The organism is Rickettsia endosymbiont of Ixodes pacificus (genome assembly GCF_000965155.1).
Lineage (GTDB): Bacteria > Pseudomonadota > Alphaproteobacteria > Rickettsiales > Rickettsiaceae > Rickettsia > Rickettsia tamurae.
This window is the reverse complement of the sequence record NZ_LAOP01000001.1, coordinates 518,357-576,027: the sequence shown is the minus strand read 5'-3', so window position 1 is coordinate 576,027 and position 57,671 is coordinate 518,357. Positions and strand designations below refer to the sequence as shown.

Below are 57,671 nucleotides of genomic sequence, written 5' to 3'. Positions count from 1 at the left end.
AGTTGCCTCATTATTTAGAGAACATAAGCAATAGCTCTATTCTTGGCACTTTTTTAAGTAGTATATTGATACAATATCTCCTGTTAACTCTGTTGGTTTTATAAAAAAGTTATCTTGTTGAACCGTAAAAACAAATTCATTATTAACAAAACAGTTATTTTATTGTTGTTTATCTTGTATACCAACATCATAATTATTGAGTCTTGTTAAACCATCTATTGGTATAACAGCATCAAAGGATTTTATTATTATTAGATCTCTTGCGAAACTAGAGTTTAAAGAATAAAAGTTAGTTGTAACTTCATATACTTTGATCTTACATTTATAACTATGTCTATAAATCACACATTTTTCCCACTATATTCCACAACTGATACGTAAATCACCGCACAAATTGATTATACTGTCTGTCTGATCATCTGGTAACATTGTTTCTAAATTAATGTCTGCACCGCCTAATATGAAAGATTTTAAAATATTACAATTGTTAAACTCCATAATAATGTTTAATACTGTTTCACCACTATTATTTTTAGTATTGACATCAGCACCATTGTGAATTAGCAATGATACTAAATCTAAGCTATCAAATATAACAGCAAAGTGTAATGGTGTTTCACCACTATTATTTTTAGCATTGACATCAGCACCATAGACCATTAGCAATGATACTAACGCTAAGTTACCAGACTCAACAGCAAAGTGTAATGCTGTTAGACCATTATCGGTTTTAGCATTAACATCAGCACCACGAACCATTAGCAAAGATACTAAATCTAAGCTACCCAAGCCAACAGCAAAGTGTAATATTGTTTCACCACTATTATTTTTAGCATTAACATCAGTACCATTGTGAATTAGCAAAGATACTAAATTTAAGTTACCAGATTCAACAGCATAGTGTAATATTGTTTCGCCACTATTAGTTTTAGCATGAATATCAGCTTTATTTTTAATCAACCAATTTACTAAATTTAAGTTACCAGACTCAGCAGCAAAGTGTAATATTGTTTCGCCACTACTAGTTTTAGCATAAATACCAGCTTTATTTTTAATCAACCACTTTACTAAGTATAAGTTACCAGATTCAACAGCATAGTGTAATATTGTTTCGCCACTATTAGTTTTAGCATAAATATCAGCTTTATTTTTAATCAACCAATTTACTAAATTTAAGTTACCAGACTCAGCAGCAAAGTGTAATATTGTTTCGCCACTATTAGTTTTAGCATAAATATCAGCTTTATTTTTAATCAACCAATTTACTAAATTTAAGTTACCAGACTTAACAGCAAAGTGTAATATTGTTTCGCCACTATTAGTTTTAGCATAAATATCAGCTTTATTTTTAATCAACCAATTTACTAAATTTAAGTTACCAGACTTAACAGCAAAGTGTAATATTATTTTAGCATTATTGACATTAGCACCATTGTGAATTAGCAAAGATACTAAATCTAAGTTACCAGACTCAACAGCATAGTGTAATGCTGTTAGACCATTATCGGTTTTAGCATTAACATCAGTACCATAGGCAATTAGTAAGTATACTAAATCTGGGCTACCATAATCAACTGCAGAACATAATATTGTTTCACCACTATTAGTTTTAGCATTAACATCAGCACCATAGGCAATTAGCAATTGTACTAAATATAAGTTACCATCATAAACTGCATAGTGTAATGCTGTTAGACCATTATCGGTTTTAGCATTAACATCAGCACCATAGGCAATTAGTAAGCATACTAAATTTAAGTTACCAGACTTAACAGCAAAGTGTAATACTGTTTCACCATTATCGGTTTTAGCATAAATATTAGCTTTATTTTTAATCAACCACTTTACTAAGTATAAGTTATCAGACTTAACAGCATAGTGCAATGGTGTTTCGATACGATCAGTTTTAGCATTAACATCAGCACCATTTTTAGCTAATAATTTCGCTAAATATAAGTTACCATTCTTAGCAACACAGTGTAATGATATTACACCATGACAATTTGTAGCATTAGGATTAGCACCATGTGTGATTAATAATGGCACTGATTCTACACAGCAAAGTTGAAGTCCAAGATGTAATAACTGGTCCTTATTACTATCTGATATATCATTTATTCTCTTATTCAGCTCTGATGGATCTACTAATAAGGTTATTATAGGAAGCATTTGAGTAATGTTTGTGTTTATAGTAGTTGATAAAAATTCCTTTTGACCATATTGTTCCAAAACAACTTTATCGTTTATGGTAGCCAATAATGTATTGTATGTTGTGTTAATTATATCTGTTTTTGGTGAGGGTGGCTTAAATATTGATCTGATATTGGAATCTTCATGTCTCTTTGTATAAGTTATAGTTGCCGGAAAAGCACATTCAGCTAATATTGGTTTGTAAGTGATGTTAATAAAAACACTATTATGTTCGAATAATAGATTACTTGCCGGAATCTGTACTACTGCTAAAGGTACTAATTTATATTCTAAAATATTACGCAAATTGAGATTTATATTTAGAGAAAAGTTGTAAGGTATAGTATTAGTGTCTTTTATCAAAAGTGATAAATTATTATTATAATACGTTATATATTCTGGGGTGGTGGTCCGAGACAATGTGCATGTTGTAGTGTTATTGACAACAAAATGAGTACTATGTTGAGTGTGGGTAAATGAAGCAAAAGTATTATAAGTACTCACGTTATTGATTATTTTACTGGTAATAGTTACGATGCTTATATCAACATTGAGTATCCTATTACTATAACTTAATGTAATATTACATAATATTACACTGACATTATTATTAGTACGAGATATATAATACTTATTTGCTTTATAAGTGTGATGTGCACTACCGTATTGTGTTTGCCTATGCATAGTGGTAGAGCGTATTTGAAGTTCAATATTACCTTTATTACTACCACCTGATATGACTAAATGTATTGATTGATATCCATTATTCTTGGGATATCTAATATAATCAACAAACTGTGATGTTATGGTATTATAATGTAGATGAATTAATTTAGAAAAATCGTAACATGCTTTTTTATTTGGTACAATTGCTCTAAAAGCCAAAATATCATTAAGTGCTGTAATATGGATATCTTTAACAAGTGTTTTTATCGATATAGAATATGGGGACTTAATTCTGTAGCTTAGGCTTGCTTTTATATTTAGTTTTCTAAATATATTTCTGAATTGCTGTTCTATATTGTGAATTATATTATCTATGTCAGGATATAGCCAATTCATATAATGAAGAATTCTATTACGTTCTTCAGGATATTGAATCTTAAAACATAAATCTTGTAAAAGATAAGCAAGGTCATTGTGTGCTGTATATGATAAAAGATAAGGGATATAACAATTAGTGATGATCTCTGATATATGCTGAGCATCGGTATTATTATACTCAAGGTTAAAGATACTCACCTTATGTAATAATGGAACAAGCGAAGTTAATATTGCCGTTTCCTGTAGTTTGGGATTAATAGTTAGTAACAGCTCATGAAAATGAATATATTGCTCAGCATATGGTTTATAGTGAATAGTAGATAATTTATTAATAACATCAACTAGATATATAATATTATTATTAAAATGATTATAATCTTCTAGATTAAGATGTTGTATATTTTCATGTAATAGTACTGCTGTGAATGAGGAAGAATCTAGTTGTAATGCTTTTGTAATGGTATGTATTTGGTCAGGATAGGTTGTTGTTTTATCAGAGCAGTATTGATGGTATAACTCTAAAGCTTGATTAATGCATGAATTATTGGTGATATTTTGATATAACATTATTTACTTAAGCATCTGTAAAAGTGTTGCAAGATAAAAAATTTTTAACCACACTATAAAATCTATATCCTGAAATCGTAATACTTTCATTCTGAAATAAAAATTTTATCTTGCAACACTCTCAGTACATTTAATTTTTTGTAATTTGCAGCTATATTTAAGCAATGTGTATATAATTGTCTTGCAGCTCTTGGTATCTTTAGGTAAGTAGCAATAGTTAAGAAAGATTGTAAAGTTTCTAAAATTGTTTTCCAGCCTTTCTCAGGAGATTTAGCCCCTACTGTTTGTATATTATGTAATCGGTCACATAATTTAATTAATAGCAACTCTTTTTTCTTTTGCTGATATAATATTTTAACTATTTCTGCTGAACTAATTTTTTTATCATTTTTAACTCGTGTTAAATCTTCAACTTGATTAGCAATCTTATGGCCAAATTCTTGTATAATCATTTCTTTAGTAAGTAACGTATCTTCAATACAATCATGCAATATGCTAGTTACTATAATATCTGTTCTAAATAAATAATCAGAAACCATGTATGCTACTTCTAAAGGATGTGAGTAATAGAATTCTCCTGTTTCTCTCTTTTGCCTGCCATGATATTTTTTAGCGAAATAAATTGCTTTTTTAATTTTATTAAGATCAACTTTGTTTCTAGAAATCTTATTAATAAATATGATCTTAGTTAATAGCCTTTTACTGTATCGGCAATTTGATAGAGCTGTAATTTTTATTTTGTCTAGCTCAAAATCTATACCTTTAGGTTTTAACTTTCCTATAATAGGATCTATAGTTTTTTGATGATTTTCTTGACTTCTTGCCATATATCAATCCCTACTATAATTTTATTTAAGTGTAGCAAGTAAATCGCAATAATCAAGAAAATCATTATTATTAGTGAATGCATAATCATCAAAACCTTATAAGTCTCAACATTATGTATCATAAATCAGATCATCAAGAAGAGGTAACTTAATTGGTATATTACAGACAATAGTAGTACTTTTACCTTTTTCACTTGTTACTTTAATCTCTCCATTTAACTCACCAATTAGACGCTTTACAAAACTTAATCCTGATCCAAGTCCATGATATTGCATAGCAACATCAAATTTATCAATCTTTTCATGAAGATGTTGCCTGATTTCTTTACCAATACCACTATCATGCACTATAAATTGGAATACCATTTCTCTGTGTTGTTGTTCTAATTCTGAAACGGCTGGACTAATAGCAAACATGTTCACTGTTACCACAACTTTGCCTTCTTTAGTAAATTTAATAGCATTATCTATTAACTGCTCTAATATTGCCCCTATTCGATAAGTATCACTAATTATAGCATTTGTTAAATCATACTGAAAATTACAAGATAAATTTAATCCCTTACGTTGAGCTATTGGCATCGCTTTATCAATAATCTTATTTACTAGCTGTTTTGGATCAAACTTATTTAAAACTATAGGAGGTAATCCAGAATTATTCTGTAGATAACTAAGTATATTGTTATAATAATCTAGTAATTCTTCAGCACAATTTACTACACTAGCTAAATAATCCTTTTTTCAGGATTATCTTCTATTTCATAAAGAGCTGTTACTAATGAAAAAATTCCGTTACATGGAATCTTTAATCCATGTACCATATTTTGAACTACATCTCTTTTAAATAACTCAGATTCTTTCAATTTATTATTTGCTTCTTGTAATTCTAATTTATACTTAATTATATCAGTATAATTTGTGATCGTCGAGTTAATGATATTTTCTTCTTGCTGATATGGTATTAATGTGATAGATATGGGGGATAATTGAAGATTCTAATTAGTTTTAGTAAGATTTGCAATATTGTGGTTATCTTTTGGTTGATTTTGATTATTAATTGTCATAGCATTCCTTTGCTGTTGAAGTTAAAAAACAGCTCAGAGGTTAAAATGTTAAAGTTTAGTATACTCAAATTTAACCTCTGAACTAGAACTGCACCGTGCGGCTCTCAACAAGGACAGATATCACCACAATTCTGCGAAGTACAGAGGATTTAAGAGCTTTTTTGACAGATTTTTATACAATTGGGCAAACAGCTGCATAAATGAGACATCTTCAAATTGTTTTATTCATTACAATAATTGTTAAGTTATTAAATTTAGTCAAAAATAGTGTTAATTACTCTAGAAAATCATCAAAAAAATCCTATGCTCATAGAGCTTTTACTGGCATTTAGGGCTGTTTTCTACTATATAGCTAGACCATAGTAAATAGGTACATACTATGCTAATATATATGTTATAAATGATAATAAATAAATTATGGCAAGCAGTTACAGTTACGATTTAAGAATGAAACTATTCAAAGCTCTAGATGATGGGCTCTCAATTGTTAAAGCATGTAAAATATTCAATATAGGTCGTAACACTATATATAGATGGAAAACTCTTAAATGGGAAACAGGAGATATAAAAGCAAAACCTTATGGTCCAGCAAAGGGTTATAATGCAAAAATAAATCTCAAAGAATTTGAAGAATTAATTATCAATAATCATGATAAAACAGCTAAAGAATTAAGTATTATACTAGGTAATAGATTACAAAGAACTAGAATAAATTACTATAGAAAACTACTAGGGTACACTTATAAAAAAAAGTCATCTTCATCCCAGAAGGGATATTGGTTTAAGGAATGAATTTATAGAAAAGATACAGCAAATTTCTAAAGAAACTCTAGTATTCATTGATGAGTCAGGAATAGAAGATAATGCTTGTAGAGAATATGGATGGAGTATAAAAGGTACTAGATGTTATGGAAACAAAGTGTATCAACATAAATCCAGGATCAGTATGATAGCGGGGCTTCGTAATAATCAAATTATAGCGCCAGTAATATTTGAAGGAAATTGTAATAAAGAAATATTTACAACCTATGTAGAGACTATATTAACTAAAGAATTACATCCTGGACAAACAGTAATTATGGATAATATCAACTTCCATAAGAATAATATAATAAGAGAATTAATCGAGTCGGTTGGGTGCAGAATTTTATTCTTACCTACATATAGCCCAGACTTAAATCCTATAGAACATTATTGGTTTAAGATTAAGAACGAAATAAGAAAAGTTACGGGGCAATTCAAGATATCAGTATGGCTGTAGAACACGTACTAAAGTTTATTTAACTGTACCTATTTACTATGGTCTAGCTATACTCTAGTAGAAATAAGAACCTTTAAATAGTAGCTCTATGTCAGTAAATAATTTAGAAAAGCCTGGGCCATTTCTGCAATGGGTCGGCGGTAAAAGAAAAATTGCCAGTCAATTAGTTAAATTTATTCCGTCAGGGTTAAATAACTATTATGAACCATTCCTTGGTGGTGGAGCTTTATTCTTTCAGGTAAGAGATAGATTTAAACAATGTTTTCTATCTGATATTAACCTCGAGCTAGTGACTCCTATAATGCTGTTAAAAAGAATCCAGAGCAGGTCAGTAAATTGTTAGATTCCTATAACGAAAAACACTCCAAAGAGCATTATTATCAAGTAAGAAGTAATAATAATAGTAACGATCCAGCCAAGATTACTGCTAGGTTTATCTATCTTAACAGATATTCTTTTAAAGGTATTTATCGGATCAATATTAACGGAAAACCAGCTCAAACTTTTTCCGGTAGAAATTATAGTAAATCTGATATTGCTGCTAGATTAAAACAATCTAGCAGCCTTTTAGCAGGTATAGCTAGACCATAGTAAATAGGTACAGTTAAATAAACTTTAGTACGTGTTCTACAGCCATACTGATATCTTGAATTGCCCCGTAACTTTTCTTATTTCGTTCTTAATCTTAAACCAATAATGTTCTATAGGATTTAAGTCTGGGCTATATGTAGGTAAGAATAAAATTCTGCACCCAACCGACTCGATTAATTCTCTTATTATATTATTCTTATGGAAGTTGATATTATCCATAATTACTGTTTGTCCAGGATGTAATTCTTTAGTTAATATAGTCTCTACATAGGTTGTAAATATTTCTTTATTACAATTTCCTTCAAATATTACTGGCGCTATAATTTGATTATTACGAAGCCCCGCTATCATACTGATCCTGGATTTATGTTGATACACTTTGTTTCCATAACATCTAGTACCTTTTATACTCCATCCATATTCTCTACAAGCATTATCTTCTATTCCTGACTCATCAATGAATACTAGAGTTTCTTTAGAAATTTGCTGTATCTTTTCTATAAATTCATTCCTTAAACCAATATCCCTTCTGGGATGAAGATGACTTTTTTTTATAAGTGTACCCTAGTAGTTTTCTATAGTAATTTATTCTAGTTCTTTGTAATCTATTACCTAGTATAATACTTAATTCTTTAGCTGTTTTATCATGATTATTGATAATTAATTCTTCAAATTCTTTGAGATTTATTTTTGCATTATAACCCTTTGCTGGACCATAAGGTTTTGCTTTTATATCTCCTGTTTCCCATTTAAGAGTTTTCCATCTATATATAGTGTTACGACCTATATTGAATATTTTACATGCTTTAACAATTGAGAGCCCATCATCTAGAGCTTTGAATAGTTTCATTCTTAAATCGTAACTGTAACTGCTTGCCATAATTTATTTATTATCATTTATAACATATATATTAGCATAGTATGTACCTATTTACTATGGTCTAGCTATATATCTATTTATGCTATGGATTTTTCTTTCATTGAACCACAAAAAGGTGATTTTGTTTATTTTGATCCTCCTTATCATAAATCAGGTGAGAAATTTTATACCAGATTACCCTTTGATGAAAATGATCAAACGAGACTTAAAGATTTTGCTACAGAACTCAATGATAAAAATGTTAAAATAATGATTTCTAATAGTGATACTCCCTTTATTAGAAACTTATACAAGAATTTTAATATTAGTATTATTAAGGTTAAATATTCCATGCCTGAACACAATAAAATATCTGATGAAGTAGTTATTACAAATTATCAATTACCACAATAATTTAGTTATATTCAAACTTGATTAATTTAAAGCAATAATCTTGAGTCTTAAAAGCTTCTTCTAGATCTTGCATATGACGATTTCTAACATAGTAATCATTAAAAGCCGTTGTTGATTTAAGGATTACCTTTTTGGTTGACTATATCTTCCTCTACCACTACTAATTCACTTAATACCCCAAAATCAATATATTGGTTATAACGTTCAATAAGAAATTTCCGTGCCCTGTACCATACTGAATCAGGATTTAATTGTTTGCTTAGCTGCAATAGATAATTTTGTTTTTCATCTTCAGTGTTATGCTGATTAGTTGCAAGCTCAGCAAATGGTATGATTTGTAACTGCCCAATACTACTGCCATAGATCATTCGTACTTGCTGTAGTATTTTATTTTTGCTATGTTCTGAAAGTGTAATAGTTTTAAGCAGTTTTATTTGATACCTATTACTACCCCAATAAATAAGCAGGAGCTTAGTAATTCATAGGCTGGATCAGGATCAAAAATACCGACGATTTTACGTTTTAGCTGAGCTTGCAAGCTAGTATCAAGGCTACGTTCTATTTTATCTAGGTATCGTTCTTTAGCGTTGTTTAAGTCGCTAGATTTAAACTGAAATGTAGCATTATTAGCTTTAGTAGTTTCACGTAACTCATGAGCTAAAGCTTTAGCCATATAGTTCAGTAGGACCTTCTTATGACCAAAATGATGATTGGAATATTCTCCAGCGAGTTTTAAGAGCAATTTATTGATAAAATCCAGATTAAATTCACGATTTGATTTTACTCGCAGTAAATCAGCATCTTCTTGGCTTAATGGATAAAAATCTGCTAATTTCTTTCTTTTGAACCAGCCTTTATGCTTTCTAGATCCTACTGCTGAATCATTATTAGCTGATGATACTATTTGCTGACATCTTGCCTTATCAACCTTATCAAGAACTGCTTGCAATGCCTTATTAACCTGTAATGGACCAATGATAAATTACTTTCAGATGTTTTATCATTTTCACTCTCTTGCTGATTATTTGCTGATCTTGTTGTTAGAAATTTTAACTCTTGTGCAAGATTTTGTTTTTGTGAATATTGTAATAATTGCTGATTTTGAACAGTTTCATTTTGTTCATTTTGAAAAATGATAGATTCGCTATATCTAGATTTATTAGATATATTTTTATTATTATCTATATATATTGTCTCATCCAAACTTTTTTGGGGTTGAGGCAAAATTTCTTTGGGTTTTACCCCAAAGTTTTTTGGAGTTTATGCAAAATTTTTTCATTTTCGCTGTGGATTTTCTGAGAAAATGGCCGGAAATTTCTAGCCAGCTTAATACAAGGAGTATTGCGGCATTTAATACCATATTTCACGATTGTTGCATTATAATAAAGCTACTTTTTTGTAATTCGAGTAAGCATTGTCGTACTCGTTCTTGACACACACCTAGGGACTCTTGAAAGAAGTGATAAGTTTCCTGAAGTTCATCAATGCTATTAATTATGATAGATTTGCATGCGGAAGACTATTAGAGATAGTAACTGTCTTGCAGTTTTGCTTAAGATTTTACCATTATTAGAGGTCAGATTATTCCATTCAGGTGGAATAAAATTACCAACAAAATTGTAGAAAATAGTGGGATTTTTATCACCTTCATCATGGATTACACAATCAGGAGTGAAATGTGAGCAGCATATAGTGTGCATAAGACCTCAACTTAAACATTAGGTTTAATCGAGGTAATAGAGCAATTAAGACACCATTTTTAAAAATGCGAGGAGCATATAAGCAGCATACGGAGTATTGAGCTAAAATTAGCAGATTAAGAAAAGCTTAGAGGTAATATGGTGGGCGATGGGGGAGTCGAACCCCCGACCTTTACGATGTCAACGTAAAAGTTCGCTTTTCTAGATATTACCCTAGCAATTTCATAAAAATAAAATGCAGCACTATAGTGCTGTATCACGCCTAGTGAAAGCCTTATATTCATAGCTACCTCTTTGATGTGTAAAGGAATAATTTTACTGTAGTTAAATTTGAATAACCTGTCAAATACTTATTCACATATGCTAACAACTTACGCTGACAGGAGAAAATATGGAGCATTAATATTATCAACCATTATCTAATTTCAGTGATTATTCGTATATGATTTGCTATCATAGCCAAAGCATATTATAACTTTAGTTATCAATGCTCTTATGAGGTATTTATGTCAGTAAAATCTTTATGCTTTACTAGAGAAGTATTAAATAATATTACAATCCCAACAAAAAAACAAAATATATATCGAGATACAAAAGAAAAAGGATTATTTTTGATAGTATCATACGGTGGAAGCAAGACGTTTTACCTTGGTAAAAAAATTCAACAATTATATCAAAAAATCAAGATAGGACGTTTTCCAGAATTATCTATTACCGAAGCAAGAACAAGAGCATCTGAATTAAAGGGGGAGATTGCAAAAGGATATAATCCTGCCGAAGAAAGAGCCAGATTATCAAAAGAGCTTACCTTTAAGGATTTTTATGACAAATACCTTAATGAATACAGTAAAATTAATAATAAAAGATGGAAAGATTATGCTGCTTCTGTAGATAGATATGCAAAACATTTATATAATAGAAAAATATCAACCATTCAAAAAGCAGATATTCAAGAATTATTTAATAAATTGACGAAAACTGGTAAATATGGAGCTAACAGGTTTCTTGAAATATTAAGACCTGTATTTAATAAAGCAATAGAATGGGAATTGATTAAGGTAAATCCAGCTATTGGGATAACAAAGCATCAGGAACAATCTAGAGACCGTTATTTAACTAGAGAAGAAATACCACAGTTTTTTGCAGCAATAGCAGAAGAGAAAAACGAAATAATGAAGGATTTTTTCTTAATAGCTTTATATACATCAGTTCGTAAAGATAATTTACTTACTATGAAATGGGAACAAGTAAGTTTTACTGACAAACAATTATATCTACCAGAAACTAAAAATGGCAAGCCTCATTCTTTACCTTTATTAGATCAAGCATTAGAAATATTAAAAGCACGAAAAGAGAACTCTACTAGCAGTTGGGTATTTCCAAGTGAGACCAGCAGCAGTGGTCATTTACAAGAGCCAAAGAAAGCATGGAGTAGAATTTGTAAAAAAGCAGGAATAGAAAATTTAAGGATTCATGATTTAAGAAGAACAGTGCCAAGTTGGATGGCAATGACCGGAGCAAATCAATATGTAATTGGACAACTTCTTAATCATATGGATCCAAGATCAACTGCAGTTTATGCTAGACTTGCCACTGATATTGCTCGAGAATATATGCAAAGGGCAATTGATTCAATGATTCCGAAAGTGTAACAATGATAGGAATTACAGATTTTATGTTTGAAAATAAAGTGAAATTAGCGAAAAAATCTCGAGATATCCGTAATATAGTTATTTTACTAATTATAGGTGTTACTGTAGGTATAACAATTGATCATACTATATTAAACCTATTAGTTAGTCCTGATATCCAAACTGCTCACTCTACTCAAAATGAGATTAGTATACCAAGTAAAATTATACCAGAAGATGCACAAGCAATTTTGATGCCTTCTAGTAAAATTGATACATGCTTTACTCCTCCATCCGGTTGTAGCAAAGTTATCACTGCGATAATAGATAAAGCGAGCAGCTCTATATATGTTCAAGCATATGGTTTTACTGATGTTGATATAGCAGATTCCTTAATTGCAGCCCATAAGCGAGGTGTACAAGTTAAAATCCTATTAGATAAAAGCAATCTATACTCTAAATATTCTAAGCTTTCTAAAATTAAATCAGCAGGCATTGATGTATTAATCGATAAAGTACCTGGTATTGCCCATAACAAAGTTATGATTATTGATGAGTATACAGTAATTACTGGTAGCTTTAATTTTAGTAAAAATGCAGATTATAAGAATGCAGAAAATATAATTATTATCAATGATCCAATAGTAGCAAGACAGTATTTGCAAAATTGGCTATCTAGAGAACATGTCAATAACAATCTTACTAATCAAGATTAATTCCTTCCGTTATGGGATAAGAGATCTATAGTATTTAGAAAGAATAAAAATATTGTAAAGTTACCATCGCAACATAATAAGACATATTAGAAGTTATAAGAACAATATTATTTAGAAATCATTCGTGGCATATCTTATATGTATTATCACTGTTCGTTTTACAACTAATATATGTTTACCGTCAACATAAAAAGCTTTCCAAAAAAACACAAAACTGTTTATCAGCAAGTCATAAATAAAATCCTATCTCCAAATTAACGCAGTTTTAAGCGGAATAATAGCTTTTTTATTTTTGATATAAAACTCCACTGGCAATGTCCAAATTAGGATGTTAATGTCATGACCTATTAATGTTTATTAAGCTCGTTAATATGCACAATAATTGCTTTAATCAAAGATTATACTGGTCATTATCTACTTCCTTAAAATATATGGGATTAAGCTTGGATGAGTGGTTTGTCGTATTACTTGGAATAGTACCTGGAATATTTTTACTTAATAGCGGTCATGCAAAGTTTGGAGCATGCTGCATTACATGCGGTATTTTACTATGCTATATATTAAAAAAATTTAAGAAAGTATCAGAATATTTTGTACTTAAGAGCTATTTGGTAGCTAAGAAATGTTTACCTGCTCCTGATTCGCACCCAAATCTTCTTGGTAAAAAAATAGGCAAGTAATTGGAAAACAAGTAATGGAACATTTATTTAAGCAAAGTTCAATACAGGAATTAGTTAAATATAATAAGAGATTATTGCTGATCACATTATTACTTGCATGTACTTGCTTACTTAGCATGATAAAATTACTTACTAAAGAAGAGCGATGGTTATTAATTCCAGCCATAGAGCCAGATAGAAGGATGATAGTATCATCAAAAAGCTATCATGAGACTTACTTAAGAGAATGGGCTATTTTTGTGATGAAAGAATTATTTACCACTTCACCTGAAGAGGTAGAGCGTCAAATAGCTGATCTGAAAGTAGTCTCTAGTAATACAAAGCAGCTAGATAAGTTCTTTAAAGAACATTTACAATTTATTAAAGGCTCTAATGTATCGTCAGTATTTTTTTAAAGAAAACAAAGATAATTGAGCAAGGAGTAATCATTAGTGGCACATTTCGTTATTGGTTTTCCGAGAATAAACATATCTCCGCTGATAAGACCTATCTTTTAACTTATAAAAGAGGATCTAACCATTTGTTATTACTAACTGGTATTAAAGAGGAGGCAAATAATTAATGACAAGTTTTAAATCGAAACTACATATTTTGGTATTATTCATTGGGACTTTGTTAAGCTTTAACAATGCATACGCTATAGGTTATATGTTACATGATGATTCTATATTAGAGTTACAAATAGCAAAAAACTCTCCAACCAGGATTACTATCGAAGGTGACAAGATTAACGATATTATAATCCATCCTTAAAGAAGCAGCAGAAATAATAGTGCATGATTCGGGCTGCATATTTGTCTTGCCACAATAAAGTTTATGTCAGCATAGTTGCTGAAAGCGGCGTAGTGCAGGATTTAGTTTTAAGTTTTACTAAAGAGACACCAAGCCCGATCAGATTGTTAAAATACAATTTTAAAACAGCAGAAACACAGCAGTTTAGTAAGCTTCCAACTTATCAAAACTTACCAGCATATAATGTATATAAAATGAATAAAGGAGTAAAAAAATAGAGATATGTTTAACAAAATAATAAGAACGATATTTAATAAACAGCATTTAGGTTACATAGTATGCATCATATTTTACTGTTTCTTATTTCACGAGCTGGTATTTGCAGATACTTTAGAAGGTCAGTTATATCGCATTGGTACTCTTTCTACTGGTAAGCTTAAAACTATAGGAATATCAGGGGCAACGATTTTAGCTGCCATTTGGGCGGTAGTAAAGGGAAATTTGCGACTTGCTGGAGCAATTGTAGCAATTGGTATCATTTTAGGTTTTTATTTAGATTGGGTCTCTTCTGGTATGAAAATCAGTTAGAGATAAATAGCAAGACTTACGCTATGTTATAGCAAATATGCTACAAACCCTTATTACAAAGCTATGTTTTTACAGTGAATCTTCATAAGATACCTTAATTCATGGGCATTACATTAAACATAGCGTAAATTTTGATAGATACTAGATGGCATTGATAAACTATAAATTGGTAAAATAAGCAATGGATCAAGAAGATCAAAAAGATACAGCAGGAAGCAAGCATAGCGTCACAACTAGTAAATTATATTCTAAGTTCGCTAGTGTGAAGTTACAGTTATTAGAATTGATAGATCGAGTCAAAACTAAACCTATCACCTATTTAGCTGCTTTGGGAATAATTATCACCTTAATATTTTATTATTTTTCTGATAACAACGAGTCAAATAAACTAAACAACCCTCAGCTATAAGCTGAGGGGTTATAAAGTGGAATCGATTAGAAATCGATCATCATTAACAGGTTCACCTTCTTGTTCATCAATATAGTGCTGTATCATTTCATCAGTTATATTACCTGAGCTGACAGCTATATAGCCCCTAGCCCACAAATGATTACCCCAAAATTGTTTTCTTAAATGAGCAAATTCTTGCAATAAAATTCTTGAGCTACTACCTTTTAAGGCTCTGTCCAAATAAGTGTGGGAATTTCTCAAAGGTTATATAAAAATATAATATAACAAAAGGAGAAATTAATAATGGACCAAAAACAAAATGCAGCAATGAATCAAGCGATAGATTTATTAATAAATAATGATACAGATATATCAACATTACTTAAAGAGGATGGTTTATTAAAGCAATTAACCAAACGGCTTGTAGAGAATGCATTGCAGTCAGAGATGAATAATCACTTAGGATATGATAAATATTGTCATACTGATAGTGATAATGTTCGTAATGGTAAGATGGAGCTGACGTTAGCGAAAGTTTGATAAGTCAAATTACTGATGATGTAATTGAGGATGTCAAGATATGGCAAAGCCGACCATTGGATCGAGTATATGCTATAATATTTTTGACTGTTTAGTATTAAAAGTACGTCAAGATAAACGAATTATCAATAAGTCTGTATATGTGGCATTAGGTATTGATTTATCTGGAAGGAAGGATATTTTAGGATTGTGGATCAGTGAAAATGAAGGAGCAAAATTTTGGCTTGGTAATTTTACTGAGATGAAGAACAGAGGTATGCAAGACATGCTTATTGCTTGCAGTGATAATTTAACCGGTATGTCTGAGGCGATAGAGGCAGTTTTTCCGAAAAACGAACATCAATTATGTATTGTACATCAGATTAGAAATAGTTTAAAATATGTATCATATAAAGACCGAAAAGAATTAGCGGCTGATTTAAAGCCTATTTATACTGCTAGCACAGAGGAAGAAGCACATCTTGCTTTAGAATCTTTTGAAGCTAAATGGAGTAAACAGTATCCACAAATTGCTAAATCTTGGTATGTTCATTGGGAAAATTTAATGGTTTTTCTAGGATACCCTGAGGCGATAAGGAAAGTAATATACACAACGAATAGTGTAGAATCTGTCAATAGCCAATTACGTAAGGTTACCAAGAATAAACGGGTTTTTCCAAATGATAATGCCGTTTTTAAGATCTTATATTTGGCAATTGATTATATGACCAAGAAATGGGTTATGCCGATTCCAAACTGGAACGCAGCTATGGCTCACTTTTTGATAAAATTTGAAGGTAGAATTTAAGCCCTATGAAAAATTTACACACTTAATTAGAAAGACTCCCAATGGCTGGTCTGTTATTTAAATATGCACTTACTTTATAGTAAACTCAACTTAAATTTAATCATCTAATTCTTCAATTTGCTTTTTAGTTAAGCCAGTAGATTCAGATATTATCGTAATTGCTACTCCTGATCTTTTTAAGTTTCTTGCTATTGCTATTTTTTCTTCAGTTTTTCCGATCTGTATACCCTCAACTTTTCCTCTAACTCTAGCTTGTGCTTCGTATTTTTTTAAAGTATTGGCTTCGATCCTGAGCCATTTTAGATGATCTTCATATGCATCTCGCTCTTCAGAGGTAAAATTCATTACATCTAATACAGTTAATGCCTTCTTTAAACTAGCATTATCCAACTTCTTAGGCAAGTTATTGCTGTTTAACAAATCATGTCTTGTTAGAAAAGCACTCCAAATATCTAAAGAATTTCCTACTTTTTTTAATATATCTGCTAACTCTTCATTAGGATTATTGCTAAACTTATTAAGTTCGATAGTATGTAGCTCTAAATCTTTAAAATATAACAATCCACTATCTTTCTCTGTAATATGAAAAACATTATGGTATTTATTAGTTTCGGGTATAGAGGTAAAGTTTAATATATGTATACCAATAGCTTTGTTTAAACTAGAATAATCCTGAGATGCTTGTAGTGCTTCCGTGTATAACTTAGCCCAATAGTAAAGAGCTCTTTTATCATAGTCAGCTTCATCAGTTATTTGAATTTCAATGTTAAATCTTTTACCACTTTCTCCAAGGGCTTTAATATCTAGAATAGATAATTTATCATTTCTAAAGTTTTGAGGGTTATAAGGATTTAGAAGTGTAACATCTACTATTTGATCTTCTTTAGAGACAATAGAATTAATTAAGGAAATAAGAAGATCTTTATTTTCTTCTACACCGAAGATTTTCTTAAATGCTAAATCTACACGAGGCGTTATTCTTTCCATATCTTATTCTGTTAGTTAATTATATATATTATAGCACACAAGTACAAAATAAGTAAGTTATAAATTTGTTTTACATTTATCATCATCAATGAATGTAAAGCGGTACAAGCAAGTATTAGAGGTTATTATCTCTGATACGCATGATAGTTTGCCTGCTTGTATCAAAATGTTTTGCAATAGATGTAATAGTTTTGCCTTCTTGTAGTTGCTGTATAACCTGTTTTTTTTGTAATTCTGCTAAAATTTGTGGTCGTCCGAGAGTTTTACCATTTGCTTTAGCTCTCGCAAGCCCAGATTGAGTACGCTCTATTAACAAATCACGCTCAAATTGAGCAACAGCATTAATTACTCCCATAGTCATTTTTCCAGCTGAACTGGTAAGATCAACGCCCCCAAGTGCAAGACAATGAACTTTAATTCCTATTTTCTCTAATTTATTAACTGTGATGCTTACATCAATAGCATCACGTCCTAATCGGTCTAGCTTAGTTACCACCAATACATCATTTTTCTCCATCTTATCTAGTAACTTTGTAAATCCTTGGCGTTGTGCTATAGGCATTGATCCGGATATAGTTTCAACAATTATTCTGTGTGGCTCGATGGTAAAACCTGCTGATTCAATTTCCCTGATTTGATTTTCAGGTATTTGTTCGAGTTTAGAAACGCGGGCATATGCAAAAGTACGAGACATAGAAGATAGTGTAAATTGTATTAAAAAGGGTGTCCTGAATATAAGATCTGTACTAAAGTAAGTCAATATAATTTATGGACATAAGAATAAGGGGTGTACGGAAACGATCGTTTTTAGACAGCTACAGAATTTTTCTTCTGTGTTGCTCTTTGCTTTTGCCTTTCTATATGACGTCCCACTATTTCATTTAATTCTTCACGTCTTCTCTTATAATTGTAGTATGAAAGGAAGATATTTAGATTTAGGATTAAGAGTTAAGTGCCTATCTGCAATATCTGTCATATATTTAAAAAGCCTGAAAGCCATGAAGTGATCAGGAGTACTTTGATGTTCGAGTAGAATCCAGAAATACCCTGTATCATCATTAAATTTTGCTGAAAACAGAATATCAGATATAGAGTTTTGAAGATTTGGCTCTACAAAGCTTTCTTTTTCGATTTTAAGAGTAGAGGCAGAGAACAGAGCTTTGATTTCTTTTGGCAGATGCATCTCAAAGAATTCTTTAGCAACAATTGGATTTTCAAAAGCTTTACGAATAATAGCGTCATGTTTTGGCTTTCCACTTGTTGATTCATCTGAGTTGTGAGTATCATTATTATCTTGGGTCATAGTATGATTGGTAATTTAGATTCCATCTTTTTATTGCTTTACATATACCACTTTTTGTTGATTTATATAGGGCATATTCTTGCTAATTCTTTGTATGTTTTATTAGGGTTATCATGTAATAATTGTTTTAAGGTTTCGATATTCATATAAGTAAATATTATGTGTAATTGTAATAACTCATCACGCATTCTTTCTTAGAGGCATCTGTCCTTTGATTTTCCATTTATCAATAATTTTAGGATTGAGTATTAATTGCTCTTTACAATCAAGCAGCATGCCATAGAGAATATGAGCATTATCCGGATGCAGATAATCAAGTCCTGCTTTAACAAAGAACCCACCAAGCATAATCTTTTTTCTAGCATCAGATTTACGATCAAAGGTGCTATATCAGAGTGGAGTAGTAGATACACGTTAAATGATGCCTGCAAAAACAAGATTGCACACCAAGTGTATGAAGAACATTGTACTTTGAAAGCTTGGCAGCAGAAATCATATGAACAAGTGACCACTGGGTATAGGATTTATGCTGATTATCAAAAACGTCGTGAACAGGCAAGATTAGCAGATATTGCAAGAGAGGTGGAGCGTGAGAAATTAGTATCACATACGAAGCAAATCAAGCACGAGATCTTGCTATCCAAGACAGTATCTGATGTATTTGTAGCTTTAGAAAAAGATCAGAAGTTTTTTGTAGCATTAAATGGCAATATCAAATATGAAACATTCAATTATGAATTTGCAGAACTGGCACAACAAGCTCTTGAACACAAGGAACAAGAACTCTTACCTAGATTAAAAGATGTGGTAGCAGCAGTAGAGTATAATGGTGTCTTCAGTACCCAGGATATATTAGATAAATTAAAGAATAGTAAACATTTAGAAGATACGTATAAGTATTTTGATAGCAGCTTAGAGCGCCATCAATTAGAGACAAATCATCAGGTGATTCAGCAAGATAAAGAGAAGGCTAAGACGACTGATGAAATGTTATCAGCAATTAGTCGCGAGCATGAGTTCTTTAAGTCTCTTGATGGCTGGCTTAAATATGTAGAGCAATATGATATCAGTTTATTATCTGCAATCTCAGATGCTAAGACTTATAGAGCAGGATAGGTTAATTAGCAATATGCATAATATGGTAGTTTACGTGCAAAAACATGGTATACTAAACAACCCTCAGCTATAAGCCTGAGGGGTTATAAAGTAGAATCGGAGTCTTTCTAATTAAGTGTGTAAATTTTTCATAGGGCTTAAATTCTACCTTCAAATTTTATCAAAAAGTGAGCCATAGCTGCGTTCCAGTTTGGAATCGGCATAACCCATTTCTTGGTCATATAATCAATTGCCAAATATAAGATCTTAAAAACGGCATTATCATTTGGAAAAACCCGTTTATTCTTGGTAACCTTACGTAATTGGCTATTGACAGATTCTACACTATTCGTTGTGTATATTACTTTCCTTATCGCCTCAGGGTATCCTAGAAAAACCATTAAATTTTCCCAATGAACATACCAAGATTTAGCAATTTGTGGATACTGTTTACTCCATTTAGCTTCAAAAGATTCTAAAGCAAGATGTGCTTCTTCCTCTGTGCTAGCAGTATAAATAGGCTTTAAATCAGCCGCTAATTCTTTTCGGTCTTTATATGATACATATTTTAAACTATTTCTAATCTGATGTACAATACATAATTGATGTTCGTTTTTCGGAAAAACTGCCTCTATCGCCTCAGACATACCGGTTAAATTATCACTGCAAGCAATAAGCATGTCTTGCATACCTCTGTTCTTCATCTCAGTAAAATTACCAAGCCAAAATTTTGCTCCTTCATTTTCACTGATCCACAATCCTAAAATATCCTTCCTTCCAGATAAATCAATACCTAATGCCACATATACAGACTTATTGATAATTCGTTTATCTTGACGTACTTTTAATACTAAACAGTCAAAAATATTATAGCATATACTCGATCCAATGGTCGGCTTTGCCATATCTTGACATCCTCAATTACATCATCAGTAATTTGACTTATCAAACTTTCGCTAACGTCAGCTCCATCTTACCATTACGAACATTATCACTATCAGTATGACAATATTTATCATATCCTAAGTGATTATTCATCTCTGACTGCAATGCATTCTCTACAAGCCGTTTGGTTAATTGCTTTAATAAACCATCCTCTTTAAGTAATGTTGATATATCTGTATCATTATTTATTAATAAATCTATCGCTTGATTCATTGCTGCATTTTGTTTTTGGTCCATTATTAATTTCTCCTTTTGTTATATTATATTTTTATATAACCTTTGAGAAATTCCCACACTTATTTGGACCATACGCATCAAGTTAAGAAAAGCAAGTAGGTTATACTGGTATTACGGTAGTAAATTATGAATTAAAAAGAAGCTAATATATGGTATAAATTTTTGCAAGATTAACAACTAAATTGTGAGAATTTATCCTATGGGGAAAATAGTAAACTTAGCAAAACTATGCCAAGAGTTTTTTGGAGAGACAGCCAATAATTTATCCATTACAACAGGATTTATTAAGAGACAACGAAAAATAACTGGTTCAGCTTTTCTAAAAGCTATAGTGTTTGGTAATATGAGCGATAGTAATTGTAGTCTTGATGGAATGCGTAACTTTTTAAGTGAAGAAACTATAGATATTTCTGCCCAAGGCTTAGACTTTAGGTTTACTGAGGTAGCAGTAAAATTTATGCAGTCAATGTATGAACAATGCTTGAAATTATTTAGAAATACTATGCCGCTTGATTGCAACATTTTGCAGCATGCAACATTTTGCAGCAATTTAATAGCGTTAAATTATTGGATAGTAGCCATATTATTCTACCTGCCAATATGGCGGATAAGGTATAAGGGCTGATCAAGGATATAGAGAACATTTATCAAACATATCTACTAAGGACTTATTAATATCTGATTTAGGTTATTTTGTCCCAGCTTCATTTATTCAAATTATCGAACTTGGTGCATATTTTATTAGTCGTTATAAAGCAGATACTAATATATATGACCCTATCACTGAGGAAAAAATTGATTTATTAAACCTATTAGATAATAAATTCTTTTTATCAAAAGATGTACTTTTAGGTAAACAAGCAAAAGTTAAGCTACGGATTATATGTCATAAATTGACTGATGAACAGGCTATTGGTAGAAGAAGGAAGGCTAATTTATTAGCTAAGTCTCATAAATATAAATCTTCTTCAAGAAACCAGAGATTACTAGATTGGTCAATATTTATCACTAATATATCAGAGGATATGGTTAATGCTGAGCATATAATGATAATTTATCGAGCAAGATGGCAAATTGAATTATTATTTAAATTATATAAAAGTCATGCAAAAATTGAAAATCTTAAAGGGAGAAGTAAACCTGCAAGAGTTTTGTGTGAATTATATGGTAAATTATGTAGTGTGCTTATTTTTCATGGATTATCGAATTGTGTAGAATTAGCAAATGATAGAGAAATTAGTTTAACCAAAGCATTTATTGAACTACAGAAAAGGTCAAGAGAATTATTCCTGTCTATTACTGGACGTCTTAATGATTTAAAGCAGTTCCTTAAGAAATTAATTATAGATTGGGGGAGATTTTCTTTGAAAGATAAATATCGTAAAACCAGATTATCTTCCTTAAATACACTAAAATTATTAACAATTATGGCTTAACTTGATGCGTATGACACCCGTGACGGTCACATCAAAACAGTTTCTTTAATCCTTTTTGTAGCAGTTTGTTTACAGGATCTGCTTGTTGGTTTTCCTGCGGAGGGCTGCTTTGTTCCTCTGCATTTGTATCTTTTTTCTTTCTAAGACCTAAAGCATCTTTAATAATATTTTCAGGTTTCTTCTCTCCGCTTTTTAAGTCTTTAATAACGCTATTAAATACGTTTTTAACTAAATATGTTTGAAGGGCTTGAACGTCTAATTTATGCTGCGGATTATTTATGAATCCGTATAATTTAACGGCTATAGGTGGTAAATCCCTAATAGTAACGCTTGCACTAATATCCATCATATATTGTGGTAAGTTAATTTGACCGCTTGCATTTGCTTTGGCAGGTGAAGCATCTAAACTACATTCATTTAAATTAAGCTTGCCATTCGCTATATTTCCGCTGGCAATTAAATTTTTGAAAGATGTGGATCCGCCGCTAAAGGAGCTGTTAATAAGTCGCAATACTCCTTCGGTATTTTTAACATTATTTACCGCATCTGCAATTCGGTTTAAATCAAATCCGCTTATTTTCCCGTTATCGCTATTTACGTTAAATTGTCCATTTAGATTATTAACATATGTATAAACGCTATTACCGTGAGAAGTAAGATCCGCTTTAAAGCTTAGTCGTCCATCGGTTATTTTTATTTTACCGGATTGTGGAGTTAAATTTTTGAGATAGGCATTTTTTAAATCGATTTTGATTGAAGCGTTTTGATCTTTTCCTGAACTCACATAACCGGTGCTACTTAGTTCGCCACCGTAAATGCTTGCATTAACTGAAGTAATATTCAGCGTGCCGCCGGTGATATTTAATTTTGCTTTTAAATTATTTATGATTAATGAGTCGTTAGTTAATTTATCAATATTTGCGGATAGTTGCCCTTCAATTTCATTTAAAAATCCTAAGTTAATAGGATTGTTTGACCAAGGAGAATTATTTTTAGCTGTAGGTGTATTTTGAGTAGTAGGGCTACTAGTTTTACTTGGATTAGCAGTAGAGTTGTTGCTTGAAGTAATTTTCTCTAAATTAACTAACGGGCTATATAAGTTAAGGTTAAAATTTGGCTTCTGAGCGGCTAAATTAATATCTCCTTTAATAGATATATTAGTATTAAAAGCGGATATTTTATTATTAATATGGAAAGTATCTTTAATTTTTTGTACTTCCCCGTTTAACTGCAGCACCCCAATCTTACTTAAATTACTTACTCCCATAAGAGACATAAACGACTCAAAATTATTAATTTTTAGATTGTGAGAAATAGTTATATCTTGTGCTAAATTTTTAAGCTCAATATCTCCTGTTAGATTACTATTTGCCGCCGATAAATTAATATTTTGCAGCTTTATTGCTTGGGAGTTATAAATTACATTAGAAGTAGTGTTCAGTTTTTGATTAATAATAGGAGGTAATTTATCAGTCTTTAGTTTTAGAGCATCAAGTATAGGTTTTAAACTATCAGCTTGTAGCATAATATTTGTCTTATCTAAATTAGAGTTAATCTCGGTTATAATGTTACCAGGATTGATAATAATATTTGATTTTAGGTTATTACGCTCTATATCATAATTTGCATTTGCTAGTAATTCTATATTTGGATAATTAAGTCTAGCATCTTTGATAGCTATATTTTTACTATCGGCAGTAATTGCCGTAGTTAGCTCATAGTCATTTTGTAAGTCAGCAGGCATACCTAAAGTTTTAGTATTGCTTTTAATATTTGCGTTACCTATAAAAGAATTATTTTCGCTATCAAACTTTCCTTCGATTTTAATTTTTTCACCGGCAAGATTAATATTGGCACTTAACGGAATTATTTTTCCGATTTCTTCAATATTCCCCTCTATATTAATCTGCTGTTCTAAAGCCTTTAAAGCTAAAGTAAAGTCTATAGGACCTTTAAGGCTTTTAATTTTAGTATCTAAATTAATATCGTTAAATATTTTCTCACTATTTTTTTCTATATATATTACTTTGCCGTCTATAATTTTAAAATGACTAATCAAAATAGGAAGTTCTAATTCACTATTAGCATTAGTAGATTCTGTAGAACTAACGTTATTTTCTTTAGGGTTATTATTAGATGTAACGAATTGCCAATTTTTTTGTCCGTTATTCAAGATTTCTAGATTTATAGTTGGTTTTTGCAGTTCTATAGAAGCTACTTCAATTGCTCCTCTAAAAAGAGGAAAAAGCCTTAATGACGCTTTAGCACTTTCAACGGAAACTAGATGAGGTTCTTTTGTGCCGTCTATGGATGATAATTTAATTTCTGATAGTGATACTGCCGGATTTGGTAATAAAGATAATTTTATATCGCCGTTAATAGTTAAATCTCTATTTGTAGCCTCTTTGACTTTGTCTATTATTACTCCTTTATAATTATTTAAAGGAATAAAGAAAGGAATAACAATTAATAACAATATTATACTTATAAATATAATAAGTGAGTATTTTAAAGTTTTAGGCATAGAGCTTAACCTTCTTTATATATATATATATATATATATTGATTATAGTATTTAAGGATTAATTGTCAAATTCATATAATTTACTCAATTAAAGATTAAAATAATTATATTACTATATTATGGGACCATATGGTAAAGTAGGAGGACATCATCCATATGCTAAAAAAGCTTTTGAAGGTAATATTAATTATGATCCTAAAAAAGGCTTTGCTATTAGTGAAGAGTTTATGCTAAGAAATGAGATAGATCATTATAAAATAACTGCTGCACAAAGAAAATTATTTGGAGAGCTATATAAAAGCGGTAGACCAAACACTTTACAAGAGCATATACGTATAGCAGTTGAAGCTTTAAAAGCGGGTGGAGCAACAGAGCAACAAGCGCGAGATATTGTAGCTAAAGCTTTACAACAGTTAAGGAAAGATAAGGTATTGGCACCTACTAATATTCCTTGGTATAATAAAAATAAAAACTAATAAAAGGTAAAAATATGAGTAAAAAACAAAAACTATTAGATAAATTTGGAAGTGTATATATAGATTTTGTACGTGATGGTGTGCTAACACAAATGCTTGGCATTTTAAATAACACAACTAAAGCAAATAAAATTTTAGCTCAAAAAGTTAATGAGATATCAAATGAAAGTAAAGAAATCATAGAAATAATTGTACAAGAAACCTTGGATAGATGCCTCCACTATACTTTATTTATGCTACAAGAGTATGAAGATGAAATGGCATTAATTATGTATGACGAAGATCATAATCAATACTCCTTAGCTGAAATTAGCGATGGTTTATGCGGAGAATTATATAGTGAAGATGGTTGGATAGCAAAATATTCTAAATACCCCCCAATTGGAAGACGAAAATAATCATTTAAAGCTGATTAAGAAAAAGTAAACCAGTAAAAAGCATCAAGTATATCAGAAGAAGTGGTAATTAATTCTCAAGGTTCTATATGTCGAGATTGAAGCTGGTAAGAAGCCTGCATGGCTGAGTATGCTTGAGGCAAGACAGGGCGGGCAGAATGTAAATATAAATGAGATATAAGGCGAGAATAACTGGGAGAAGAAAGTGCGTCAGTTAACGACGCAAGGGCAGGTGCTAATAACAACAGCAGTTACGGCAGCAACAACTGGTGCAGGTAGCACTATTGGAGCCGGAGCAGTAAGCAGTGCGATAGCAACGGGGATCAGTGGTTTTGCATCTAACTTAGCGGTAAATACGATCAATAGCGGCAGTAATGTAGGCAAGGGACTTAAGTCTGCAACGACTAAGGAAAGTTTAAGATCGCTCGGTAAGAATATGCTAGCAGCCGGTGTTACAACCGGAATAATGAACGGAACCGGTTTTGGAAATATAAATTCAGCGTTAATGTACGCAATATGGCAATTGCCGAGCAAACAGGTAACCCTTACATAGCGGCACTTGCGGGCGGAATGGGTGAGGCGTTGAGCGGTCTTACTTCTTCCCCGGGTCATGAGTTCTCCAGCATAGGTCCAAGCAGCACTGGCTTATCTAACTGGAACGATACTATAGTTGCTGCTACTACCATGCTTGTTGGCACCTCCGCCGCTGATATGCAAATGGCAACCGCAGTCTCATCATCTGTTAAAGCTTAAGCATTCTATGTCATTCCCGCGAAAGCGGGAATGACATAGAATTAGTTAATATTGGTATTAATTATATAGAATTAATTTTATGCTATACTTTGACCAAAATTAGTCAAAATGATATAATAGAAATAGAAAAAATACTTAAATCACATTTGAACCCTGAAGAAGGAGAACAAATTATGGGAAGTATAGTGGAACATTGGCTGCAAGAAGGTAGACAAGAAGGTATGTATATAGGTGAAATGAAATTAGCAGAGATGGAAAAATGTTAAGGAAAGATAAGCCTTTAGACGAAATTATTGAATTTACCGGTTTTACAAAAAAAGAAATTGAAGAATTACAAAAACAACTCCAAAAATAGGAGATAAAAACTACGGTAAATTATTCAAGCTTCTCTTTGATAATTTAAAATCACATAATCTTTAGTTATAACAGGAAAAAATTCTTTATTGAAAGGTAATAATTCGGTTGTTTGATCTGAAAATTCTATTTCAATTATGTCACCGGCACCAAAGTTAAGAATATTTTTAATTTTGCCTATTTCTTTATGATCTTGGTCTAATATCGGTAAATGATTTAAATCCGCTATATAAAATTCATCTTCTTCTAGCTCCGGTAAACTTGCTCTTAAGCAAAATATTTTATAACCTTTTAAATTTTCAGCTTCATTTCGAGTAGCTATATCATTAAATGTACAAATTAATCCTCCTTTGGCATTTTGGCTAATTAGCTTAATATGTATATTTTCTCCTGACTCATTTACTAAATTTCTTTCAAGTATTTTTGTAGCAGGGTCGGTAAAAGATTTTAAAATTACATGACCTTTAATTCCGTGACATGATTTTATTACACCGACTAAAATTAAATTTTCTAAAGAATTCATTAATTTGCCTTTAAATTTTGATAATTATATATAATAATATATTTAAAAACTTTTTTATAGACATGATAAAAAAAATAGCTGCCGGCATCATAATTTGTTTCTCATTATTATTATTTATAATTTTTGGTACATTATCGTTTGTTAACTATAATTCGGTTACTAATAATTTTACCAGTCATTTAGGAATTGCGAAAGAAAATATCAGAAAAATAAAGATGAATAAATTTCCTTTACCCTATTTAGTTATTGAGACGATAAGAGAAGAAGGAAAGTTAGATTTAGAGCAGATTAAAATTCATTTTTCATTATGGTCGCTTATAAAATTTAATCCTAAAATTAATAAAATAGATATATTAGATGCTAAATTTTATTCAAATTCTAATGTATTAAATATTTATAATCATGAAGAGTTAATAAAGAATTTCTTTAAATATAAATTACAAAATATAAATCTAAATGTTACTAATCTAAGTATTATTAATAAACAAGATTATTCTATTTTAAATTTTAATAATTGTATATTTAAAAAAGAAAATGCTTTATCGTCTAATTACATATTTAAAACTACAAGTAACTATATAGGTAAAATTTCAGGTTCAATTAATAAACGTGACGATACAGTAGATTTTAGTCTTAATATTGATAATAATGATTATGGTTTTAAGTTATCGCAAATTTACAAAAATTCTAAGCTTACTAGCGGTAGCGGTGAATATCAGATTAAAAATTTAGCATCGGTAATGTATAATATATTACCGGATTTAAACCATCTTTTTAATAAATTTAATCAAAATGAGGCAGTAAACGTTAAATTTAATATTTCAAATAATGAAGATGAAATAGAGCTAAAAGACATAGTAATAGCATCGTCTTTTATTACCGGTAATGGATTTGTTAACATTGCTAAAAATGATAATATTACTACTAATGTGAAACTAAATTTTCCTAAAATAGATTTAAGTTCGTTAATTTCTCCAAATGCAGGGGTAACATTTAATACTTCTTCTTCAAATATTAGATTTATTTTTGCCGATAAATTACTTAAAGCAGATGTGGCAATTAACGAAATAATTTTAAGTAATAATGAAGCACTAGAAAAAATAGTTTTTTCTTCTAACTTATCAAAGGGTACTTTAAAGATAAATGAATTTTCAGGTAATATTAAGTCAGGTGGAGAATTTAAGCTTACAGGTAATGTAACACAGAATGCCGTTAGAAGTATGTTCGATGGACAGCTATATTTAAAGCACAACGATATAAATTCGTTACTGAATATTTTAGGATTTAACGACGTTACTATTAAAGAAGCTGTTCCTTTTATCTTGTCATCGGATTTAAAACTCACTTTAATAGATTTATTTTTTAAAAATTTATTACTCAAAACAGATAATTTAAATTTATCAGGAAATTTTTCTAGTAAATTTATTGCTCAAACACCTCGTTTAGATGCTACGCTTAATATATCTTCGCTTGACTTAAGCAGTAGAACGTATCCAATAATTTCGCCGCTTATCAAATTTACAAAAAATTTAACTAAAGATATGAAAACTTTAGATTATCCAAGCAAATTTATTCCTATTAGAACAATAGGATATTTAGCTAATTTAGATATTTTAATAGATAGCGTTAAGTATAACGATCATATATTTGACAAAATGAATTTGCTTGCTAAAATCGTACCGGCTAATATAAAAATTAGTAATTTAGATTTTAAAACTGCTAACAGCTATTTATCAACTAGCTGGAACTTGGATGCATCGAGTGTATTACCGTCTTTGACCGTAGAAATTAAGGACGGTAATCTTACTACTGATTTATTATCACCGGCAGGAATGCTTAATTTAAGAAATAAATTAATAAATGATTATAGTCTAGATAAAGCTACATTGCAATTTTACGGGACATTATCAACATTATCACAAAATGATTTAATATTGAAAAATGTTAAATTTTATGTAGCAAATAATAATAATCTATTACAATTTAATAATATTGAAGCAGAATTATTAGGCGGTAAGCTTCAAGGTAGCGGCAATATTTTATTAGAACCTTATTCTATAAATTTCGTATATGCTTTAAATACAATAGATTTAAACAAAGTTTCGGCTCTTATGAAAATATTTACTGCAAGTAGCGAAAAAGTAAGTATAAGCGGTAGTTTAGGGACTAACGGTAACACTCTTCAAAGCCAGCTATATAACCTTACTACAAAATCACAATTTGCTATAAACAATATAGATGTTAATAATTTTGCAATTGATTCTTTTATAGAAAAAATTAATACAGCTGATTATAAGGTACAAAATTTAGATAAAGATATAAATAGTGCTATAACCACAGGACAAGAAAATATTAGAGGCATAAGCGGTGATATTGAACTACAAAAAGGTATTGCCCTTTTAAAGAAAGTAAAATTTGCAACACAATATAGTAGCGGTGCGGCCTCTTTTGCAGTTAATATATATAATTTTGATATGGATGCATCGAGTATTTTATCATTTTATGTACCGGCAAGGCTTGTTAAGTTAAATACCTCAAATATGAGTTCCGATAAAGATAGTTTGGCACATCTTAATATAAAAATGCAAGGGAGTATTTTTGCTCCTAAGAAAACTTTTGATAGTAGTGAGCTAAAAAAATTACTTATACCACAAACAACTGAAGACAAAACTACTACAGATAACCATTAAAAAATAAAAATAAATGACTAATACTAAAACTTTAGAAGAAAATATTAGCTTTGAAGAAGCTTTAAAAGAGCTTGAGGAAATTGTTAAAAAAATAGATAACGGACAAGAGAGTCTAGAGACGGTAGTTAATAGCTTTGAAAGAGGTATTTTACTTAAGAATCATTGTGAGAAAAAACTAAAAGAAGCTCGGTTAAAAATTGAAAAAATTACTAAACTTGCTGATTCTACGGTGGTCTTAGAAGAGACGGAAGTGTAGTGTTGACATAAAGCATACATTGTACTAATATCATAAGATGACAAAGAAATGTAATTATAGCTTTTCTGCTGAAAAAAATTATAAGTTAATAAGTGAGCGAAAGGTAAGTTTTGAAGAAATAATATCAGTTATAGAAAGTAATTGTTTATTGGATATAATAGAACATCCAAATCCTGATAAATATTCAGAAATGTATATAGTTAAATTTAATGAATACGCCTATTTAGTTCCTTTTATTACTGAAGTTGATGGAACAGTTTTTTTAAAGACTATTATCCCAAGTTGAAAAACTACTCAGAAATATCTAAAAATAGGAAAAAGTAATGAGAAATAAAGAGAATATATCAAATATAATACTAGATGCTGAAGAAAAAGCATTGCTAGAGTCTTTTGAAAATGATGAATGGCAAAGAATTAAAAATTTTGAACAAGAGAAACATATAGCACAAGTAGCAGTAGCTAATTATTTAAAAAAAGATACTCGAATAAATATTCGTATTTCTAGTAGTGATTTAATGAGAATAAAACAAAAAGCTGCTTATGAGGGATTACCTTATCAAACTCTTTATTTCTAGTATATTACATAAATATTCAGCAGGACATGGTTAATCATATAATTGACTTTATCTATACCGTTCCTAATATTGTTTTGATGAGTTTTTGTGCGGGATGTTTATATTTAACAAAATACATTATTCCTAATAATTTTCAAAAAGAAGAGCTTGGAAGTTTTGCGGGTTTTTATCGGGTGTAGTCGGTAGTATGTATGCGGTATCAACCGGTTTTATATTATATTTATTTACTCGGTAATTTTAATAAAGCACAAGAAGGGGTGGCAGCAGAATCTATAGTGTTGATGAGGCTTGCAGATAGTGTAGGTTGGCTTCCCCATGAAATGAGACCTGCAATTTATCTAGATATTAAAAATTATACCAAAGATGTAATGCAGCGTGAATGGCAATTAATGAAAGACGGCAAGAAAATCGGTCATGAAGCTCTTAGTTTCCTCCAAGATATTAATAAGCGACTACAAGCTTATAAAGCAAGCGAGCAAATGCAGTTATTTACTAAGCAGGAAATCATTGAGGAGATAAAAGAGCTTTATACCGTAAACAGGATTAAAATGTCCTATTTTCCCTTAAATATTCAATATTGGATAGTTGTATGTATAATGACCGCTATTAATTTAATTTTTGTCTGTATGCTTGGTACTAAACTTTATCTACATAAGATTTCGGTTGGTTTAGTTTGTATCACTTCATCATCAATGCTTTTTTATTATTTATATTAGACAAACCTTTTCGAGGTCCTTTCGCCGTAAATCAATATGACCTTATTAAGGCTGTACATTATATTGAGAGATTAAATTAGTGATATCTGTAACAACATAACGCCATAATTTATCCGTGCCTTTGGTAATACCGATGCGGGTAGTAGTAGAGTAGGGGAGTTTTAAACCAATATCGCTGACAAAAAATTCGTTGTTATTTATAAGATTGCATTTATTATGAGAAATATTAATTCCTAAATATTTGCATAATTTACCCGGACCGTTGAGGTATAGATTTTCAGGCGAAATAACATGTACGCCCCTTATTAAGGTCGCAGCAGGGAAGCCTTCAGCTTCAGTTACGAAATTTAAACAATAATACATTCCGTAAATTAAATAGACATAGCTAAAGCCTGCAGGACCAAACATTATATCCGTTCTTTTAGTCCGCCCTCTTGCTGCATGGCAGGCAGGATCATCCTGTCCTATATAGCTTTCAGTTTCAGTAATGATAGCTGTCTTACCTTGGAAATAAAGAGCTTTACCGATTAACTCAGTGCTTACTAGGTTAGTATCTCTTGCAAAAAATTCACGAGGTAAAGGATTTAAATTCATTTCACTAATAGTATTTATATTTATGACCCTAGCAAAGCATATCGATTTCATTCCTGCGAAAAGCAGGAATCCAGAAAAAGCGAAATTATTGGAGCTTTTAATTCTAAAGTTTAGTGTGTTTATACCTTTTAGTGGCTGGATTCCCGCTTTCGCAGGAATGAAATCGAACTTCTGTATCATGCAATAAAACCCCATTATAAAACGGTTGGCATTTGATGATTCTTTTAAAGGTAAGCAACAAGCCTTTAAGTGTGCCGTGTGTTGTTATAGCTTCTTTTGCATATTCTGAACAAGTGGGGCGAAATCGGCAATTATTGCCAAGTAGCGGGGAAATGAAATATTGATAAAACTTTATTATTAATAAGAGTATTTTACTCATTTTGCAGCTTATCTATAATAGTTTCCATTTTTTCTTGAGTTAGATCTTCATAATAATCATCATTGATTTGTATGACCGGAGCGTTAACGCATGCTCCTAAACATTCTATCTCGCTTAAAGTAAATTTTTGATCTTCAGTAGTTTCTTTGAGTTTTACACCTAATTTCTTTTCGCAAATTTTCATTATATCATCACTACCACGCAGCCAGCAAGGAGTAGTAGTACATACTTGAATATGATATTTACCGACGGGCTTTAAGTTAAACATAGTATAAAATGTTGCAACTTCATAAGCCCGCATATAAGGCATTTCTAACATATTTGCGACATATTCAATAGCAGGCACGGGCAGCCAACCGCCATTTTGACGTTGTGCTAGATCAAGCAGCGGAAGTATTGCACTTCTTTCACCTTTCGGCGGATATTTCTTTATAATCTCTTCTGCTAGATTTAAATTTTTCTTATCAAATATAAAATTTGTGTTCATATATCTCTTATATTATTCCTGTGTGGATCGATTCCCCCGCTGTCATCCCGCGACTTGATCGCGGGATCTAGTTAAAAAATACTAGTATTTTTATTGTTTTTTTGGATACCGTGGTCAAGCCACGGACAAATTTGGCATTTTCCGATCCATGCAACAATGCCTGCTCGCAATGACGACTATCTATCTATCTCACCAAATACTATATCAAGCGTGGCTATAATAGTAATAACATCTGCCATTAAATGACCTTTAGACATAAAATCTAGTCCTTGCAAATGAGCAAAGCCTGGGGCTTTAATTCGGCATCTATAAGGTCTGTTATTGCCGGTTGAATATAAATATACTCCGAACTCGCCTTTAGGAGCTTCTACTGCTTTGTAGGTCTCGCCGACTGGTACGTCATATCCTTCCGTATAGAGCTTAAAATGATGAATCATTGCTTCCATAGATTCTTTCATTTTAGCTCTTGTCGGTGGTGTTAATTTAGGATCATCGGTTTTAACTGCACCTTTCGGCATTTTTTCTATACATTGCTTGATTATCTTAACAGATTCATACATTTCAAGCATACGAACGAAATATCTGTCGTAACAATCACCGTTTTTGCCGATTGGTACTTTAAAGTCCATTTCATCGTAAACGTCATAAGGGTTTGACTTGCGTAAATCCCAAGCTATACCCGAACCTCTAAGCATCGGTCCTGAAAACCCCCAGTTCATTGCCTCTTTTTGAGACACAACGCCGATATCTACTAAACGTTGTTTCCATAATCTATTTTCATTTAGTAGACTTTCAATATCGTGAAGTTTAGGAGGAAACTGCTCTATGAACTTATCTATATCCTCAAGTAAACCATCGGGTAAATCTTCTACAACTCCGCCGGGTCTGAAGTAGTTTGAATGCATACGAGAGCCGGAAACACGCTCGTAAAATTCCATGATCTTTTCTCGCTCTTCAAAAAGCCATAATAGAGGAGTAGTAGCACCGATATCTAAAGCTTGGCTGCTGATATTTAAAGTATGGTTAAGAATTCTTGTTAGCTCTGAAAATAGCACCCTGATAAACTGAGCTCTTCGTGGGACTTCGCATTCTAATAATGACTCGACAGCTAAAGCAAATGCATGTTCCTGGCACATTGGCGAAACATAATCAAGGCGATCAAAATAAGGTATAGCCTGCAAATATGTTTTATGCTCAATAAGTTTTTCCGTACCACGATGAAGTAATCCAATATGAGGATCGGCGTTATTTACTACTTCTCCGTCCATCTTAAGTATTAACCTTAAAACTCCGTGAGTTGCCGGATGCTGCGGACCAAGATTTAGAGTTATAGTTTTAGTATTGTTAGTCATAGTATCCGTCATTGCGAGGAGCCGTAGGCGACGCGGCAATCCAGTTAAATAATTTCATCATATAAATCTTTCCAATTTACATTCATTTGCTCAATTAAATTAAGCTTTTTTGCTCTTGAGCCTGATTTAATTTGTGTTCATATATACGTTTGATAAGATTAGAAGTTACTCCTAAGTAAATAGTACCGTTTCGTTTATTAGCAATAATATATACAGTCGGTTGTTTCATAATTTTTACTGGATTGCCACGCTCCTTTCAGTCACTCGCAATGACGACTTGGGTATCCTTCTCGCAATGACGTTGTTACTTCCCAGCTTTCTCATCCCCAGGCAATATGTAAGTCGGGCTGTGCCAGTGAGAGCTAAAATCAAACTCACGATATTCTATGTCTAAATCGACCGGTTCATAAGCTACTTTCTTTAGCTTCTCATCATATTTAACTTGTGTATAACCGGTTAACGGGAAATCTTTACGTAATGGATGCCCCTCAAATTCATAATCGGTTAGTATTCGTCTTTTATCATCATTGCCATCAAAATTTATCCCGTACATATCGTAAACTTCACGCTCATACCAACAAGCGGCACTAAATATATTCATTGCCGAAGGTATAGTTTCTTTTTCAGATATATCTACTTTTATTATTAAACGCTTATTTAATTTTAAGCTTAGTAAATTATATACTACTTCAAATCTTTTATCTCTTTCAGGAAAATCAGAGCCGAATAAATCCGTAAGTACAGTAAAACGTAATTCTTCCGATTCTTTTAAAGCTTTTAAAAACGGTAATAAAAAATTCGGCGCAATTTTATAAGCTAAATAATTCTTAACTGTGACCGGAGTTATTAAAATGCTAGATTTAGCTGCAAGTTTTTCAATGAGTTTGTCTAGCGTCATACTTAAAACCTGTAGTGCGTTTAATTTTTTTCTGTAGCTGCATAAGCCCGTAAATTAATGTTTCGGCAGTAGGAGGGCAGCCAGGGACATATATGTCAACCGGTACGATTCTATCACAGCCACGCACTACCGAATAGGAAAAGTGGTAATAGCCGCCGCCGTTAGCACAGCTACCCATTGAAAGCACCCATTTAGGCTCAGCCATCTGATCATATACTTTACGTAGAGCCGGTGCCATTTTATTAGTAAGCGTTCCTGCGACTATCATAAGGTCGGACTGTCTTGGACTTGGTCTAAATAACATACCGAAGCGATCCATATCATATCTGCTTGCTGCTGCCTGCATCATCTCAACAGCACAACAAGCAAGTCCAAAAGTCATAGGCCATAAGGAATTAGTTCTCGCCCAGCCTATAACGTCATCAACTTTAGTGAGTAAGAATCCTCTATTAGAAAGCTCATGGTTTAATAATTCGTCTTCTTGATAAAAGTTATTATGCATGTTTATTCTTAATAAATTAAATACAGTAAATATAGTCATTCCGTACACGTCATCCCGTAGCTTGTCCAGCTTTGTTGCATGGATCGGTTTTTCCGTCATTGCGAGCAACTGTAAGGAGCGTGGCAATCTCATGAAATAATGAGAAACTCCTGAGATTGCTTCGTCAAAACTTACAGTTTTTCCTCACAATGACGGAAAAACCGATCCATGCAACAAAGCTGGACAAGCTACGGGATGACCCCAAGTATTTTTATTACCAGTCTAAAGCTCCTTTCTTCCATTCATATATGAACCCGATAGTAAGTACGAATAAGAAAAATATCATTGAGAAAAAGCCTATTTTACCTATTGTATTAAGTCTAATAGCCCAAGGCACTAAAAATGCGATTTCAAGGTCAAAGATAATAAATAAAATAGCAACTAAGTAAAAACGTATATCAAATTTTGACCTTGCATCACTAAAAGGTTCAAAACCACATTCATAAGGCTCTAGCTTATCTTTATTATATTTCTTTGTCGATAATAGGTTAGGTAGAATCATTATTAAACCGGAAACCAATACCGCAATACCGAAAAATATAGCAATCGGTAGGTATTCTTGTAAAAGCTCTGAGTTTTGTAGCATATGTTTTTTATTATGTAATTTCTGTGTCATACCATACAGAATGTCATCCCGCGACTTGATCGCGGGATCCAGACTTTTTAAATTTTTTTCTGGACCCCGTGGTCAAGCCACGGGGTGACACAGTGGGTTTTACCGGTCCACGCAATGACGTAGGTTTAATGATACTTATTTCTATATTTACCTCAAATAGCATCAATTATCAACGACAATATCAGGTTTAACTAGTAACTTCATTAAAACTAGTACCCAAATACTGCTTGATATCCACCATATTTGCCAAATATTATATGAAATCATGCCGATAATGTAGTAATTTATAAAACATGCATAAGAAGCTGACCTAAAATTATTATTCTTTATTCTATCAATTTGTTTTAAGTATTTATAGGTTAAGCTTAAAAATAATATTAAACCTATTATACCGAGTTCAAGAGTAATTTGTAATATATTATTATGAGGATGAAGCGGCAAAGGATGCCATTTTTCACCTTTATAATCGATCATTTCACTATCATTGACTTCGATATATTTAGAAGAAGCAAAGCCATAGCCTAAAATCGTCTTTTCGATGATTTTGTTTGCGACGAAATGCAAAATAAATAAACGATGAGCAGCTGAAGGCTGAGTAGTTAAATATTTTTCAGATAAATATTGCGGTTCTATTTGTTTAGCTATAACGGGGAATAGTAATGAGCCGGTAATTAAACTTATTGCAATTAATTTGAAAAATATCGGCTTTATAAGTCTTGCTAAAATAAATATTACTCCTCCTATACCGAAACCTAAAAAACTTGCTAAACTATCGGAAATACTTAATAAATAAAGCACTAATATATATAGCATTAATGCATGTCTTCTTTTACTAGACCTCTTCGGAAACTCTACTTCTAGAGGTAATTTGTACGTCGATCTGGTACTTGAATCCTCACGTACATTTGAGTACGCTGCGGTTCTGCGTTCCGTGTCTCCTCCAAATTCCTCTCTATAAGCGAGTTTCCGAAGAGGTCTACCGTTAGAGAGTAAAATTATAATCGCTACCCAAGCAGTAATTGAAAGTAAAGCACAGCCCCGATCTAACATATATAAGCCAAAACTAGCTTTGAATATTCTTGTTAAAAAACCATGAGAAGAATATTCGATGAAGAATAATAATATTGCTGTGAGAATCCCGAATATTAAGGCTTTTTTAAGCTGTAAGCGATTTTGAAAAGGAGCAGAATTACTAACGATAAATCCAAGGAATAAGAGTATGGAAACTTGAGTAAAAGTAGCTAAGCTATTAATAGGATGAATTGCGAATAAACAAGATATAAAGCACCAAGCGGTGAATAATAGTTCGGTTTTTATGTCATCCCCACACTTTATGATGTCATTCCCGCGAAAGCGGGGATCCATTTTATTTTTTCTAGATTCCTGCTTTCGCAGGAATGACATAGACATTTGTGGGAGGGTATTCCGTACAACAATACTTAGCAAAAAAATTGTAACAGTAGCTGCAGCTGATAAGCCAGCAAGCATTCCAAGGCTTGGAATTAAAAATATTAAACTTGAAATTAAATATTGCATCTAAAAACAATCTTTAGCAAAAATTTCATAGATTGGGTGTTCAAACGTTGAAAGTGAAATGCTTGAAGAAATCATCCATCCTTGAAAGAGTAAATTAGGATCTTCGTCTATTTTATATTCTGTTATGGTCATCAACAAATAATTATCTTCATTATACGGATCAAGATTTTTTGTACATTTATGTAATTTGATTTTTATATTACCGAAATATTTTTCTTCCCCGACTTTAAAATCTATCTCTTCAGAAGTAGCGGTAATTTTATTTAATGCAATAATTTTACCGTTTGTGTAATTCTTAAATTCAGAACTATTATTAATATTATCGTTTGGATTTAAAATAGGATGATTTTCATCAAGAGGGATAAATACATCATTTTCAATATCCTCGGTTGTAGTAACCGACTCTAAATTTTCTGCGAATATAGGAAAATTAATGCATATAGTAATGATAAAAATAATTTTTAGTAATTTCATAAATAAACATATTATTTTTCAAAATTATATACTATAGGGGATTAATGGCAATGATAATTTATGATATATGTCATACCGTGGCTTGACCACGGTATGACAGTAAGTCACAGTATGATATAATAACATGCTCCACTTTAAAGAACTCTTAAATTCTATTTTACGGCAGGATTTTTACAGTTTTATAATAAGGTATTTAATACTATTAATCCCGGAGCAGAGTATTACCCAAGTAAACATATAAGAATAATTACCGATTATTTAAATGCCGTGCAAAGCGGTGAGTTTAATAATTAATATACCGCCAAGGAGTTTAAAGTCTATTTGTGTTAGCGTTGCTTGGCCTGCTTATTTACTTGGGGCCAAGTCCCACCAAAAGAATTATGGCTGCCAGCTATTCTCAAATACTTAGCATTAAACACTCACTAGATTGTCGGTTTATTTTAAATTCCGATTGGTATAAGGAACTTTTTCCAAGTACTATCCTTAGTAAAACTCATAATCAAAAAAGTAAATTTTTAACGACAGCTAACGGCTTTAGATTTGCAACATCGGTCGGAGGATTGGCAACAGGCGAGGGCGGTGATATCTTAATTATCGATGATCCTCATAATCCTACGCAAATTCATTCTTATAAAATACGTAAGAAAGTTATAGATTGGTTTGAGCAAACTTTTGTTAGCAGACTAAATAATCGTAATAAGGGAGCGATAGTTTTAGTTATGCAGCGTCTTCATACGGATGATTTATCCGGTTATCTACTTAATAATAGCAATTCATGGCATCATTTAAAAATTCCGGCGATTAGTATTCAAGATTATTCTTTTAAATTAATGAATAAAGAATATCAATATCTTAGTGGTGAAGTATTAGACAGCTATAAAGAACCTCCTGATTGCTTAGCAAAGTTAGAGCAGGAAATAGGTAGCTATAATTATAATGCTCAATATTTGCAAGAACCTATAGCTATAGGGTCATCGCTACTTAATATGGAGGAAGATATTAGCTTTTATGAAAATTTACCTTCAAGATTTGGTTATTTTGTACAAAGCTGGGATACGGCAATTAAGATTTCCGAAGATTCCGATTATAGTGTTTGCACTATATGAGGGGATTCTTGAGCAGAAATATTATCTAGTATCATTAGTACGGAAAAAAATTAATTATCCTGAGCTTAAGAATTTGACGAAAAAATTAGCTAGAGAATATCAGCCAAAATTTATATTAATCTTTATATTAATCGAAGATAAAGCAAGCGGTCAACAATTGATTCAAGATATAGGATTTTTAGGCGATAATATTAGAGTGATCGGGATTAAGCCAAGATTTGATAAAGTTACAAGATTCGCCTCGGTAGTTCCTCTATTTCAATCAGCTAGTGTTCTAATATCCAAACAATCAAGCATAATTTTAAAGGAATTATTGAATTTTCCCCATATTAAAAATGACGATATAGTAGATTCAGTTAGCCAGTTCTTGAATTTTATGAAGGATAAATCGTTTAAATATCCTGCAAGGATTAGGAGTTTAATATAAAAATAGTTGCTTTTTGTATGGATGTTGTGTAGTATTACAGCGGTTTAGTAGTGGCTTTAAAAACGTCATTGCGAGGAAAGGCGAAGCCTTGACGTGGCAATCTCAGGAATTTTGTGCTACTTCATGAGATTGCCACGCTCCTTACAGTCGCTCGCAATGACGATGGACATCATAAAAACAACCAAGGCTGGGTAGCAAAGTGGTAATGCCGTGGACTGCAAATCCTCTATTCGTCGGTTCGATTCCGACCCTGGCCTCCAATATAGAAATTAAAACATCTTATGGAATTTATTTCGCAATTCCTAGAAATGCTTTTAGCCGAGAGAGCATTGTCAAAAAATTCCATACTTAGCTATAAGCGTGACTTATTCGATTTTCAAAATTATCTTGCTAAACAAAAATTATCAGAATTAAATATTACCACAGAGAATGTTAGAGATTGGATTGAGTATCTAGCAACTAATGATTTGCAAGCACGCTCAATCAACAGAAAAATCTCAACTATAAAAAGTTATTATGAATTTTTAATTAGCGAAAACCATACCGCTTTTAATCCGGTTCTTAACGTAGATTTGCCCAAATATCAAAATAAACTTCCCGAAATATTATCTATAGATCAAATTAAATCGTTACTTGAACATTGTTCTCAAGATAATTCTCCTGAAGGTATCCGGCTTAATGCTATGATTCATTTGCTTTATGCTAGTGGTCTTAGAGTTTCGGAGCTTGTTAGTCTTAAGCTTGCTGATATTCTGACTAATAAAACGTCTAAAGGAGAAGTAAGAAAAATATTTTCGGTACTTGGTAAAGGTAATAAAGAAAGAGTCATAGTAATAAATGAACAGGCAGTTATCAGTATTGCTAAATATCTTGCAATTAGAGATGTTTTTGTGAATAAAGCTAAACCAGAAAATCTAATTTATTTATTTCCCTCATCAGCTTTAGCGGGTTATATGACTAGGCAAAATTTTGCTATTCTGTTAAAATCTGCTGCCCTTTATGCAGGACTTAACCCTGAGCATATTTCTCCGCATATATTACGTCACAGTTTTGCAAGTCATTTGCTTGAGGGCGGAGCAGACTTAAGAGTAATTCAAGAGCTACTCGGTCACGCTGATATATCCACTACCCAAATATATACTCATCTTCAAACTAATCATCTAAAAAAAGCATTATTGCATCACCCCCTTAATAAAAATTAATTTATCTTAATCTTTTATAAAGTGCTTGTTAATATTTTTTAACTAAATATAATATGCCTTTTTAATTTAAGGAATAAATTATATGAAGCTAAAAGAAATTATGATCTCTTGTATTAGTAAACCTAGAGAAATTGAAAAAAAATATCCTAGATTAGATCAAAAAAAAGAAGCAGGATTCAATGTTTGTTCCGGGTTAGGATACAAAAATCAAGAAGTAGAATTTAGTAACTATTATGAGTTAGTTAAAAAAATTCAACAAGGAGAAATAACTTTAGAAGTTCTAGAAAATTTAAGGAAATTAAAAGTAGATGATAAAAAATCTTTTCTAGCAGATGTGAAAGATATTATATCTAACAATAGGTTACATGAACTTAATGGAAAAATAATAGAACATGCTTTAGATTTAGTTGATTCTAAAGATTCAGCTTTTTTACTCCGTAGGACAAAAGAGGATGGTATATTTCGAGATCTAATATATTTAGAAGCAAAAGAAAACAAGTTTACTGTAGAAATTGATAAAAAAGGAACTTTGAAAATTAACTTTCCTAGCGGGGTACTTGAGCTTTACAAGCTATTAATTGATAATTTTTATTTGAAAAAATTTGAAGAAGAGGAATTACAGAAAAAATTATATCAAGAATTGTTACCTGATTTCAAAATTCCTTTTGAAAAACTAATTGAAGAAGAGGAATTGCAGAAAAAATTATATCAAGAATTATTACCTGATTTCAAAATTCCTTTTGAAAAACTAAATTTTTTTGAGGGTTTTATTGGATGCTTAAAAGAATTTTATATTAAAAATAGTTTAGCACGAAGCATAATGAGTTTATTTGTAAGTAGAAATATTAAAGAACATGCTGTATGTGAAGGATTACTTGAATTAGATACATTTAAAAAATTATTTGAGGAAAAAATGTCATTATACGGAACTTCTGCTGATTCTAAATTATTAGTGGTTGATTATGTATTAAATGATGTAAAAGATGTTTATATTAGCAATTTAGCATCTTCAAATATTTTAGATTTAGTAATGCATAGTCAGTCAAATAGTGAGATAGTAGAATCAATAGAAATTCTAGGAAATAGTGAAAGCCCAGTATGACTTTCTAGATACTGTCTTAAAGTTTTGATTATAAATATAGTAAAAACATCTAGAAATTAATTTAATCTATCATTAATATTTAAATAATTATGAGTTAGATTAATATTAAATATGGCTACAAAAAATAAAAAAGAAACAGTGAATACTAAAACAAAAAATTTAGCAAATTTAGTTATCAAAGAAATAGGTAACGAAAATTTTGATTTTGGTGTTTTGCAAAAGATGCAGCAGGCTTTTAGTACTGCAAGTAAGCAAAAACAAAGGGAAGCTTTTATAAGTTTTTTAGATAAAAAGCTTAATAAAGAGCAATTACATAAACTCAATCAAGCAATAATGGAAAATGCAAATGAATTAATGCCGGATAATGATCCTAATTTTGTTTGTTGTACTCCTAATAATAAAGTTTTTCAAGAAATATTATTATTGGAAGCAAAACGCTCAGGTATGAAAGCAAAATTTAATGATAAAGGAGAATTACAATCTCTTGATGTAAAAGATATAACACAGGAAATATTAGATCACTATTGTATTTTACAAGAAAAATTTTATCCTAAAAGAGATTCTAAAGATTTGATAGATAGTAGAATAGCTCAAAGTATTAATTTTTTATTATATGCTCCACTTTTCCGAGAATCAGATATATATACAAAATTAGGTTTAAAATCTGCTGAGATAGAGCGAGAAATACAAGATCCTAACGGTAAGTATGTTAAACAATTAGTAGATGCTAAAATAGGAACCAATATACATTTTAATACCAAAGAAAATTTAGAAAATAAAGCAAATGAAGGAAAAAAGACTAAGATATCTTCAATAATTGAAAAAGCAATAACAACACTCGAGAAAGACAAAAAGGTAAGTATTGAAGATAAGAGACAAGGAGAAATAAAAAGGCATTTATCTAAATCCTTAGAAGGAGCTTCTGATTATATATTAACATTCAAAAAAAATGATTTAGTAGATGTAATATATCAAGGATTAGATAAAAGACAAACTTGGTGGTCAAAGATTGTTAATTATATAGGTATAAAATCATATTCCATTTCTAAAGAAAATCTTGAGAAAATAGGAAAAATAATAAATAGTGAAATTAAAAACTCTCATACTCCTTTAAAGATAGAAGTACAAGAACAGTTAAAACAAATCTCAAAAGAGTTAAATAGATTAAATAATCCGGTATTGCCGTCAGAGGCTAAAAAGGTTCAGGCAAAATCTAAAAAACCGCCTGTTCCTCCAAAACCTGAACACCTCAAAAAAAGAAATCACGAATTATAATGATTTTGTTGTGTGGCTCAGTTTTTTCGTCATTGCGAGGAAAAATTGAAAATTTTGACGAAGCAATCCAGTAAAAAATTCTGATTTTACAGAATTTTTTATTATTTTTCTGGATTGCCACGCTCCTTTCAGTCGCTCGCAATGACGATTCGGTGTCTACACAAGCAAGCCTTTCGCAGGAATGACATCAATCCCTACAATAATTTATAATTTATTACTTCCCATAATATTATAACCGCAATCTACATAATGAATTTCACCGGTAACACCTTTAGATAAATTACTAAATAAATATACTGCTGCTCCTCCTACATCTTCTTGGGTAGTATTACGTTTTAACGGTGCGGTTGCAGCGTGAGATTTAAGCATAGTACTAAAATCACCTATTGCACTAGATGCTAAAGTTTTGATAGGTCCTGCCGAAATAGCATTTACTCTAATATTATTTTCTCCCAAATCGTTTGCTAGATATTTTACACTAGCCTCAAGTGCAGCTTTAGAAATCCCCATTACATTATAATTAGGTATAACTTTTTCAGCACCGTAGTAAGTTAACGTCACAATGCTTCCGCCGTCATGCATTAAGGCTTCTGCGGATCTTGAGAGTTCTAAAAGAGAGTAACATGATATATGTAAGGAATTATGAAAATTTTCTAAGCTAGTATCAACATAACGTCCTTTTAATTCATTTTTATAGGCAAAAGCCATACCGTGAAGTAAGAAATTGAAACTACCCCATTTCTCTTTTATATCATCAAATAAATTACTAATTGATTTTGGATTCGTAACATCAAGTTCGCTAACAAAATTACAACCTATTTCCTCAGCAAGCGGTTTAACTCGTTTTTCTAGTACTTCCGATTGATAAGTAAACCATAGTTCGGCACCGTGTTTTTTAGCAAGCTGTGCAATCGCCCACGATATTGACATATTATTTGCAATACCTGTAATTAAGCCTTTTTTTCCTTGTAGTAATCCTGTAGTCATTTATTTACTCATTATATTAAAACTTGCTGAAATGATAGCATGATGTATTATTTTGTAAACAAATAATCGATAAAAATGTATAAACCTAAAATCATATGTTTACTGCTAGGTATGTTAAGCGGTTTAGTTTTTGCTCCGACTTTCTTTATACCGGCATTATTAACGTTATCTTACTTATGTTATATAGTTCAAAAATCCGAAAATTGGCAAGAAGCCGCAAAATTTGGTTATTTATTCGGTTTTGGGCATTTTTTAAGTGGAATATATTGGATAAGTATCGGTGTTAGCGTTTATATTGCAGATTTTTGGTGGGCAATTCCTTTTGCGTTATTTGGACTACCTATAGTTTTAGCTTTCTTTATATCGGCAAGTTGCACGCTTAGTTTTTTCGCTAAAAATAATAAATATTACCAATTTATATTCTGTTTATGTTGGGTATTATTTGAGTGGATACGTTCGTGGATTTTTACCGGTCTTCCTTGGAATTTGATCGGTTATGCTTTTTCATTTTCAGATATTTTAATACAGTCTTTAAGTATAATAGGGATATATGGACTTAGTTTTATAGTTATATATATTGCCACTTTCGCTTATCCTTTATTTAGCAAGCAATTTACTCAGTTAAAAATATTACTAGCTAGTTCAGTTCTAGTATTAACCTTAATTGTCATTTACGGAGCAGTAAGGCTAAGTAATAACCATGCAAATTTTACCAATATAAAAGTGCGATTAGTGCAGCCTTCGATCCCTCAAACCGAAAAATGGAATGAAGAAGAATTTTGGCATAATTTAATGCTATATATTAATTTATCGGAAAATTCGGAACCTACCGATTTAATTATTTGGTCTGAAGCAGCATTAGTAGTACCTGATGATATACCGCAAGTTAAATCAGAATTATTAAAAATGCTAAATTCTACAAATGCTATTTTGATAACAGGAGGAATTTCGGATAATAAAAAACAAGGTGATGAGTTTGAACTTTACTCAGCTATGTATGCTCTTGATAAAAATGATCATAAATTATTTGAATACCATAAATCACATTTAGTACCTTTCGGTGAGTATATGCCTCTTAAAAAGATACTACCGTTTAAAAAATTAACTCACGGTTTAATTGATTATAAAGAAGGAGACGGAGGGCTTGTTTATCTTGAAAAATATAATCTTAAAATTAAACCTTTAATTTGCTATGAATCTATTTTTCCTGATTTTGTACGGACGAATAATGAAATAGCCGATGTAATAATTAATATTACAAATGATGCATGGTATGGTAAATCAAGCGGTCCATATCAGCATTTTCATATTAGTAGAAGTAGAGCCGTAGAGAACGGTTTACCTATGATTAGAGTAGCGAATAACGGTATTTCAGCTATAGTAGATCCTTTTGGCAGAACAATAAAAAAACTAAATCTAAATGAAATAAATTATATCCAAGGTTTAATTCCTAAAAAACTAACCTCTCCTACTATATTCTCGCAATTCGGTAATTTTACTATTCTATTACTCATCGTTTTTATACTTTTAATTAATTATTTATTAGCCTTGATTCTTGATAACTAAAGGGTTTTAGTATTATTATATTAAATTTTTAATAAAGTTCCTTGATTAAATATAAAGTAATATATATACTACATTTAAAGTTGAATAGCCTTTATAATAATTAATTTTTAATAATTAAAGCTTATTGTTAAAATGAATGATTCAATAAAACATCCGGACAAACTCGCAAGTGAACGTTTAAAAGAACGACGTCTTGCTGTAGGTATTAGCCAAAAAGAATTAGGGCAAGCTTTAGACATTAGTGCTCTCCAAGTTAAAAAATATGAAGAAGGTTTAAGTAGGTTATATGTTTTTGCAAAAGTTTTAAATACGCCTTTAAAGTATTTCTTTAATAGTTCTGAAGAAGAAAAGTTAAAAACTGACGATGAAAATACTTCTAATAATAAAATTGAATATCTATTCAAAGAAATAGAAAGTGATTTTTTAAATAATATTGCTGAAGAAGAAGGGCAATATGAAAATGACATCTCTTTTGGTTATAAAGAATTATCAAGGACTATGGAAAGAGAACTTTTATCGTTAACTAGAGCATTTACTAGAGTACAAAATCCAAATATTAGAAAAATAATAATTGAACTTGTCAGATCAGTATCTATACCTTGTGAATAATATTAAATTTTCATTGACTTAGCATTACTAAAGTATTAATTTTTGTTAAGATTTAGTAAATTCTGAACCATTAACAATTATTAAATATATTGGAGGAAGTTTATGAGTAAAAGTAAGGCTATAGAAAATAACGGCATTAGTAATACAAATAGTCCAAACGGTAAATATATGGCTCCAAGGCCGGAAGGAGTAAAACCTACCTGTGTAGTAATTACTTATTCTGTAAGCAAGGATATTAAAGCTGCTCGTGAAGTATTGGATGAGCGAGGTGCAAGTGTTCATTACATAATTGATAAGGATGGGACTCAAAAAGAATATCATAATGATTTAACAGATCAAGCTTTTTATGCGGGCAAGAGTAGTTGGAAAGGAGAAGTAGGTGTTAATAAGTTTGGTATTGGAGTCATGCTTATTAATGATGCAAAAAGCGATTTTCCTAAAGAGCAAATAGGGAAATTAAAAAGCTTTCTTACAGATTTAGCAGAAAGATATCCAGATTTAGATTTAAAACATGATTTAGTTGGTCTTGGTGAAGTAACTGTAAACCGAGAAGGAAATGCTCATATAGCTCCTGGATCAAAATTTCCTTGGAAAGAATTAGCGGAAGCGGGTTTTGGTAGATATTTTGAGACTACGCAAGAGCAAAAGAGTAAATTATTATTAAGTCCTGATAGTACTGGAGAAAAAGTTAATACTTTACAAGGAAATTTAAAAGAATATGGCTATGGAGTAGAATCCACAAGTACATTTGATCAATTTACTCAGCAAGCAGTTAGAGTATTTAATGATCGTTATGGTACCGGTTTAACAGGTGAAGAGCCGCCCGTAAGCTGGACTGAAGCAGGTCAAGATGTTCTATCGCAATTACTAGGGCAAACGGTATTAGAACAAACAGAAAATGCATAGTTTAAGAAATGAATTTCTTTTTCATTTTGCAAGCCTTGCTGCATAAGTACTGAATCGTCATTAAGAGGATGAATGGCTTGTTTAGGTCCATTCCTGCGTGGATCGATTCCACCCCTGTCATCCCGCGACTTGATCGCGGGATCCAGTTTAAAATACTAAAAATTTAGTATTTTAAGTTACTTTTATGGATACTGTGGTCAAGCCACGGTATGACAACCAAATGCATTTTTCGATCCACGCAACAATGTCATGCGGGGATGACATCGAGTAGGTTTTTCGAGTCGTGCAACAACTTTATGCAATAATAACTTTTCGCAAAGGCGGTAATGACATCGGAGTATAGGCTATCTCAAGCAATTCTTTTAGGCAATACTATTTATTGGTTATTGACATAATCTTAAAATGGTGCTAAACATTAAAAATTTAGAGGCTATCTGTAAATAAGTTTTAATTACCAATTAAAACTTATTTACAGATAGCCTCTAAGGTAGAGCTTTCTTGACTATTTAGCTTCTAGTCAAAGAAAGATAAGTTTTTTATCTTTACTTTATATTTCTACAGTTAAAAATATTTATGATATCTTTAAAGGTTAATAGTTTAATACAAAATTGGCGTTGGCGTAGATAATTTTTTGCGTTTATATGTTTGCTATATGCAAATTTAGATTTTGATTATTAAATTATAACTTCTAGTCAATTGATTTGAACTCTGTGCTTCGTTGTTAGTCGGCTCGCCTATTTATTATAGGCTTCGGTCCTCACGCCTATCACAAAATTCAACTGAATTGACTATATATATAATAGGATATTAAAATGTTTATCTCTAATAAAAAATTTTTTTCTTTTCTTTTTGTTTTATTCATCACAGCTGCAGTTTATGCGGATCAAAAAAAGTAGCAGTCATTGTTCCACTTGAACATGCTGCAATGACTGAGATTATATCAGGAATTAAAGAGTCGCTAAAAGATATAGATGCAGAAATTATAGTTAAAAATGCTCATGCTGATTCTAATATTTTACTTGCCATTATAAAGCAAATAAAAGATCAGGATATTGATGTAATAATTCCAATAGGCACGACAGCCAGCCAAACTGTTATTTCTCATATAACAAATAAACCTGTTGTTTGTGCTGCTGCTATGATTAATAGCAAAAACCTACCTTTAGTTATCGGTGTTAACAATGAGATAAAAATCACCGACACCATTAGTAAATTACCTTTTTTACAGAATATCACTTTAATTTATAGCAGTAGCGAGAAAGTTATACCTGAAGTAGAAATGTTAAAATTATATACTGGAAACAATAATATTTCTCTGCACACGCTAATGATACAAAATTTAAATGATATGCCGGTCGCTGTAAAAAATGTTCCTGAAAATACGCAGAGTTTTATAATTTTGAAAGATCATTTAATAGTTAGCGGAATTAATATTTTAAAGCAAGAAGCATTTAAACGCCGTATTCCGATCATTGCTTCCGATGAAGGTTCGGTAATTAGCGGGGCTACTATTGCTGTAGGAGTACAAGAAAAGCAAATAGGTGTGGAAGCAGGTTTAATGGCAAAAAAAATCTTGCAAGGAACAGAGCCGAAAGATATTCCGTTTGGGGATATGAAAGACTTAACTTTGTTTATTAATCTTCAATCTTTGTCAAAACAAGATATTCTAACTAAAGAAAATTTATCCATACTTCCTTTCACTCATAAAGAAATTGCAGAGTAGTATATGAGTATTGTTATTACTGCTCTTGAGCAATCCTTAATAATGCTACCGCTTATTTTAGGTATGTATATAAGTTATCGGGTTCTAAAAATTACCGATCTTACCGTAGACGGTACTTATGTACTTGGTGCGGCGGTATTTGCTCGTAGTCTTTAATTTGGGTTATTTCCTGCATTAATATTTGCCGTAATATCAGGCGGAATTATCGGCAGTATAGTTAGTTTATGCAGAAGAATAACCGCATTAATGGGCTTATGCCGGAATACTTGCAAGTTTTATGCTTTATTCCGTTAACTTACAAATTATGCAGCGTCCTAATATATCGGTTCTTGGTATGCCGACGCTATTATCTATATTAGATCTCGAAAATTGGTTAGTGCCTTTAAAATAATCAATTGCCTTATTATATCTGCAGTTATAATTTTATTGAAAGGTAAGCTCGGTTTATTTCTTCGAGCTTTTGGTTTTAATAAAGATTTATTGATTAATTTAGGAAAACCTGCCGAGCTTTATCGCACTATCGGTCTTAGCATAAGTAATTGCTTGACTGCTTTAACGGGTACTTTATCTGCACAAATAAACGGTTTTGCCGATATTAATATGGGTTTTGGGGTGGCACTAGTCGGTATCGGTGCGATTGTTATAGGGCATCATATTTTAATCCATGCTAATAATTTTAATTTTACTTTATTGCTCTGAGCGTGTTGCTTCGGATTGGCATTGATCCCATAAACCTTAAACTTATATTAGGGATAGTATTGTTTATTTCGTTGAGTACGGTGAGTAAGAAGTAGGATATAGTACTCTATGATTTTTACTGTATGTCATTCCCGCGTAGGCGGGAATCCAGAAAATGACTGTCACCCCGTGGCTTGACCATGGGGTCCAGTTAAAAATACTAAATTTTAGTATTTTTAAGTTGTATTTTTGGATACCGCGATCAAGTCGCGGTATGACAACGGAGGATTCCCGCATATGCGAGAATGACATAAACCCAATGCATGTAACAACCCCATGTTGAGCTAGGAATGTTTTTAAAACTAAGTTTTTTTTGGATAAAACCAAACGAGGAGTAAACAGATTAGAAGACCGATATTTAAGAGTAGATTATACTCTGTCATGGAAATACCCAGGATTTTGATAGCGGGTTTAGTGCAGGAAGTGATTGGCTGCGAGTAGAACATTTGTTTGATATGCTGGATGGATAAACCTTTCGGGATACGGATCATTGATGAACAAAGAGCACTTGGTTGTACTATGCCTCTTTCTACGAAGCTATGATATGTTGATAATATGCAAGAGCTAAGGATAGTTAGGAGAATGAATATTAAAGTATATTTGCTTAATTGTCTGATGATTAAAGCAGTTAAGCAAATTTTGATTAGCGTTAAATAGGGGAACCTTTCGTAAACGCATAAAGGGCAGGGGGTGTAATGGAATATATATTCAGCAATATAAGCGGTAGCAAGTGCTATTATAGAAATTGCAATTAGCCCTAAATGTAGAACTTTATAGCTATCTTTTCTGATGTAATTTATAATAGTATTAAATGGCATGGGCTTTTTATTCTTAATGTCATTGCGAGCGACTGTAAGGGGCGTGGCAATCTCAGGAAGTTTGATGAGATTGCCACGTCGCTTCGCTTCTCGCAAGGCATTGTTGCGTGGATCAGTTTTTCCAGTGTCATCCCACGACTTGATCGCGGGATCCAGTTAAAAATACTAAAATTATTAGTATTTTTTATTGTTTTTATGGACCCCATGGTCAAGCCACGGGGTGACACAGTGGATTTTACCGGTCCACGCAACAATGCCTCCTCGCAATGACGCTAGTTTATGCTCAAAATCGTAAGAAATTCAAGTGATATTTTACAAATAAATAAATTTAGTATATTGTCACTGATTATTAATTAAAGTGCAAGAAAAATAAATGTCAGAAATTTGGGAAGATGCAATTAAGTCAAATGCTTTGCCTTTTGTCGAGGCTAAGAAGATATTAGACAGCTTAAACGGTAAAACTCCTGAAAAAGGTTATGTATTATTTGAAACGGGTTACGGTCCTTCAGGTTTACCTCATATCGGTACTTTTGGTGAGAATGCTCGTATGGTGATGGTGCAGAAAGCGTTTGAGCAATTATCCGATATTCCGACTAAGCTAATTTGCTTTTCCGATGATATGGACGGGCTTCGTAAAGTGCCAAGTAATATCCCCAACCCTGAAATGGTAGCACAGTATATGGATATGCCGCTTACCTCTATCCCTGATCCGTTCAAGGAATGTGAAAGTTATGGGCATTATATGAATGCAAAGCTTCGCTCATTTCTTGATAAATTCGGCTTTAAGTATGAGTTTTATAGCAGTACTGAAAGTTATAAAGCGGGTATGTTTGATGAGATGCTACTAAAGGTGCTTGAGAAATATGATGAGATAATGGAGCTGATGCTACCGACTTTTAGAGAAGAGCGAAAGGCTACCTATTCACCTTTCATGCCTATATGCCCGAAAACAGGTAAGGTACTGCAAGTACCTATAGAAAAATGGGATGCTAGAGCAGGGACAGTTACGTATAAAGACGATGCCGGTAATTATATAGAAGTACCGGTAACGGGAGGGCATTGTAAATTACAGTGGAAGCCGGATTTTGGTATGCGTTGGGCTGCTCTTAAAGTCGATTATGAAATGTACGGCAAAGACCATTTGGCAAATGCTCGACTTTATTCGGAAATTTGCCGAATCCTAGGAGGAAAGCCGCCGGTGCAGCTATGTTATGAGCTATTCTTAGATGAAAACGGTGAGAAAATATCAAAATCAAAAGGTAATAGTATTAGCGTTGATGATTGGCTTAAATATGCTCCTGTTGAAAGTATGGCATTATTTATGTACCAAAATCCGACTAGAGCTAAGCGTTTGTTTTTTGATGTAATTCCTAAAAATGTTGATGAATATATTACTTTTAATCAGAAATATCATTTAGAAGAGGATAGGGCAAAGCGTTTTGCAAATCCCGTTTATCACATCCATCACGGAAATGTACTGAAAATTGAGACTTTTGGAATTACCTATTCGTTGCTTTTAAATCTTACTTCTGTGTGTAATCCTTCCGATAAATCGGTACTTTGGGGATTTATTAGCAAATATGAGCCAAAAGCAACTCCAAATACTAGTCCTTATCTTGACCACTTAGCAGAATTTGCTATAAGATATTATAATGACTTTATTAAAGCACATAAATCATATTTAGCTCCTTCTGAAAAGCATAAGGTTATTTTACGGGATATATTAGATATGTTATCTAGTATATCCGATCAAACCGAGGCTGAAGTAATTCAGAAAGCAATATATGATATAGGAATGAAAGCAGGGTATGAAAATCTGCGTGATTACTTCAAAGATTTATATCAGATATTGCTTGGGCAGAATGAAGGTCCAAGACTTGGGACTTTTATAAAGCTTTACGGTATAAAAGAAATGATGAAGTTGGTTGAAGGGAAGTTGTAACCTATATGTCATTCCTGCGAAAGCAGGAATCCATAAAATAAAACTACAAAATTAAAATGTATTGGGTATATATTATGCTCTAATAAGCATGGTACTTTATATATTACTAATAATATAATACGTCGTGCTTATGAACATAAACAAAAAATAATAAAGGGTTTTACCTCAAAATATAATATTATAAAGCTTGTTTATACAGAAGAATTTACAAAGATTTAATTGAATAGTTCTATGGATTCCTGCTTCCGCAGGAATGACATTACATAAGCCAATTGTCATAAAACCATGAACAAATTATATTATAAAACTGGATACCGTGGTCAAGCCACGGTATGACACCGAAAACAAATGAATGAAATTTTTTGTAGTACGTTACCTATTTTTTTAATTACGCTTCTTGGTAGTATTATCAAAAATAAATGGTTAACTTCGGAAGAATTTTGGCGTGGTATTGAGAAATTATCGTATTTTGTACTATTCCCTGCCATGCTGTTTAATTACGTATCTACTGCCGACTTAAGCGTTGCATCCATAATTAAATTAGTAGTGGCTCTTATTATATCCACTATTCTTGTATCAATCGGTCTTATAATTTACCAAAAAAAATACAACATAGATAAAGTCCAATTTACTTCCATTTTTCAAGGGTCGATTCGTTATAATAGCTACATTTTTTTTGGAGTAAGTAGCCCGCTGCTTGGTCCTAGCGGGCTTTCTATTGTCGCCGTTATTTCTTCTTATATGATTATTTTTACCAATATTTTATCGGTAATGATTTTCGCTTATTATATCCCTAATAAATCCGTTACTAATACTATTAGAACTAGTTTTGTTTTAATGATGAAATTAATTGTGCGTAATCCGTTAATTATCGCAAGTTTAGTAGGATTCGTTTTTAATTACTCAAATCTTGAATTACATTTAGGGCTTAAGAAAACGTTAGATAGCCTTTCTAATGCCGCTTTAGCTATCGGTATGCTAAATGTTGGGGCAGGGCTTAATTTTACTATTAGACAAGAGCTTTTACATAATGTAATGTTTACAAGCTTTGTTAAATTAGTTGCATTTCCTCTAGTTAGTGTAGTAGTACTATGGTTAATGTCTATTGACGGATTAGATAGATCGGTAGGAATATTATATAGCTGTCTTCCATGTGCGAGTACGGCTTATGTTTTATCTCGTCAGCTTGACGGTGATCCTGATTCTATGGCGTCGATTATAACATTTACTACTTTTTTCTCGGTAGTTACTATATCAATTATTATGTATATAATGGGGTGAATTTATCACGTCATTGCGAGCGACCATATGGAGCGTGGCAATCTCAAGAATTTGCCTGAGATTGCTTCGTCGAATTACTACGTAATTCTTCTCGCAATGACGATAAATTAAAACAAACAAATAAAACAGGAATTTCTAAAATGGATGAAATGAATAAAATAAATTACGCTGAAGCACTTGAGTATCATGAAAAAGATAAGCCTGGTAAGATAGCTATTTCTGCAACAAAGTCTTTAGTTACTCAGCAAGATTTATCGCTTGCTTATTCACCGGGGGTTGCTGCTCCCTGCATTGAAATTGCTAAAAATCTAGAGGAAGTATATAAATATACGGCAAGGGGTAATTTAGTTGCGGTGATCTCTAACGGCACTGCCGTACTTGGGCTTGGTAATTTGGGAGCTGCCGCTTCAAAACCGGTGATGGAAGGCAAAGCCGTACTATTCAAAAAATTTGCCGATATTGATGCAATTGACTTGGAAGTGAATACGGAAGACCCTGAAGAATTTATTAATGCCGTGAAGTATCTCAGTTATAGTTTTGGGGGTATTAATCTTGAAGATATTAAAGCTCCAGAATGTTTTATTATAGAAGAAAAATTAAAATCTTTAATGGATATACCGGTCTTTCATGACGATCAGCATGGAACGGCGATTATTACCGCCGCAGGGCTAATAAATGCTGCGTATCTTACTAATCGCAAGCTTGAAGATTTAAAAATCGTAGTTAACGGAGCAGGTGCAGCGGCTATTGCTTGTATTGATTTATTAATTGCTCTTGGAGTTGATAAATCAAAGATTATTTTATGTGATACTAAAGGTGTTGTTTACAAAGGACGCCTAGAAGGTATGAATAAATGGAAAGAGCTATATGCAAGTGATACCAAGTTTAGAACCTTAGCGGGAAGCTTAAATAATGCTGATGTATTTATAGGGTTATCGGTAAAAGGGGCAGTAACTAAAGACATGGTGAAGGGGATGGCAAATAATCCGATTATTTTTGCTATGGCTAACCCTGATCCGGAAATTACTCCTGAAGATATAAAGCTTGTGCGAGATGATGCGATTATAGCAACAGGGCGATCTGATTATAATAATCAGATTAATAATGTTATGGGATTTCCTTATATTTTTAGAGGAACATTAGATGTAAGAGCTAAGACTATTAATACGGAAATGAAAATAGCTGCAGCAAAAGCCATTGCAGATTTAGCCCGTAGACCTGTACCGGAAGAGGTGTATAAAGCTTACTCAGGGCGTAAGATGGTTTTCGGTAATGAGTATATTATTCCTGTGCCTTTTGATCCTCGTTTAATTACTGTAGTGGCAGCGGCGGTTGCCGTTGCTGCAATAGAAAGCGGCGTTGCTAGGGTTAAAGATTTTAGTATAGGTAAATATAAGAAAGAATTAGGTAGCAGATTAAACCCTACTGCTAACTATATGAATTTCTTAGCTGAAAAAATTCATAATGCACCGCTTAAACGGATTGTTTTTGCTGAAGGTGAAGAAGAAGAAGTAATTTCTGCCGCTCTTATGATGCGAGACGAGAAATACGGCCATCCGATTATAATTGGTCGTGTTGAACGAATTGAGGCTACGTTAAAAAAGATAGGTCAAGATATTAGCTTAGACGGAATTCAAATAATGAATGCGGCCTTAAGCGATAGTTTAGAGAAATATACTGATTATTTATATAAAAGACTTCAGAGAAAAGGTTATTTATATCGTGATTGTGCAAAGCTTGTTAAAACTGATAAGAATATTTTTGCTGCTTGTATGGTAGCATGTGGTGACGGTGATGCTCTTTTAACTGGTGTTACGAAAAGTTATATCGATAGTTTAGAAGATATCATGAAAGCCATTTCACCAAAACCTAATCGTAGAATCCTTGGCTATTCAATTATGATTGCTAAAGATAATAATATTATTATTGCCGATAATTGTATTACCGAATATCCAAACAGCTGGGAACTTGTACAAATAGCAACCCAAACTGCAGAAATTGCTAAAAATATGGGAATCACTCCTCGTGTTGCACTTCTTTCTTTTTCAACATTCGGTAATTCTTCTAAGGAAAAAACAGCTCGTATTCGTGAAGCAGTAAATATACTAGATAATTTTAGCAAAGACAAAGAAGAGCTGAGTGGCATGAAAGTAGATTTTGAATATGACGGAGAGATGTCGGTTAAGGTGGCTTTAGATGGTGATTTACGTAAATTATATAAATTTTGTAGATTATCAGGATCTGCAAATGTATTAATTATGCCTGGTTTAAATTCAGCTGCTATTTCTACTGAATTATTACAAGAATTTTCATCAAATAGCTTTATAGGTCCTATAACAAACGGTTTTGAAAAACCCGTTCAAATACTTCAAGCTACAGCAACAGCTAATGAAATACTAAAAATAGCAACTTTTGCTTGCGTTGAAGCTATAAAAGAGGTTTAATTACTATATCTTTAAAATCAATTAACTTGTGAGAGGTAAAATGGTTTCAATTGCAGAACTTCATAAAAATATACAAGAAATTACAAAAGATTTACGAAAACATGATCCTCAAATACCTGATATCAGTAAAAAACCGTTAGCTTCTAGAGAAAATTTTGAAGATCTAATACATTCTGATTTAGGAAAACCTGTACGAAGTAAACCGCTTTCTTTTGATGAAGAGTTAAAGAAAAAAGTTCAAAGCAGACAAGTAAAGGATTCTTCCGAGCAGCAAACAAAGATTACAGAAGAAAAAATAGATAATCATGCAAAACGTATAGAAGAATTAAAGCAAAAACAGAAAGAACTAGAAGATAGGAAAAAGGGGCTTGAAGAAAAAAAAGCTAATTCTAATATTACTAGAGAAGAAAGATGGAAAATCGTTGTAGAATTAGAAGCTATTAATAATCAATTTAAGGCTATAGAAAAAGAACATAATACTATTAATAGTGCTTCCGATAGAGAAAAAAAGTTTGATAATAAAAATAAACACTTAACTTCTACAAAAAGAAAACCGACAGCTGCAGATTTACAGCAACAAGGAGCATTAGCAGCTATAAAACGTATGAAAGAAGAGAAGATAAAACAGCAGCAAGCAGAAGCTGTTAATCTGTAAACCTGAACTAAATATAAAACTCAATTAATAGGAACAATATGTCAAATTATGATCAAAAAATAATCAAACCTAAATTAGGATTATTAGAACTTGCAAAACAACTAGGTAGTGTTAGTACTGCGTGTAAAGTAATGGGCTATTCAAGAGATAGCTTTTACCGTTTCAA

At 31.7% G+C, this 57,671-nt stretch carries 51 protein-coding genes, 1 tRNA gene and 17 pseudogenes (1 of these 69 cut by a window edge); 41 read left to right on the top strand and 28 right to left on the bottom strand.

Going from position 1 to position 57,671, the window contains the following annotated elements:
• Nucleotides 1–357: 357 nt before the first annotated feature.
• The 3 genes and pseudogenes from REIP_RS03135 to REIP_RS03125 form a co-directional block, all read right to left on the bottom strand.
• On the bottom strand, nt 358–3,801 hold the full coding sequence (locus REIP_RS03135; protein ID WP_045803810.1) for an ankyrin repeat domain-containing protein: 3,444 nt from the start codon (nt 3,799–3,801) through the stop codon (nt 358–360).
• A gap of 86 nt (nt 3,802–3,887) precedes the next feature.
• Nucleotides 3,888–4,628 (bottom strand): HD domain-containing protein, encoded by a 741-nt coding sequence (locus REIP_RS03130; protein ID WP_045803809.1) that lies wholly within the window; start codon nt 4,626–4,628, stop codon nt 3,888–3,890.
• Nucleotides 4,629–4,739: 111 nt separating this feature from the next.
• Nucleotides 4,740–5,692: pseudogene (locus tag REIP_RS03125) on the bottom strand (sensor histidine kinase).
• A 417-nt stretch (nt 5,693–6,109) separates the two neighbouring features.
• Between REIP_RS03125 and REIP_RS09230 the strand changes: the two are divergent.
• Both REIP_RS09230 and REIP_RS13605 read left to right on the top strand, forming a co-directional pair.
• Nucleotides 6,110–6,976: pseudogene (locus REIP_RS09230) on the top strand (IS630 family transposase).
• Between the two features lie 65 nt (nt 6,977–7,041).
• A pseudogene (locus tag REIP_RS13605) lies at nt 7,042–7,529 on the top strand (DNA adenine methylase); the annotation flags it as partial.
• 28 nt (nt 7,530–7,557) lie between these two features.
• On the opposite strand, the pseudogene REIP_RS09225 reads toward REIP_RS13605, so the two are convergent.
• Nucleotides 7,558–8,424 (bottom strand): annotated as a pseudogene (locus REIP_RS09225) (IS630 family transposase).
• A gap of 75 nt (nt 8,425–8,499) precedes the next feature.
• Here REIP_RS09225 and REIP_RS03090 point away from each other — a divergent pair.
• Nucleotides 8,500–8,817 (top strand): annotated as a pseudogene (locus REIP_RS03090) (DNA adenine methylase); the annotation flags it as partial.
• A 1-nt stretch (nt 8,818) separates the two neighbouring features.
• Here the strand turns inward: REIP_RS03090 and REIP_RS13600 are convergent.
• Nucleotides 8,819–10,517 (bottom strand): annotated as a pseudogene (locus REIP_RS13600) (hypothetical protein).
• A gap of 506 nt (nt 10,518–11,023) precedes the next feature.
• Here REIP_RS13600 and REIP_RS03080 point away from each other — a divergent pair.
• From REIP_RS03080 to REIP_RS03050, 8 genes and pseudogenes are all read left to right on the top strand, one after another.
• Complete coding sequence (locus REIP_RS03080) at nt 11,024–12,169, top strand: tyrosine-type recombinase/integrase (RefSeq protein WP_045803806.1); 1,146 nt, start codon at nt 11,024–11,026, stop codon at nt 12,167–12,169.
• A gap of 23 nt (nt 12,170–12,192) precedes the next feature.
• Nucleotides 12,193–12,864: a phospholipase D family protein gene (locus REIP_RS03075; protein WP_045804288.1), complete on the top strand. Its 672-nt coding sequence runs from the start codon at nt 12,193–12,195 to the stop codon at nt 12,862–12,864.
• A 371-nt stretch (nt 12,865–13,235) separates the two neighbouring features.
• The gene (locus tag REIP_RS03070) at nt 13,236–13,544 is read left to right on the top strand and encodes a hypothetical protein (RefSeq protein WP_045804287.1); all 309 of its coding nucleotides are present in this window, start codon (nt 13,236–13,238) and stop codon (nt 13,542–13,544) included.
• Nucleotides 13,545–13,558: 14 nt separating this feature from the next.
• Nucleotides 13,559–14,106: pseudogene (locus REIP_RS03065) on the top strand (TraE/TraK family type IV conjugative transfer system protein).
• An 86-nt stretch (nt 14,107–14,192) separates the two neighbouring features.
• Nucleotides 14,193–14,297, top strand: coding sequence for a type-F conjugative transfer system secretin TraK (locus tag REIP_RS12305; RefSeq protein ID WP_231569197.1), 105 nt, complete (start codon nt 14,193–14,195; stop codon nt 14,295–14,297).
• Between the two features lie 41 nt (nt 14,298–14,338).
• Complete coding sequence (locus tag REIP_RS11595; RefSeq protein ID WP_197069192.1) at nt 14,339–14,554, top strand: hypothetical protein; 216 nt, start codon at nt 14,339–14,341, stop codon at nt 14,552–14,554.
• A 4-nt stretch (nt 14,555–14,558) separates the two neighbouring features.
• Complete coding sequence (locus REIP_RS03055) at nt 14,559–14,864, top strand: hypothetical protein (protein ID WP_045803805.1); 306 nt, start codon at nt 14,559–14,561, stop codon at nt 14,862–14,864.
• Between the two features lie 181 nt (nt 14,865–15,045).
• Entirely contained in the window at nt 15,046–15,273 is a 228-nt protein-coding gene (locus REIP_RS03050) for a hypothetical protein (RefSeq protein ID WP_045803804.1), read from the top strand.
• Between the two features lie 9 nt (nt 15,274–15,282).
• Here the strand turns inward: REIP_RS03050 and REIP_RS03045 are convergent, their stop codons facing one another.
• Nucleotides 15,283–15,495 (bottom strand): transposase, encoded by a 213-nt coding sequence (locus REIP_RS03045; RefSeq protein ID WP_231569196.1) that lies wholly within the window; start codon nt 15,493–15,495, stop codon nt 15,283–15,285.
• Nucleotides 15,496–15,558: 63 nt separating this feature from the next.
• Here REIP_RS03045 and REIP_RS03035 point away from each other — a divergent pair.
• A pseudogene (locus REIP_RS03035) lies at nt 15,559–16,582 on the top strand (IS256 family transposase).
• Nucleotides 16,583–16,678: 96 nt separating this feature from the next.
• On the opposite strand, the gene REIP_RS03030 reads toward REIP_RS03035, so the two are convergent.
• From REIP_RS03030 to REIP_RS03015, 5 genes and pseudogenes are all read right to left on the bottom strand, one after another.
• A complete protein-coding gene (locus REIP_RS03030; protein ID WP_045803802.1) occupies nt 16,679–17,569 on the bottom strand; it encodes an Rpn family recombination-promoting nuclease/putative transposase in 891 nt (296 codons plus the stop codon).
• Nucleotides 17,570–17,684: 115 nt separating this feature from the next.
• Complete coding sequence (locus REIP_RS03025; RefSeq protein ID WP_045803801.1) at nt 17,685–18,263, bottom strand: recombinase family protein; 579 nt, start codon at nt 18,261–18,263, stop codon at nt 17,685–17,687.
• A 210-nt stretch (nt 18,264–18,473) separates the two neighbouring features.
• A pseudogene (locus REIP_RS03020) lies at nt 18,474–18,872 on the bottom strand (Rpn family recombination-promoting nuclease/putative transposase); the annotation flags it as partial.
• Between the two features lie 62 nt (nt 18,873–18,934).
• Nucleotides 18,935–19,060 (bottom strand): hypothetical protein, encoded by a 126-nt coding sequence (locus REIP_RS13150; RefSeq protein WP_269429006.1) that lies wholly within the window; start codon nt 19,058–19,060, stop codon nt 18,935–18,937.
• Nucleotides 19,053–19,238: pseudogene (locus REIP_RS03015) on the bottom strand (conjugal transfer protein TraD); the annotation flags it as partial. The gene REIP_RS13150 and the pseudogene REIP_RS03015, both read right to left, overlap by 8 nt.
• Before the next feature lie 84 nt (nt 19,239–19,322).
• Between REIP_RS03015 and REIP_RS11590 the strand changes: the two are divergent.
• A complete protein-coding gene (locus tag REIP_RS11590) occupies nt 19,323–19,988 on the top strand; it encodes a hypothetical protein (protein WP_197069191.1) in 666 nt (221 codons plus the stop codon).
• Nucleotides 19,989–20,125: 137 nt separating this feature from the next.
• Here the strand turns inward: REIP_RS11590 and REIP_RS03005 are convergent.
• A pseudogene (locus REIP_RS03005) lies at nt 20,126–21,149 on the bottom strand (IS256 family transposase).
• A gap of 199 nt (nt 21,150–21,348) precedes the next feature.
• On the opposite strand from REIP_RS03005, the pseudogene REIP_RS02995 reads away from it, so the two are divergent.
• Nucleotides 21,349–22,585 (top strand): annotated as a pseudogene (locus tag REIP_RS02995) (IS4 family transposase).
• Between the two features lie 31 nt (nt 22,586–22,616).
• Here REIP_RS02995 and REIP_RS02990 read toward each other — a convergent pair.
• Nucleotides 22,617–25,109, bottom strand: coding sequence for an AsmA family protein (locus REIP_RS02990; RefSeq protein WP_045803797.1), 2,493 nt, complete (start codon nt 25,107–25,109; stop codon nt 22,617–22,619).
• Between the two features lie 119 nt (nt 25,110–25,228).
• Between REIP_RS02990 and REIP_RS02985 the strand changes: the two genes are divergently transcribed.
• The 4 genes from REIP_RS02985 to REIP_RS11585 all read left to right on the top strand — a co-directional run bounded on the left by REIP_RS02985 (nt 25,229) and on the right by REIP_RS11585 (nt 26,999).
• Nucleotides 25,229–25,585: a hypothetical protein gene (locus REIP_RS02985; RefSeq protein WP_045803796.1), complete on the top strand. Its 357-nt coding sequence runs from the start codon at nt 25,229–25,231 to the stop codon at nt 25,583–25,585.
• Nucleotides 25,586–25,599: 14 nt separating this feature from the next.
• On the top strand, nt 25,600–25,983 hold the full coding sequence (locus REIP_RS02980; protein WP_045803795.1) for a hypothetical protein: 384 nt from the start codon (nt 25,600–25,602) through the stop codon (nt 25,981–25,983).
• A gap of 202 nt (nt 25,984–26,185) precedes the next feature.
• Complete coding sequence (locus REIP_RS12300) at nt 26,186–26,533, top strand: DUF637 domain-containing protein (RefSeq protein ID WP_045803794.1); 348 nt, start codon at nt 26,186–26,188, stop codon at nt 26,531–26,533.
• A gap of 289 nt (nt 26,534–26,822) precedes the next feature.
• A complete protein-coding gene (locus REIP_RS11585; RefSeq protein WP_197069190.1) occupies nt 26,823–26,999 on the top strand; it encodes a transposase in 177 nt (58 codons plus the stop codon).
• Between the two features lie 113 nt (nt 27,000–27,112).
• Here REIP_RS11585 and rimM read toward each other — a convergent pair whose 3' ends face one another.
• Nucleotides 27,113–27,610, bottom strand: coding sequence for a ribosome maturation factor RimM (rimM, locus tag REIP_RS02955; RefSeq protein WP_045803792.1), 498 nt, complete (start codon nt 27,608–27,610; stop codon nt 27,113–27,115).
• Between the two features lie 62 nt (nt 27,611–27,672).
• Between rimM and REIP_RS02950 the strand changes: the two genes are divergently transcribed.
• The 5 genes and pseudogenes from REIP_RS02950 to REIP_RS02930 all read left to right on the top strand — a co-directional run bounded on the left by REIP_RS02950 (nt 27,673) and on the right by REIP_RS02930 (nt 31,927).
• Nucleotides 27,673–30,300 carry an AsmA-like C-terminal region-containing protein gene (locus REIP_RS02950; protein WP_045803791.1) on the top strand — a complete coding sequence of 876 codons (2,628 nt, stop codon included), beginning with the start codon at nt 27,673–27,675 and terminating at the stop codon, nt 30,298–30,300.
• Between the two features lie 13 nt (nt 30,301–30,313).
• On the top strand, nt 30,314–30,556 hold the full coding sequence (locus REIP_RS02945; RefSeq protein ID WP_045803790.1) for an exodeoxyribonuclease VII small subunit: 243 nt from the start codon (nt 30,314–30,316) through the stop codon (nt 30,554–30,556).
• A 37-nt stretch (nt 30,557–30,593) separates the two neighbouring features.
• Complete coding sequence (locus tag REIP_RS02940; protein ID WP_045803789.1) at nt 30,594–30,842, top strand: hypothetical protein; 249 nt, start codon at nt 30,594–30,596, stop codon at nt 30,840–30,842.
• Between the two features lie 37 nt (nt 30,843–30,879).
• Nucleotides 30,880–31,131 carry a hypothetical protein gene (locus REIP_RS02935; RefSeq protein ID WP_231569195.1) on the top strand — a complete coding sequence of 84 codons (252 nt, stop codon included), beginning with the start codon at nt 30,880–30,882 and terminating at the stop codon, nt 31,129–31,131.
• A gap of 77 nt (nt 31,132–31,208) precedes the next feature.
• A pseudogene (locus tag REIP_RS02930) lies at nt 31,209–31,927 on the top strand (hypothetical protein).
• On the opposite strand, the gene REIP_RS02925 reads toward REIP_RS02930, so the two are convergent.
• The 11 genes from REIP_RS02925 to REIP_RS02885 form a co-directional block, all read right to left on the bottom strand.
• On the bottom strand, nt 31,893–32,441 hold the full coding sequence (locus tag REIP_RS02925) for a DNA-3-methyladenine glycosylase (protein ID WP_023507875.1): 549 nt from the start codon (nt 32,439–32,441) through the stop codon (nt 31,893–31,895). The pseudogene REIP_RS02930 and the gene REIP_RS02925 sit on opposite strands and share 35 nt — an antisense overlap.
• 103 nt (nt 32,442–32,544) lie before the next feature.
• Nucleotides 32,545–32,820, bottom strand: coding sequence for a membrane protein insertion efficiency factor YidD (gene yidD / locus REIP_RS09215; RefSeq protein ID WP_082068217.1), 276 nt, complete (start codon nt 32,818–32,820; stop codon nt 32,545–32,547).
• A complete protein-coding gene (gene nuoE, locus REIP_RS02920) occupies nt 32,813–33,307 on the bottom strand; it encodes an NADH-quinone oxidoreductase subunit NuoE (RefSeq protein ID WP_045803788.1) in 495 nt (164 codons plus the stop codon). The genes yidD and nuoE overlap by 8 nt, the downstream gene beginning before the upstream one ends.
• Before the next feature lie 176 nt (nt 33,308–33,483).
• Nucleotides 33,484–34,659: an NADH dehydrogenase (quinone) subunit D gene (nuoD, locus tag REIP_RS02915; RefSeq protein WP_045803787.1), complete on the bottom strand. Its 1,176-nt coding sequence runs from the start codon at nt 34,657–34,659 to the stop codon at nt 33,484–33,486.
• Between the two features lie 94 nt (nt 34,660–34,753).
• Nucleotides 34,754–34,888, bottom strand: a complete 135-nt coding sequence (locus REIP_RS02910) for a GIY-YIG nuclease family protein (protein WP_008580026.1) — start codon at nt 34,886–34,888, stop codon at nt 34,754–34,756.
• Between the two features lie 75 nt (nt 34,889–34,963).
• Nucleotides 34,964–35,557 carry an NADH-quinone oxidoreductase subunit C gene (locus tag REIP_RS02905; RefSeq protein WP_045803786.1) on the bottom strand — a complete coding sequence of 198 codons (594 nt, stop codon included), beginning with the start codon at nt 35,555–35,557 and terminating at the stop codon, nt 34,964–34,966.
• Nucleotides 35,535–36,059 (bottom strand): NuoB/complex I 20 kDa subunit family protein, encoded by a 525-nt coding sequence (locus tag REIP_RS02900; RefSeq protein WP_037213697.1) that lies wholly within the window; start codon nt 36,057–36,059, stop codon nt 35,535–35,537. The genes REIP_RS02905 and REIP_RS02900 overlap by 23 nt, the downstream gene beginning before the upstream one ends.
• 253 nt (nt 36,060–36,312) lie before the next feature.
• Entirely contained in the window at nt 36,313–36,684 is a 372-nt protein-coding gene (locus tag REIP_RS02895) for an NADH-quinone oxidoreductase subunit A (protein ID WP_045804284.1), read from the bottom strand.
• Between the two features lie 43 nt (nt 36,685–36,727).
• The gene (locus tag REIP_RS12295; RefSeq protein WP_008580022.1) at nt 36,728–36,877 is read right to left on the bottom strand and encodes a hypothetical protein; all 150 of its coding nucleotides are present in this window, start codon (nt 36,875–36,877) and stop codon (nt 36,728–36,730) included.
• A complete protein-coding gene (locus REIP_RS02890; RefSeq protein ID WP_045803785.1) occupies nt 36,877–38,250 on the bottom strand; it encodes a palindromic element RPE1 domain-containing protein in 1,374 nt (457 codons plus the stop codon). Before REIP_RS02890 ends, REIP_RS12295 begins: the two co-directional genes overlap by 1 nt.
• Entirely contained in the window at nt 38,251–38,724 is a 474-nt protein-coding gene (locus REIP_RS02885) for a DUF2155 domain-containing protein (RefSeq protein ID WP_023507868.1), read from the bottom strand. It lies immediately after the preceding gene.
• Nucleotides 38,725–39,104: 380 nt separating this feature from the next.
• On the opposite strand from REIP_RS02885, the gene REIP_RS12290 reads away from it, so the two are divergent.
• The 6 genes from REIP_RS12290 (at nt 39,105) to REIP_RS02860 (ending at nt 43,836) form a co-directional block, all read left to right on the top strand.
• A complete protein-coding gene (locus REIP_RS12290; protein ID WP_231569193.1) occupies nt 39,105–39,830 on the top strand; it encodes a hypothetical protein in 726 nt (241 codons plus the stop codon).
• Nucleotides 39,814–40,257 (top strand): phage terminase large subunit, encoded by a 444-nt coding sequence (gene terL / locus REIP_RS12285; protein ID WP_231569192.1) that lies wholly within the window; start codon nt 39,814–39,816, stop codon nt 40,255–40,257. Before REIP_RS12290 ends, terL begins: the two co-directional genes overlap by 17 nt.
• 185 nt (nt 40,258–40,442) lie before the next feature.
• Nucleotides 40,443–40,517 (top strand) — tRNA-Cys (locus REIP_RS02875).
• A 21-nt stretch (nt 40,518–40,538) separates the two neighbouring features.
• On the top strand, nt 40,539–41,459 hold the full coding sequence (xerD, locus tag REIP_RS02870; protein ID WP_045803784.1) for a site-specific tyrosine recombinase XerD: 921 nt from the start codon (nt 40,539–40,541) through the stop codon (nt 41,457–41,459).
• Nucleotides 41,460–41,541: 82 nt separating this feature from the next.
• A complete protein-coding gene (locus REIP_RS02865) occupies nt 41,542–42,561 on the top strand; it encodes a DUF5410 family protein (protein WP_045803783.1) in 1,020 nt (339 codons plus the stop codon).
• A gap of 111 nt (nt 42,562–42,672) precedes the next feature.
• Complete coding sequence (locus REIP_RS02860) at nt 42,673–43,836, top strand: DUF5410 domain-containing protein (protein ID WP_045803782.1); 1,164 nt, start codon at nt 42,673–42,675, stop codon at nt 43,834–43,836.
• Between the two features lie 204 nt (nt 43,837–44,040).
• Here the strand turns inward: REIP_RS02860 and fabI are convergent, their stop codons facing one another.
• Nucleotides 44,041–44,823 (bottom strand): enoyl-ACP reductase FabI, encoded by a 783-nt coding sequence (gene fabI, locus REIP_RS02855; protein ID WP_045803781.1) that lies wholly within the window; start codon nt 44,821–44,823, stop codon nt 44,041–44,043.
• 75 nt (nt 44,824–44,898) lie between these two features.
• Here fabI and lnt point away from each other — a divergent pair, with 75 nt between their 5' ends.
• The 6 genes and pseudogenes from lnt to REIP_RS10785 all read left to right on the top strand — a co-directional run bounded on the left by lnt (nt 44,899) and on the right by REIP_RS10785 (nt 50,648).
• Nucleotides 44,899–46,389, top strand: coding sequence for an apolipoprotein N-acyltransferase (gene lnt, locus REIP_RS02850; RefSeq protein WP_045803780.1), 1,491 nt, complete (start codon nt 44,899–44,901; stop codon nt 46,387–46,389).
• A gap of 132 nt (nt 46,390–46,521) precedes the next feature.
• Nucleotides 46,522–46,998 carry a helix-turn-helix domain-containing protein gene (locus REIP_RS02845; RefSeq protein WP_045803779.1) on the top strand — a complete coding sequence of 159 codons (477 nt, stop codon included), beginning with the start codon at nt 46,522–46,524 and terminating at the stop codon, nt 46,996–46,998.
• Between the two features lie 102 nt (nt 46,999–47,100).
• Nucleotides 47,101–47,904 carry an N-acetylmuramoyl-L-alanine amidase gene (locus REIP_RS02840; protein WP_045803778.1) on the top strand — a complete coding sequence of 268 codons (804 nt, stop codon included), beginning with the start codon at nt 47,101–47,103 and terminating at the stop codon, nt 47,902–47,904.
• 812 nt (nt 47,905–48,716) lie between these two features.
• Nucleotides 48,717–49,627 (top strand): annotated as a pseudogene (locus REIP_RS02835) (ABC transporter substrate binding protein).
• 3 nt (nt 49,628–49,630) lie between these two features.
• Nucleotides 49,631–50,421, top strand: a pseudogene (locus REIP_RS02830) (ABC transporter permease).
• 59 nt (nt 50,422–50,480) lie between these two features.
• Entirely contained in the window at nt 50,481–50,648 is a 168-nt protein-coding gene (locus REIP_RS10785; protein ID WP_156147406.1) for a hypothetical protein, read from the top strand.
• Between the two features lie 19 nt (nt 50,649–50,667).
• Here the strand turns inward: REIP_RS10785 and REIP_RS09205 are convergent, their stop codons facing one another.
• Both REIP_RS09205 and REIP_RS13595 read right to left on the bottom strand, forming a co-directional pair.
• On the bottom strand, nt 50,668–51,183 hold the full coding sequence (locus REIP_RS09205; RefSeq protein ID WP_023507879.1) for a disulfide bond formation protein B: 516 nt from the start codon (nt 51,181–51,183) through the stop codon (nt 50,668–50,670).
• Between the two features lie 80 nt (nt 51,184–51,263).
• A pseudogene (locus REIP_RS13595) lies at nt 51,264–51,446 on the bottom strand (tRNA(Ile)-lysidine synthetase); the annotation flags it as partial.
• A 110-nt stretch (nt 51,447–51,556) separates the two neighbouring features.
• Between REIP_RS13595 and REIP_RS02825 the strand changes: the two are divergent.
• The 6 genes and pseudogenes from REIP_RS02825 to REIP_RS02805 all read left to right on the top strand — a co-directional run.
• The gene (locus REIP_RS02825) at nt 51,557–53,125 is read left to right on the top strand and encodes a lysine--tRNA ligase (RefSeq protein WP_045803776.1); all 1,569 of its coding nucleotides are present in this window, start codon (nt 51,557–51,559) and stop codon (nt 53,123–53,125) included.
• Between the two features lie 56 nt (nt 53,126–53,181).
• Nucleotides 53,182–53,341: pseudogene (locus REIP_RS13360) on the top strand (GIY-YIG nuclease family protein); the annotation flags it as partial.
• 132 nt (nt 53,342–53,473) lie between these two features.
• The gene (locus REIP_RS02820; RefSeq protein ID WP_008579993.1) at nt 53,474–54,406 is read left to right on the top strand and encodes an AEC family transporter; all 933 of its coding nucleotides are present in this window, start codon (nt 53,474–53,476) and stop codon (nt 54,404–54,406) included.
• 140 nt (nt 54,407–54,546) lie between these two features.
• Nucleotides 54,547–56,850 carry an NADP-dependent malic enzyme gene (locus tag REIP_RS02815; RefSeq protein WP_045803775.1) on the top strand — a complete coding sequence of 768 codons (2,304 nt, stop codon included), beginning with the start codon at nt 54,547–54,549 and terminating at the stop codon, nt 56,848–56,850.
• A gap of 28 nt (nt 56,851–56,878) precedes the next feature.
• Nucleotides 56,879–57,505 (top strand): hypothetical protein, encoded by a 627-nt coding sequence (locus REIP_RS02810; protein ID WP_231569191.1) that lies wholly within the window; start codon nt 56,879–56,881, stop codon nt 57,503–57,505.
• Nucleotides 57,506–57,543: 38 nt separating this feature from the next.
• Nucleotides 57,544–57,671, top strand: the 5' portion of a protein-coding gene (locus REIP_RS02805; protein WP_045803566.1) for an IS481 family transposase. It continues 937 nt past the right edge of the window; only the first 128 of its 1,065 coding nucleotides appear in the window; its start codon is at nt 57,544–57,546; its stop codon lies beyond the right edge, outside the window.

Bases quoted from the DNA above. Each gene is read 5' to 3' on its own strand.
- REIP_RS03135 (WP_045803810.1), bottom strand. From the start codon at position 3,801: ATGTTATATCAAAATATCACCAATAATTCATGCATTAATCAAGCTTTA.
- REIP_RS03130 (WP_045803809.1), bottom strand. From the start codon at position 4,628: ATGGCAAGAAGTCAAGAAAATCATCAAAAAACTATAGATCCTATTATA.
- REIP_RS03080 (WP_045803806.1), top strand. From the start codon at position 11,024: ATGTCAGTAAAATCTTTATGCTTTACTAGAGAAGTATTAAATAATATT.
- REIP_RS03075 (WP_045804288.1), top strand. From the start codon at position 12,193: ATGTTTGAAAATAAAGTGAAATTAGCGAAAAAATCTCGAGATATCCGT.
- REIP_RS03070 (WP_045804287.1), top strand. From the start codon at position 13,236: ATGCACAATAATTGCTTTAATCAAAGATTATACTGGTCATTATCTACT.
- REIP_RS12305 (WP_231569197.1), top strand. From the start codon at position 14,193: ATGTTACATGATGATTCTATATTAGAGTTACAAATAGCAAAAAACTCT.
- REIP_RS03055 (WP_045803805.1), top strand. From the start codon at position 14,559: ATGTTTAACAAAATAATAAGAACGATATTTAATAAACAGCATTTAGGT.
- REIP_RS03050 (WP_045803804.1), top strand. From the start codon at position 15,046: ATGGATCAAGAAGATCAAAAAGATACAGCAGGAAGCAAGCATAGCGTC.
- REIP_RS03030 (WP_045803802.1), bottom strand. From the start codon at position 17,569: ATGGAAAGAATAACGCCTCGTGTAGATTTAGCATTTAAGAAAATCTTC.
- REIP_RS03025 (WP_045803801.1), bottom strand. From the start codon at position 18,263: ATGTCTCGTACTTTTGCATATGCCCGCGTTTCTAAACTCGAACAAATA.
- REIP_RS13150 (WP_269429006.1), bottom strand. From the start codon at position 19,060: ATGCGTGATGAGTTATTACAATTACACATAATATTTACTTATATGAAT.
- REIP_RS02990 (WP_045803797.1), bottom strand. From the start codon at position 25,109: ATGCCTAAAACTTTAAAATACTCACTTATTATATTTATAAGTATAATA.
- REIP_RS02985 (WP_045803796.1), top strand. From the start codon at position 25,229: ATGGGACCATATGGTAAAGTAGGAGGACATCATCCATATGCTAAAAAA.
- REIP_RS02980 (WP_045803795.1), top strand. From the start codon at position 25,600: ATGAGTAAAAAACAAAAACTATTAGATAAATTTGGAAGTGTATATATA.
- rimM (WP_045803792.1), bottom strand. From the start codon at position 27,610: ATGAATTCTTTAGAAAATTTAATTTTAGTCGGTGTAATAAAATCATGT.
- REIP_RS02950 (WP_045803791.1), top strand. From the start codon at position 27,673: ATGATAAAAAAAATAGCTGCCGGCATCATAATTTGTTTCTCATTATTA.
- REIP_RS02945 (WP_045803790.1), top strand. From the start codon at position 30,314: ATGACTAATACTAAAACTTTAGAAGAAAATATTAGCTTTGAAGAAGCT.
- REIP_RS02940 (WP_045803789.1), top strand. From the start codon at position 30,594: ATGACAAAGAAATGTAATTATAGCTTTTCTGCTGAAAAAAATTATAAG.
- REIP_RS02935 (WP_231569195.1), top strand. From the start codon at position 30,880: ATGAGAAATAAAGAGAATATATCAAATATAATACTAGATGCTGAAGAA.
- REIP_RS02925 (WP_023507875.1), bottom strand. From the start codon at position 32,441: ATGAATTTAAATCCTTTACCTCGTGAATTTTTTGCAAGAGATACTAAC.
- yidD (WP_082068217.1), bottom strand. From the start codon at position 32,820: ATGAGTAAAATACTCTTATTAATAATAAAGTTTTATCAATATTTCATT.
- nuoE (WP_045803788.1), bottom strand. From the start codon at position 33,307: ATGAACACAAATTTTATATTTGATAAGAAAAATTTAAATCTAGCAGAA.
- nuoD (WP_045803787.1), bottom strand. From the start codon at position 34,659: ATGACTAACAATACTAAAACTATAACTCTAAATCTTGGTCCGCAGCAT.
- REIP_RS02910 (WP_008580026.1), bottom strand. From the start codon at position 34,888: ATGAAACAACCGACTGTATATATTATTGCTAATAAACGAAACGGTACT.
- REIP_RS02905 (WP_045803786.1), bottom strand. From the start codon at position 35,557: ATGACGCTAGACAAACTCATTGAAAAACTTGCAGCTAAATCTAGCATT.
- REIP_RS02900 (WP_037213697.1), bottom strand. From the start codon at position 36,059: ATGCATAATAACTTTTATCAAGAAGACGAATTATTAAACCATGAGCTT.
- REIP_RS02895 (WP_045804284.1), bottom strand. From the start codon at position 36,684: ATGCTACAAAACTCAGAGCTTTTACAAGAATACCTACCGATTGCTATA.
- REIP_RS12295 (WP_008580022.1), bottom strand. From the start codon at position 36,877: ATGCTATTTGAGGTAAATATAGAAATAAGTATCATTAAACCTACGTCA.
- REIP_RS02890 (WP_045803785.1), bottom strand. From the start codon at position 38,250: ATGCAATATTTAATTTCAAGTTTAATATTTTTAATTCCAAGCCTTGGA.
- REIP_RS02885 (WP_023507868.1), bottom strand. From the start codon at position 38,724: ATGAAATTACTAAAAATTATTTTTATCATTACTATATGCATTAATTTT.
- REIP_RS12290 (WP_231569193.1), top strand. From the start codon at position 39,105: ATGGCTGCCAGCTATTCTCAAATACTTAGCATTAAACACTCACTAGAT.
- xerD (WP_045803784.1), top strand. From the start codon at position 40,539: ATGGAATTTATTTCGCAATTCCTAGAAATGCTTTTAGCCGAGAGAGCA.
- REIP_RS02865 (WP_045803783.1), top strand. From the start codon at position 41,542: ATGAAGCTAAAAGAAATTATGATCTCTTGTATTAGTAAACCTAGAGAA.
- REIP_RS02860 (WP_045803782.1), top strand. From the start codon at position 42,673: ATGGCTACAAAAAATAAAAAAGAAACAGTGAATACTAAAACAAAAAAT.
- fabI (WP_045803781.1), bottom strand. From the start codon at position 44,823: ATGACTACAGGATTACTACAAGGAAAAAAAGGCTTAATTACAGGTATT.
- lnt (WP_045803780.1), top strand. From the start codon at position 44,899: ATGTATAAACCTAAAATCATATGTTTACTGCTAGGTATGTTAAGCGGT.
- REIP_RS02845 (WP_045803779.1), top strand. From the start codon at position 46,522: ATGAATGATTCAATAAAACATCCGGACAAACTCGCAAGTGAACGTTTA.
- REIP_RS02840 (WP_045803778.1), top strand. From the start codon at position 47,101: ATGAGTAAAAGTAAGGCTATAGAAAATAACGGCATTAGTAATACAAAT.
- REIP_RS10785 (WP_156147406.1), top strand. From the start codon at position 50,481: ATGACTGTCACCCCGTGGCTTGACCATGGGGTCCAGTTAAAAATACTA.
- REIP_RS09205 (WP_023507879.1), bottom strand. From the start codon at position 51,183: ATGCCATTTAATACTATTATAAATTACATCAGAAAAGATAGCTATAAA.
- REIP_RS02825 (WP_045803776.1), top strand. From the start codon at position 51,557: ATGTCAGAAATTTGGGAAGATGCAATTAAGTCAAATGCTTTGCCTTTT.
- REIP_RS02820 (WP_008579993.1), top strand. From the start codon at position 53,474: ATGAATGAAATTTTTTGTAGTACGTTACCTATTTTTTTAATTACGCTT.
- REIP_RS02815 (WP_045803775.1), top strand. From the start codon at position 54,547: ATGGATGAAATGAATAAAATAAATTACGCTGAAGCACTTGAGTATCAT.